Here is a 57,671-nt window from a genome sequence, read left to right as displayed (position 1 = left end):
ACTGTGGAGGCATCGCGAACGCTACTGCGGAAGCATAGCGAAGATGAGCTATTCAGGCTCTTTCACGGCGGTGCCTTACGGCCCCGCATCCCTAGAGTATTCAAGGAGAAAGATATGGAAATCGTTATTGGTTTTCGTGAAACTACCCGCGATCTGATTTTGGAAACGGATGCCTCGGTTGAGGAATTGCGCGCGCTTGTCGATGCCAGCCTGGGTGGAGAAGGCAAGCCTTTGCGTATTACCGCGAAGAAGAATCGTGAGGTAACCATTCCCGCCGATGCTATTGCTTTCGTGGAAATCCGCGAACAGGATACCCGCCGGGTTGGCTTCGGTCTCTAGGAAATTCGTGGTGCACGGGAGGTCGCGGCGGCCCGGCCGGGTTCGTGCCGTAGAATAGCCGGGAGCCTGAGGCCGTGTACGCCGCCTCCAGGCGTGATTGATATGTGTAGCTGCCCGGTCGCTGGGGATTGTCGCGATCGGCTGCTACCTCGGGTGGTGTGCTCGGTCGCCGGTGCGTAACCGGCTGATGTGGCATATATCGCAACTGCTGCACCCACCCCTAGCTCGTGCCCCTTAGCGCACGCAGAAAGGACAGCATATGGCTTCCGGAGTGATTGATTCCTCCCGCGCTCATGAACCCACCGATACTTCCCCCGCCGCGGATATCACCGGCACAGGTGAAGGCCTCGAAACCAAGTCTTTCGCGGATTTCGGAGTTTCCGAACCTATCGTTCGTGCCCTGGAAGAGCACGGCATTACCCACCCGTTCCCGATCCAGGCACTCACCCTTCCCGTTGCCCTGACCGGGCACGACATTATCGGGCAGGCAAAAACAGGCACCGGGAAAACTCTTGGTTTCGGTATCCCGCTCCTCGAAGTCTCGATAGGTCCGGGAGAAGAAGGCTGGGAGAATATCCCGCCGGCAGATCAGGGTAAGCCCCAGGCACTCGTCGTGCTTCCTACCCGTGAACTGGCCAAACAGGTTGCTTTGGAGCTGCGTAACGCCGCTGCCCACCGCAGCTTGCGTATCGTCGATATTTACGGCGGGCGCGCCTATGAACCCCAGCAAGAAGCGCTGGCCAAGGGCGTCGAAATCGTGGTGGGCACCCCGGGCCGCATCATCGACCTCATGAAACACGGTACCCTCGTGCTCAGCCGGGTTCGCACCGTGGTCCTCGATGAGGCCGATGAAATGCTTGACCTCGGTTTTTTGGACGACGTCGAAAAAATCCTCTCCGCCGTTCCACCTACCCGCCACACCATGCTTTTCTCGGCAACCATGCCCGGTCCCGTCATCACCATGGCGCGCCGCTATATGACGAAACCGACGCATATTCGCGCCCATACCCCCGGCGATGACAGCGCCACCGTGAAAAATATTCGCCAGGTTGCCTACCGCGTCCACGCCCTGAATAAAGACGAAGTGGTTGCGCGCATCCTCCAGGCCCGGGGCCGGGATCGCTCCATTATTTTCTGCCGCACCAAGCGCAATGCGGCCCGCCTGGCCGATACCTTGCGCGACCGCGGATTCGCGGTGGGATCCCTGCACGGGGATCTGGGCCAGGGAGCCCGGGAACAAACCCTGCGGGCCTTCCGTAAAGGCAAGATTGACGTGCTTGTTGCAACCGATGTTGCCGCCCGCGGTATTGACGTGGACGATGTCACCCACGTCGTCAACTACCAGTGCCCCGAAGATGAAAAGATCTACATTCACCGTATTGGGCGCACCGGCCGCGCCGGAAATAAGGGCACCGCGGTCACCTTCGTGGACTGGGAAGATATGCCCCGCTGGTCACTTATCAGCAAGCAGCTCAACCTCGGGATGGCCGATCCGGTAGAGACCTACCACACCTCGGATCACCTCTACACCGATCTTGATATTCCCACCGATGCCGGCTCCACCCTCCCCGAATCCCAGCGGGTGCTGGCCGGTCTGGATGCCGAAGAGATTGAAGACCTGGGTGAAACCGGGCACTCGCGGGGCGGGCGCAGGAATTCTCAGCGTCGCTCGGCCCGCCAGGGCGGGCGCCGCGGCCCGCGCGAACGCGGGAGCGAACGGCGTTCTTCTTCGACCCGTGGATCGCGCCGTGCCACATCCACGGCCACGAAGACGGAGGGGCAGCGCTCGGGAAGCGGGCGTCGTCGTACTGAAGAAAAAGAACAGCACAGTACTTCCGGGCGTACCCGCCGCAAGCTCGGCACCCCTCGCACGCGGGCCGAAACTCCCGCGGCTAGCGAGCAGGCAGGAACGCAGCGGCGGCGTCGTAAACTCTCCCGCAAACTGGACTAAGGCGGATTAACAGGCTCAGGCGGGCGCCTCCATATTTCCCGGAGGTGCCCGCCTGGACTTTAAGAATTGCGCGGAAAAAGAACCTACGCGGCGCCCGGCCACACCGAAACCGCACCGGCAATAATAAGCTGCACCGAAATAGCGGCCAGCAGCATCCCGGCAATGCGGGTGAGGAACACCGTGCCGCCTTCGCCGAGGAGCCGGTGCATGGGCGAGGCGAAACGCAATACCACCCATTCAATGATGTGCAGCAGAATAAAAGCCGCGATAATCGCGAGGATGCCGCCCAGGGTATCGCCGGATTCCTCCACCTTAATCATGATGGCAACGATCGCGCCGGGCCCGGCCAGCAGCGGAATTCCCATGGGCACCAGGGCGATATTCACCGAGGAAGCCTTCGCCTCTTCTTCTTGCGGATTGGATTCGTCCTGCATGAGCTGGAGGGCGACGAGCAACAGCAAAATACCGCCCGAAATCTGCATGGCGGCGGTGGTAATACCCAGCAAATCCAGAATGTATTTACCGAAAACCGCGAAAATCGCCAGCACAATCGCGGAGGTGAGGACCGACTGCCAGGCCGCGCGATTGCGTTCCTTATTGGTATTACGCGCGGTGAGCGCGATGAAAACCGGGAGGTTACCTAGCGGGTCGGCGATAACGAACAGGGTCATGAAGGTGGACAAGAAGATCGTGACATCAAAGACGGCCACGGGGCAGTACCTCCTGATTCTCCCCGGCGACCAGGTCCTCCACATCCGCAGGAGCGGTTTTACACCGAGCCGGACTTATAACGACACCATCCTAGGACATCCCCGCGAGAATCGAAAAGACATCCTGAAAATGTTCACGGCCGCGCCCGCGCCGGGTAGGAATGGCGCTCGCAGGTACCCGGCTCCCGCCGGAACGCTACGGCAGTGAAGCGCGTTTTAACCTAGCACAGGCAACGCGGTACCGTCGACCAGCTCGGCGATAATATCCGGGCTCGTGGTGTACTGCCCGAGCCGATTCGTTTTCCCGCGCCCGTGGTAATCACTCGCCCCAAAACCGCGCAGTTGCAAACGCTCGGCAATGCGTTCCAGGCCCGGCACCAGCGCCGGATCGTTTTCCGGATGGCGCAGCTCCACGCCGAATAGCCCGGCCGCGGCCATCTCCTCAAAAGCGCGCTCGGGCACCACTTTATTGCGCGCGGGGGCCACCGGGTGGGCCAGCACCGCTTTCCCGCCCGCCGCCGTGATCATCCGAATGGCCTCGCAGGCCTGCGGCGCGTAATGCGACACATAGTAGGGTCCGTGCACGGAAAGATAGTGGGTAAAAGCCGCGCTCCGGGTGGGAACCACACCGGCCGCCACCAGGGCGTCGGCAATATGGGGCCGCCCGACGGTCGCCCCCGGAGGCGTATGAGCCACTACATCATCCCAGGTGATAGGCACGTCCGCGCTGAGCTTCTCCACAATGGCGCGGGTGCGGGTGAGCCGCGACGCCCGCGTGGTAGCGATATGCTCCTGGATCGCACGGTCATGCGGATCGAAAAGATACCCGAGGATATGGCAGGTGATCCCTTCCCATTTCGTGGACAACTCCATGCCACGGATAAGTACGACGGCGCAGGAGGCCGCCGCAGCGGCGGCCTCCTCCCATCCGGCCACCGTATCGTGGTCGGTGAGCGCAATTCCGGTCAGGCCGATACTCCTGGCTTCCTCCACGAGTTCGCGCGGAGTGACCGTGGAATCGGAGGCGGTGGAATGAGTGTGGGTATCGATAGCCATGTTCTTCAGCTTAGTCGGGGCCGGGCGGGGCGCGGGTAGCAGCCGACCGGGGCACGGAAAAAGTTCGCGGGGCTTTTTATGTCGGCAAAGGGTGCGATAATGGACGGTATGACTACCAAGGGACAGCACGATCAGGATACTGCGCAGCAAAATTTGCGCGCCCGCGGAAATAACCGTTCTCAGCAGCCCAGTAACCTCGAGTTTCGGGAGTTCATGGGCTCGGATTGGGGGCCCCGGCCCGAACCGGCACCGCGCACGGAAGTGGCAGATTATTTACCGGCCCGCCACGCCGCCCTTTCCGCGCTTTTCCCCGGTGAACGCCTCGTGATCCCGGCCGGGGAAACGAAAGTCCGCGCTAATGACACCGATTACCGCTTCCGCGCCCATTCTGCTTTCTCGCATATGACAGGCCTGGGCGGGGAACAAGAACCCGGCGCGGTCCTTGTTTTCAATCCGCGTGAAGAAGGCGGGCATGATGTCACCCTCTACTTCTACCCGCGCGCCTCGCGTTCCTCGGAAGAGTTTTATTCGGATCCGGCCCACGGGGAATTCTGGGTGGGGGCGCGTCCCTCCCTGGAGGAAGTCAGCCGCGCCACCGGCTTGGCCACCGATTCCCTAGATAATCTTCCCGATGCCCTCGCGAAGGACCTCGGGGAAGGCCAGGTGAGTATCCGGGTGCTCGCCGAAGCATCGGAGCAGATCACCGCGCAGGTAAGTGACTTGCGTGCCGCGGCCGGGCTCTCGCAGGATTCCGCCCAAGATGTGGAGCTGGCCCAGGCCCTCTCCGAACTTCGCCTCATTAAAGATGATTTTGAAGTGCGGGAAATGCGCAAGGCGGTGGCAGCCACCTACTCCGGTTTCGATGAGATTATTCGTAGCCTGCCGCGCGCGGTTGCCCACCATCGCGGGGAACGCGTGGTGGAAGGGGCGTTCTTCGCCCGCGCCCGCGAAGAAGGCAACGGCCTGGGATATGACACCATCGCCGCCTCCGGCAACCACGCCAATACCCTCCATTGGATGACGAATGATGGCGAGGTCCGCGAAGGCGATCTCATCCTCGTGGATGCCGGGGTGGAACTCGATTCGCTCTACACCGCGGATATCACCCGCACCCTCCCGGTCACCGGCACCTTCACGGAAGAACAAGCGGAGGTCTATAACGCCGTGCTGGAAGCTGCTGAGCGCGCCCTGGAAGTGGCCGGCACCCCCGGCGTGAAATTCAAGGATGTGCACGCTGCCGCCATGGAAGTTATTGCCGCGTACCTGGAAAAGTGGGGTATGCTCCCGGGCACTGCCGCGCAGTCCCTAGCCCCCGAAGGCCAGTACCACCGGCGCTGGATGCCGCACGGCACCTCCCATCACCTCGGCTTGGACGTGCATGATTGCGCGGCCGCCCGCCGGGATATGTACCTGGATGCGGAACTCAAACCGGGGATGGTCTTCACCATCGAACCGGGGCTCTACTTCCGCGAAGATGACCTTAAGGTTCCCGAACGTTTCCGCGGCATCGGGGTGCGTATCGAGGACGATATCCTCATCACAGAAAACGGCGCTGAGCGCCTCTCAGAAGATATACCGCGGACCATCGCTGATATCGAAGAATGGTTCACGCGGGTGCAGCGCTAATGAAAACCTCGCAAAATTCTCGCGTTTTTATTGGGCGGCTGGCCGGTACCCCCGTCTACGATCCCATTGGCGACCAGGTGGGTACCGTCCACGATGTCGTCGTGGTGTTCCGCGTCAAAGGGGTACCGTCCGCGGTTGGGCTCACCATTGATGTGGTGGGCCGGCGGCGGGTCTTCCTGCCCATTACCCGCGTCACCTCCATCGCAAACGGCCAGGTCATCATTACGGGTGTGCTCAATATGCGGCGCTTCCAGCAGCGCAGTTCGGAAACACTCGTCATGGCCCAGCTCATTGACCGCGAAGTGGTGGTGCGGGAAACCGGCACCCGCATGAGCGTCGTGGACGCGGCCATTGAGCCGCTGCGCGGGCGCGAATGGGGCCTCACCCAGGTGTATGTGCGCGGAATCGGCACGAATTCGCGCCATTCGGAAATCCTCAAGGTGAGCGAAGTGGCCGGCCTGTCCACCGCGAGCCACACCCAGGGAGCCGCTTCAATAGTCTCCCAGCTGGTGGATCTCAAGCCGTGGGATATTGCGGAAATTTTGCGTGATTTACCCGAAGAACGCATGCAATCGGTCGCCCGGGAGCTCACGGACGAAAAGCTCGCGGACGTCCTGGAAGAACTCGGTGATGAGGACCGCGTCACGGTATTGGCTGGCTTGGATGTGGAACGTGCCGGTGACGTTCTAGACGTGATGCAGCCCGACGACGCGGCCGACCTCATGGCCGATCTGCCTTCTGAAACGGCCGCGATCCTCCTCGACTCCATGAGTGAGGGCGAAGCGCAAGATGTGCGCCGCCTCCTCACCTATGACGAACGCACCGCCGGTGGTCTCATGACCCCCAATCCGGTGATCCTCGGCCCGGATGATACGGTCGCCCAAGCCCTGGCCGCAGCCTCCCGCCCGGATATTCCGCCGGCGCTGGCCGCGGTAGCTTTTGTGTGCCGCCCGCCTTTGGAAACTCCCACGGGGAGGTATCTGGGCGCGGTACATATCCAGCGGGCGCTGCGCGAACCCCCGACCACGATGCTGGGCTCTATTCTGGATCGCAATACCGAAGGTGTGGATCCGGAAGCCCCCATCGGTTCGGTCACCCGCGAATTAGCCACCTATAACCTCACCGCTGTCCCGGTAGTAGACCAGGGGCTCCTCCTCGGGGCGGTCTCCGTTGACGACGTGCTCGACCACCTCCTCCCCGAGGATTGGCGCGATATGGATGATTCCTGGGAGGGCGCGGATTCTGAGAGCGCCGCCGCATCCACGACGAACGAGGTGAACCGTGGCTAATGATTTCAATGAACCACTCGAACGCCGCAGCCGCTTGTTTCGGCGCCGACGCCGCAAGGACCCGGAGGCTGCCGGGCGCGCCGCGGAAAGCATCGCCCGCTTCCAGGGCACCGCGAGTTTTCTGGTTTACCTGACCATTTTCGTGGTGGCGTGGCTGGCGTGGAACACCATGGCCCCCGAAAAATGGCAATTCGATTCCGCTGAATTTGGTTTCACCGCGCTCACGCTCATGCTTTCCTTGCAGGCCTCCTACGCCTCGCCCCTCATCCTGCTGGCCCAGAACCGCCAGGATGCCCGGGATAAGGTGAGCGCTGAACAGGATCGCCAGCGTGCTGATCGCAACCTAGCGGATACCGAATACCTCATGCGTGAAATTGCGGGTTTGCGCGATGCGGTCGGCGATATGGCCACCCGTGATTTTGTGCGTTCGGAATTGCGCGATTTGCTCCACGAGCTTGATGACCGCAATATTGACCGCGCTGCCGAACGCGAAGAACGTATCCGCGAATTGCAAGAAGAACTCGATGCGGTCAAAGCCCAGCGCGAAGCCCGTGATGTCCCGGTTGATCCGGGAGATGACCACGCCCGCGCCGCGCTTGACCGCCCTAGGGAGGAGCCCGGTGCCCACGAGTGATCCTGTTTCCGATTCGGTGCCGCGCTCACCCGCGGCCACTGCCCTCACCAAGGATCGGGTGCTAGAAGCCCTCTCCGGGGTTATCGACCCGGAGCTACGCCACCCGATTACCGAACTGGATATGATCCACGGGCTGCGGGTGAGCCCCGAAGGTGATGTCACCCTCACGGTGCTTCTCACCACCGTGCACTGCCCGCGCCAAGACGTTATCGAAAAGGAAGTCCGCGAAGCCATCTCCGCGCTTGAGGGCGTGGGTACTATCACCATCACCATGGGTGCCATGACCCCCCTCCAGGTGCAACACCTCCAGCAGAAGCTGCGCGGGGGGCGCACCACCCGGGAGATCTCTTTCGCGCGCCCCGACTCCCCCACCCGCGTTATCGCGGTGGCCTCCGGAAAAGGTGGGGTTGGTAAATCCTCCGTTGCGGCGAATCTTGCGGTTGCCCTGGCCGCCACCGGCCAACGCGTAGGCCTCATCGACGCCGATATTTACGGTTTTTCCATCCCCGGGATGATGGGAGTGGATACCCCCGCCCAGCAGCTCAACGGCATGATCATCCCCCCGGTCGCCCACGGCGTGAAAGTCATGTCCATCGGTATGTTTGTGCCCGGGAATACCCCGGTGGTGTGGCGCGGCCCCATGCTCCACAAGGCTCTCGAACAATTCTTCGCGGACGTCTACTGGGGAGATCTAGATTTCGTTTTCCTCGATTTACCGCCGGGAACGGGCGACGTCGCTATTTCTTTGGCTCAGATGCTGCCCCGCGCGGATATCCTCGTTGTCACGACGCCGCAAACTGCCGCCGCGGACGTGGCTGAACGGGCCGGTGCAGTTTCTAAGCAAACTGAGCAGACCGTTATCGGCGTCGTCGAAAATATGTCCTACCTGGAACTACCGGACGGAACAAAAAATACTATTTTTGGTTCCGGTGGCGGGCAGCTCGTCGCTACGAATCTCAGTGCGACCCTCGGGTACCCGGTTGAGCTTCTCGCCCAGATTCCGCTGGAGCCCGCGTTGCGGGAAGGCTGCGACGCGGGAACACCGTTCGTCCTCGATATGGTGGACTCCCCCGCGCGTGATATTCTGCGTGGCCTAGCAGCGCGCATCCAAGAGCTACCGCGGCGCGGGGCGCCAGCTGACTAGCGTGCATGCGCTCCGGCCAGCTAGCCCGGCGCGCATACCCCGCGTCATGGCACAGCGCACTATGATAGAAACACTGCTGCGCACTATCCCTGTTTTGGAGGAGGCTTATGTCCGATCGGACCCTGGCGTGGACATACGCTGAAGACGCCGTTATCGAGGGGGATATTACCCGGGCGGCCCGCGCCACCGCCGCTGAATTCTCTATTCGCTGCGTGAGCCCGGCCTGCGGGAACTTCCTCACCGTGCTGGCGGCCTGCGCGAAGGTCACGAACGCGGTGGAAATCGGGACGGGCAGTGGAGTTTCCGGCCTCTACCTACTGCGGGCCGGGGATATTCACCTCACCACGATTGACGTGGAGTCCGAATCCCAGCACGTGGCCCGCTCGCTTTTCGCTCGGGCCGGGGCCCGCCCCGGGAAAGTACGCATTATTAACGGGCGCAGTGCAGATATTTTGCCGCGGCTAGCGGCCCGCTCCTACGATATGGTTCTTGTCGACGGCGATCCTCTCGAGGCTGCCGGCGACTGTGAAGAAGCCTTGCGGATTTTGCGACCTGGTGGCCTCCTGGTGGTGGCTGGCGCCCTCCAGGGCGGCAAAGTGGCTGATCCGGCGCGCCGCGAAGAACCCGTCGTCGCTATACGGCACCTCATTAAGGCGCTTATGCGCGCCGAAGAACTCGATAGCAGCCTGGTGCCCCTCGGCGATGGCGTGCTGGTTTGCCGGCTGCGCTAACCGAACCGCCCTCCGGATCTAACCGGGCATGTTTGAGCACGCCGGTTTCCGAACACATACTATCCGCTGGTTCCTGAACACATAGTTTCCGCCGGTTTCCGAGCACTCCGAACACTCCGGACGCATAGTATCCGGGGGCCGCGCCCGCTGGCTGGCCCCCGGATAGGTAGTAGGTACAGGTACGTTGGTGGTGGTTACTTCTCCACGCTTGCGAGAGCTTCTTTGAGGCTGACGCATTCTTCGTCGTTGAGTTCCAGGACGAGGCGTCCGCCGCCATCCACCGGAATACGAACCACGATTCCGCGCGCTTCACGTTCGACTTCCAGCGGCCCATCACCTGTGCGTGGCTTCATAGCTGCCATAGTGGTTTCCTTCCTGTTCGCCGCAACTATGCGACTAACGTCACCCCTAATTCTACTAGAAGTCTGCCACCTGTTCGCGGCGAGCTTGTCGCGTGGCTTGTTCCGCCGTGAGGGAGCGCTGACCTGCGATAAGAGCATCCACAGCCTCGCGAGCGGTATCCACCACGGTGAAAATATTCGGATCTGCGGGCGAAATCATACCTTCGCTGACCAGGCGCCCGCGGATCCACTCCACAAGGCCACCCCAGAAATCACTGCCCACCAGCACCACCGGGAATCCCGCAACTTTACCGGTTTGTACCAGGGTGAGTGCTTCGAAGAGTTCGTCGAGGGTGCCGAAACCGCCCGGGAGCACCACGAAACCTTGGGAATACTTGAGGAACATTGTTTTGCGCACGAAGAAGTAGCGGAATTCAATGCCGAGATTGACGTATTCGTTGAGGCCCTGTTCGTGCGGGAGTTCGATCCCGAGGCCGATGGAGAGGCCGTCATTAGCTGCGGCGCCCTTATTGGCGGCTTCCATAATCCCCGGCCCGCCCCCGGTAATAATCCCGAAGCCCTGCTGGCTGAGGATATCGGCGGTTTCTTCGGCTACCCGGTAGTAGCGGGAGTCGCGCCCGGTGCGCGCCGAACCGAAAATCGAGACGCAGGGCGGCACGTGGGCGAGCGCCCCGAACCCTTCCACGAATTCGGATTGGATGCGCAGCACTCGCCACGGGTCGCTGAGAGTCCAGTCCCCGTTGCTGCGGTTGGAGAGCAGCTTGGTATCCGCGGTGACGGGCGGAATCTGGGTGCCGCGCCGGGTTTGCGCCCCGCGCCGATAGTCGCGTGTGTTCATGGTTTCTATTGTCCTTCGCTGCCTGCGCGCCTTCCACCCCGCTACGCGGAGCGGAAAACTATCTCAGATCCGCTAGCCCGGCCGCGTCCAGACCGTCCACGGCCTTTTTGACGTCCTGTGCTTTCTCCCGCGTGGTCACCAACACTGCGTTTTCGGTATCAATAACGACGGCGCCCGGCACCCCCACCACAACAATGGGCTTCGCCGAGCTGTACACCAGAGAATCCGGCGCATCAATGGCGAGCACCGGAGCGCCCGTGTTTCCCGGGACCCGCTGGGTGGTGAGTTCGCCGGCGGGGATGCCTTCGGCGAGGGAATCATAATCCCCCACATCAGACCAGCCCATATCAGCGGGAACCACGGCCACCCGCCCGGCCGCCGCGGCCGGTTCAGCTACCGCCCGGTCAATGACCTCCTTCGGGATAGAGGCCCATATCTCTTCTACCTGCGCGGATTGCTGGGCCGAGTCCAGATCCCACAGCTGGGCTAGCTGGCGAAGCGGAGCCGCGATATCAGGGCGGTATTCGGTGAGCATATCCATAAGGGTGGCAGCGCGGGCCACGAAAATCCCGGCGTTCCAGTAGTAGCCACCCTGCGCGAGGTAACTTGCGGCTGTATCCGCATCCGGTTTTTCCACGAACTTTTCTACCGCTAAGGCAGCGGTATCGCCCGCGAGCGGCCCACCCTCGAGCGATTCGCCACCAAGCAATCCGCCGGCGAGCGGCCCACCGGCGCGAATATAGCCGAACCCGGTGGCCGGCCCGGTCGGGGTAATCCCGAGGGTAACCAGGTAGCCGTGCTCTGCTGCGTGCAGCGCGGTGCGTACTGCAGCGGTGAAGGCCGCGGTATTGGAGATGCGGTGATCGGCCGCGAAGGAACCGACCAGGGCATCCGGGTCGGAGCGGTGAGCGAGCGCGGCGGCGATACCGATGGCAGCCATGGTGCCGCGCGGGCTCGGTTCAACCACGTAGTGGAGGGGCGTGTGGATATCGACGAGTTGCTCGCGAACGGCCGCGGCGTGGGCAGTGCCCGTCACGGTGTAGATACTGGATGCGAGCGGGGCGAGCCGGGTCACTGTATCGTGAATCATGGTGTGCCCGGATCCAAAATCGACCAGAAATTTCGGGTGGCTGGCCCGCGAGAGTGGCCACAGCCGTGAGCCGGCTCCCCCGGCGGGAATAATCGCATGGAATGTCACGCCTAGCTGTCCTTTCGCTGCGAGCGGGCGAGTTCGCGTTGCCCGTTCACGTAGTGTGCGCGAGCTTCCTCAGCTTTGAGCTGTGCCTCGCGCGCCTTTGATTCTAGCTTTTCGGCCCGGCGGCGAGCCAGGTTCCCGGCCAAACCACCCCATTCGGGCAGTTCTTCTTCCTCATCTTCGGTGGCGTTATCCGGTTCGGGCAGCAGGGAACCCGTGATGGGATCATGCGGCCACGTGAGTGTTTCCGGAACGGAAAGGGTGACGTAATTGGGAGTGGTAGTGGCCCGCAGTTCTTCCGGGTCCTGTGCCACGTAGGCCCGCGGTGGGTTCGCCATATAGGCGGAGACCATGAGAACGATACGCGAGGCGAGGTTGAGCCAGAGCAGCAAGGTGGCGATAGCGGCGAAGGGCGCGAGGAGCGGGTTCCCGGACACGCTGGATACCGCGGAGGTACCGACCACTCGAATGATGGAAAGAAGGAGCGCACCGAGGGCCGCCCCCGTAATGAAATCGCGGCGGGGTACCCGAATCCCGGAGGTGAAGCGAATAATGAACATGATGACGAGGGCATCGACGGTGGCCGCGAGCAGGAAGACCGCGATTTTGGTTCCGAATTGCACGAGGGCTCCGTCCAGCCCCAGGTGGGTGAGGAGCAGAGTTCCTACCGAGCCGACGAGAGAGCCGATAATCGCGGAGGTGAGGATCCCCAGGGCGAGCACTACGAATCCGGCCAGCCGGAAGAGGATACTCACCGCCCCATTTTCGGTTCGCTGATTCACGCCGAACATGGCTCCGATGGCGGTGGCGAGCCCAGCCATAATGGACATCGCTGTCCACAACAGCACAGCTCCCGCAATGACGGTTGCCACTACCGAGGTTCCCGAGAGGATGAGGTCATCGGGGTTGATGAGCCCTTCCCCGGAGGAGTCTTGGAGGATGCCGGGCAGGGCCGCATTGACGGCATCGACCACGGTTTCCCGCAGCTGCGCGTTCCTGCCGAGGGTGGCCATAAACACGGTCCAGGAAATGGTGAGCGCCGCGGTGATGGCGAAAAGCGCCGAGTAGGCGATTCCACCGGCGAGCAGGCCCCCGCGGGCTTTACCGTAGCGGCCAATCCCCCGCATAATGCGCGTGCCTTGCACCCATTCAACCAGGGATTTTCCTTTATGTACGACGCCGCCCATGCCGCTTTCCGCCACCCGGGCCCCGCTGGGTGCACCCCGCCGGGCGGCTTGCCGCCCGCGCTGATCCACCCCGAAAGCCCGGGAAGTCCTATCCATCACTGTGTTCTGCTGTGTCACATAGCCATGGTACGTGAGGCCTACGACAAAAACAGAAGTTTTTGATTCCTCAACGAGCTTAGCTCTCGAGTTGGTAGTCAACCGTGAGCGGAGCGTGGTCGGACCAACGCTCGGCGTAGGAGGCTGCCCGCCCGATGGTGAAGCTTTGTGCGGTGGCGGCAAATGCGGGGCTGGCCATGTGGTAGTCGATACGCCAACCCACGTTGTTATCAAAAGCTTTGCCGCGCTGGCTCCACCAGGTGTAGGGGCCTTTGCCTTCGTGCCCGTTGTGCTCCAGCAGGGCGCGTTGCACATCTACCCAGGGCCCACCGAACCACCGATCCAAGTAGGCGATTTCATCGTCGAGTACCCCGGAGGTGCGGTTGTGGTTAGACTTCCAGTTCTCAATATCAGCTTCGGTGTGAACGATATTGAAATCCCCGGCGACCAGGGTGCGTGCGGCCGGATCGAATTGCGCTAAGCGGGCGCTTACCCGTTCCAGATGCGCGTATTTTGCCGCCATCTTTTCTGGATTATCCGCCACTCCTGAATGCAGGTAGGCGCTCACCACCCGCAGCTGGTCATCCGGGAGTTCCACTTCAAGCCAGCGCCCGCTATCCACCGGCGCTTCTTCACTGACGGGCTTTCCATCCGCGTCCACGCCCAGGTGATCCCGGATCTCACCCACACCGATGCCTTCCCGAACCGCGACCGCGACTCCGGCCCGGCCTTTGATATCGGAAACGGCCGTGTAGATCCGGTAGCCGGTGCCCGCGAAAATATCTGCGGTGATATCCGCGGGGGCACGCACTTCTTGAAGCAGGATGATATCCGCGGCGGTGGCTTCTAGCCAGGCCGCGATTCCTTTACGCGCGGCCGCGCGAATTCCATTGACATTGACGGTGCTTATCCGCATCTCATTCCCCTTCATGCCCTGCCCCGGAGCGCTCCGGGAGGATCTGTGCTGCTGCGCGCTCTCCTGCCAAGCCCTGCTGTTCGGTTGCGCGCTGCGCCGGCGCGTCCGGGCCGGCTGCGCCGCCTACTGCACTGCGCAGCTTCGCCCCATCCTGCTCCGCAGCGCAGCGTTCGGCCATATCCACGACGTTGCTGAGCAGCATGACGCGGGTCATCGGGCCCACCCCGCCGGGATTGGGTGATACCCAGGATGCGTGATCGCGTACGCCCGGGTCCACATCCCCGAGGGTGCGCCATTTTCCTTCTGCGGTGCGCTCCCGGGTCACTCCCACGTCAATAACGACGGCGCCGGGCGCCACCCATTCCGGGCGGACGAAACCGGCCTGGCCCACCGCGGCAATAATGACATCAGCGCGCCGGCACAGCTCGGGAATATTCGAGGTGCCGGTGTGGCAGAGCGTGACGGTAGCGTTGATGTTCTTCCGGGTGAGGAGGAGGCCGATGCTTCTTCCCACCGTGATTCCGCGCCCGAGGACCACCACGTGTTTGCCGGCAAGGCTGAGCCCGTGGCGTTCGATGAGCTCCACGATGCCGGCCGGGGTGCAGGGCAGCGGGGAGGTGAGCTGGCCGCTCACGCTTGCCACCAAGCGCCCGAGGTTGATCGGGTGGAGCCCGTCGGCATCTTTATCCGGGTCAATCGCTTCGATGAGGCGGGCTTCGGGAAGCCCGGCTGGGAGCGGCAGCTGGAGGATGTACCCGGTGCAGGCCGGGTTGGTATTGAGATCGCGCAGCGCAGCGGCCACTTCTGCCGCGGTGGCGCTCGCCGGCAGTTCCACTTGCAGAGAGGCGATACCCACCTCCGCGCAATCGCGGTGTTTGCCGCGTACATACGCCGCGGAGGCCGGGTCATCACCCACCAGCACGGTGCCAAGTCCGGGAGTGTATCCGCGAGCGCGCAGAGCTTCCACCCGCACCCGCAGTTCATCTTTGATAGCGGAGGCAACCGCGCGCCCGTCCAAAAGTTGCGCTGCCATTACTCGCCTTCCCCGCTCTGTGCACAGATGCTTCCAGGGGCGGCACTAGCTGCGTGCCCGCCGCAGCAGCCGTTTCCGGATGCGCCCGAAGTGCCCGATGCGCCCGGAGCACCAGAACCGCCCCCGACCTGATCGAGGCCGGCGTAGAGCGGGAAACGGTCCGCGAGGGCGCGCACCCGGGCACGCAGCTCCTCCACCGGTGCGGAGTGCCCGCCGATGAGGGCGCGGGCGATAATATCGGCAACTTCCGTGAATTCTTCCGGGCCGAAGCCGCGGGTGGCCAAGGCCGGGGTGCCGATGCGCAGCCCGGAAGTGACGAAGGGCGGGCGCGGGTCATAGGGAACCCCGTTGCGATTGACGGTGATACCGATGCTGCCCAGGAGGTCCTCCCCTTCTCGGCCGTTGATCGCGGCATTGCGCAGGTCCACGAGGACCAGGTGCACATCCGTACCCCCGGAAATAATCGAGATGCCGGCCTGAGCCACATCTGCTTCCGTGAGCCGCGCGGCCAGGATCTGGGCGCCTTCCAGGGTGCGGCGTTGGCGCTCACGGAATTCTTCCGTAGCCGCGTAGCCGAGGGCCACCGCTTTCGCGGCAACCACGTGCATGAGCGGGCCGCCCTGGTTGCCCGGGAACACCGCGGAATTAAGCTTTTTACCGTATTCTGCCCCGCGGGCGGAGAGAATCATTCCCGAGCGGGGCCCGCCCAGGGTTTTGTGGATAGTGGTGGTGACCACATCCGAGTACGGGAGGGGATTGGGGTGCAGCCCGGCGGCAACCAGGCCGGCGAAATGGGCCATATCCGTCCACAGCACCGCGCCCACTTCATCAGCGATGGAGCGGAAAGCCGCGAAATCTAGGTGGCGCGGGTAGGCGGACCACCCGGCGATAATCATGGCGGGGCGTTCGCGCAGCGCAGTTTCACGCACCTCATCCATATCGAGAAGATAGGTTTCCGGATTGACGTGGTAGGCGGCTACCTCATAGTTACGCCCGGAGAAATTGAGTTTCATGCCGTGGGTGAGATGCCCGCCCTGATCGAGGGCCATGCCCAAAACTTTGCCCCCGGGTTTCACCATCGCGTGGTACACGGCGGCATTCGCCGAGGCCCCCGAATGGGGTTGCACGTTCGCGTAATCAGCCCCGAACAGGCTTTTTGCCCGCTCAATGGCGAGGGTTTCGGCCTTATCCACCCATTCGCAGCCCCCGTAGTAGCGCCGCCCGGGATAGCCTTCCGCGTACTTATTGGTGAGAACAGAGCCCTGGGCTTGCAGAACCGCGCGGGAAACGAAATTCTCCGACGCGATCATTTCCAAGCCTTCTTGCTGGCGGCGCAATTCCCCGGTGAGAATCGCGGCAACTTCCGGGTCCGCCACGGCCAAAGGTTCATCCAGTGGTGTACTCATGTCTCTCCTCCACACCTTCCACGCCTTCGCTGTTAGGTCGACAGTCTACCGCGGGGGTGCGACACAAAAATTGCAGCGAAACTTTCCGGACCACGCGGGCCGTTGCGGCGTCGTCGTGCTGCACGCGGATGGGAACGACGGCGCACGGCCCGCGAGCAGCGAGCACCCGCGCAAAAGGGCCGCGCTTAGGAAATCTTGGGTGCGCTTAGATCGGCGTGCGCCAAATCCGCGGCGGGGCTCTTCGTGACGAGTTTGTGGCCCCACCACAGGGCGAAGAACAGCGGTAATCCGATATAGGAGGAGAGCAGGTCGAGGGCGCCACCGCCGGAGGTAATAATAAGGTAGCTCTGCCCCACAATCACCACCGCGCACATCACCAGCGCCACGATGGGGCCGGCCGGGTAGAACCGCGCTTTGAAGGGGAGTTCGTCGAGGCTGCGGCCCTGGGCTATGAAGGCGCGGCGGAAATTGTAGTGGCTCCACGCGATGCCCATCCAGGTGATAAAACCGGCCAGCCCGGAGGCGTTAACGAGCCAGGCGTAGGCTTTGCCGTCGCCCATGAAGGAGGAGATGAAGCAGGCGGTGGCCACCAGAATCGTGATGATCATGGCGTTGAGCGGGACGCCGCGGCGGGTCAGGCGCGCCAGGAATTTCGGGGCGCTGCCCTGCTCGGCCAGTGCGAAAAGCATGCGGGTGGATACGTAGAGTCCGGAGTTCCCGGCGGAGAGCACCGCGGTGAGAATAACGGCGTTCATAACCGCGGCCGCGAAAGCCACCCCGGCGCGCTCGAATACCAGGGTGAAGGGCGAGACGGCGATATCGGAGATGTCGGTGCGCAGCAGATTCGGGTCGCTGTAGGCCACCAGGGTGCCCACCACCACGATCGCGCCGATGTAGAAGATGAGGATGCGCCAGAAAATTGTGCGGGTGGCGCGCGGGACGGTGGTGGCGGGGTCGCGGGCCTCCCCCGCGGCGATGCCCACCATTTCGGTGCCCTGGAAGGAGAAACCGGCCACCATGAAGACCGCGAGGATGCCCGCCCCGCCGTTCACGAAGGGCGCCTCGCCTTCCGTCCAGTGCGCGAGCCCCGGGCTGGCCCCGAACACGCCGGCGATCATGAGCAGGCCCACCGCGATAAAGGCCAGGACGGTCACCACTTTAATGAGAGCGAACCAGAATTCGCCTTCTCCGTAGGTACGGACCGAGAGCGCATTGAGCAAAATGAGGAGGGCTAAAAAGACCGCGGACCACACCCAGCCGGGGGTGTCCGGGTACCAGTACTTCATGACGAGCGCCGCGGCGGACAGCTCGGCGGCCACGGTGATTGCCCAGTTGTACCAGTAATTCCAGCCGGTGGCGAACCCGAAGGACGGGGAAACGAAACGCCGCCCGTATTCTTCGAAGGAGCCGGCCACCGGCAGGTAGGCCGCCATTTCGCCCAGAGATTGCATGAGGAGGTAGACCATCATCCCGATGAGCCCGTAGGCCACCAGGGCCCCGCCCGGGCCGGCCTGGCTGATTGTTTCGCCCGAAGCCACGAAGAGCCCGGTGCCAATCGCCCCGCCCACCGCGATCATGGTGAGGTGGCGGGCGTGCAGGCCGCGTTGCAGCTGCGGCTCGGCGGATTGCTCAGCTTGTCCAGCTTGCTCTGGTGCCACGTTTTCTCAGCTCCTTCATCGCGGCGCCCCTGTGGGCGGGCCCGCTCCCCGCGGTGGCCGCGCCACCGCCTCAGTGCTTCGTTCGTACCGGCACACGGTAGTGTACGCTGCCACCGCGGCGCTATTGCTTCTCACACAGCGAGCCGCGGGTCTATTTCCGGCCGGTTCGGGGTGTAGTGGCGGCTTCTTCGGGGTGTAGCGCGGTTTAGCGCCGGGTGTAGCTGCGGGTTTAGTGCGCGCTTGCGGCCCGCCGCGCCCCGCTATTGTTCTGATATTCAATAAGAACGACGGCGCTGGCCACGTTGCCATCATGACTCATCGACACATGAATATTCACGCTCCCGAGGGTTTTATGGACCGCCCCGGCTATCGGTGCCCCGAGGATAATCGCGGGGCGCCCCCAGCGGTCATTGGTGACTTCGATAGCATCCCAATGCCCCTCGGGCAGCACCGGCTGAGAACCGTACAGGGCCGCCGACCACGCTTTAATAAAAGCCTCTTTAGCCGCCCAACGCGCCGCCAGATGCGGGGCGAGCTCCGCGGCCGGGATAACGGTCTCAAATCCGGCTTCTTCCGCGGCCGGGGTGGCGAAGGCGCCGGCGGCCTCGGTGCGGGTGTGGCGCTGAGCCCGGCGGATCGCGTAGCGCATTTCCCGCGCGGTAAAAACATTGCGGAAGCGGGAGCCGGGTAAATCCAGCTGCTGGGCGAAGGCATCGATGGCCACGGTATCGGTTCCAATTCCCGCTATCACGGAGCACTCCTTCCCGGTGACGTATCCGTTTGGCCAGCTCAGAGCCAAAGTGGCGCCGTCGTTCCCTATGACTTTAGCTCCCGCGTGACTTTTCCCTTTTATGGTAGACGAGGCCGCCGCTCCCTGTCTGCTCTTCCCGAATTTTGCTTTTCCTCTACCATTCGCCGCTGAGCTGGAGAAAAATAGTCCCTATGGCATCGATAGAGACAACCGGTATCGAAATAGTCGACGATAGTGAGCGCACCGCGAAACCCCGGCATCTGTTCCTGCCGTGGTTCGCCTCGAATATCTCCGTTTTCGGGATGAGTTACGGGGCGTGGGTGCTTGGATTTGGTATTTCTTTCCCGCAGGCGCTGGTCATCACGGTAATCGCCGTGATTCTGTCCTTCGCTATTTGCGGGGTAATCGCGCTGGGCGGCAAACGCGGCTCGGTGCCCACGATGGTCATGTCGCGCGCGGCTTTCGGGGTCAGCGGCGCGAAAGTTCCGGGCATTATTTCCTGGCTGACTTCCATCGGCTGGGAGACCTCGCTGGCCATTACCGCAGTTCTAGCCACTAATACCGTGCTGGCGCGGCTGGGCTGGGCCGGGGAAGATTCCACCACCGTCAAAGTGGTGGCGGCGGCCATTGTTGCCACCCTCATCGTGCTGGGCGCGGTGGCCGGGTATCACATTATTATGAAAATGCAGGCGGTTCTCACCTGGATCACCGGCATCACCACGATTATCTATATTATTTTAGTTTTCCCACATCTCGACGCCTCCGCGCTTTTCTCTCACTCTTCGGGCTCTGTCGCGGCCATGCTCGGCGCTTTCGTCATGGTGCTCACCGGCATGGGCCTGGGCTGGGTGAATATCGCGGCGGATTGGTCGCGCTACCAGAGCCGCGAGGCGCGCGGCAGCCATATTATTTTCTGGAATACCCTGGGTGGTTCCCTCGGCCCGGTGGTCCTCATTAGCTTCGGGCTGATGCTGGCCGGTTCGGACGACGCGCTCTCCGAAGCCATCGGCGCCGACCCGGTCGGGGCGCTGGCCACCATCCTCCCCACCTGGTTCCTCCTCCCCTTCCTCCTCACCGCGATTCTTTCGCTGCTCTCGGGCGCGATTAACGGTATTTATTCTTCGGGGCTCACCCTCCTGACCCTGGGGATTCGGATTCCACGCCCCCTCGCCTCCCTCATCGACGGCGTGATTCTCACTGTGGGAACTGTTTACGTCACGTTCTTCTCGCCGACCTTTATCGGCCCCTTCCAGTCCTTCCTGGTCACTTTGGGGGTACCGCTTGCCGCGTGGACCGGCATCATGATGGCGGATATTACTTTGCGTAAGCGTGATTACGACGACGCCGCACTCTTCTCCCCCACCGGCCGCTACGGCAAGTACAACGCGACCTCGCTGGCCATCCTGGCGGTGTGCTGCGTGATCGGCTGGGGTTTGGTAGTCAACGGCTTCTCCGATGCTCCCTTCAATGATTGGCAGGGCTACCTCCTCCCCCTCATCGGCGGGGTGGACGGGCCGCTCGGCTCGGGTAATATCGGCGTGATCCTGGCTCTCATTATTGGTTTCGTGGCCTACTACGGGCTGTGCGGAGCGCGGGTGCGCCGCCAGGAAGCGGAGATGATTTAGCGCTCGTATACACAAGTGGGGCGGACATTATTTATGCTGTCCGCCCCACTTTTATAATTTTACTTTTCTTGATATCCGCAAGATATCCTCGTTATTGCTACTTTTTGACCACCACTACGATAGCCCAGATGGAGAAGGCAATATTCACGATGGTGGCGAGGACGAAGAGAATAAAGCCAATACCGACGCTGGCAACCTCAGAGAATTCAGAAAGCTTGGACAGAGCGTTCATGCTACCGATGAATAGCAGAATCCCGAAAAGTAAACCCACCCCGCCGGCGGTGGCCATGGTCCACTTCTTCTTGATCACCAGAGCGAGCGTGGAGAAAACAGCTGCAATGAGGTAGCAAAGAATAATCACCCACGCCGATTCGGAATCCCCCGTCATCATGCTGGCGGAAAAACCAAAGGCCGAGGCGAAGGGCAGGAAAACGCTGAGCATCGCGAGCACCTGGGCGCCGATGAGCACCGCCGGAATAATCACATTCCACTTGGAAGCGCGCCCCGCGGAGGCAGCCGCGAAGCTCTGGCGCATCGCACCGGCCTGCTGGGCGACCGCCGGAGCCACCCGGTTACTCACGAAATCCTTGGCCCCGGTGGCGAATTGCTTGAGGCCTTCTTTCATATCCCCCACGGAATTATCCGCAGCGCCCGGCCCGGCTACCGCGCCCTGGGCGACGGCCTCCTGGTATTCCCGCAGGGTGGGTTCGCGGCCGTTATCCAGCTGGAAGCGAGCCTGCCACTGCTCGGCGGTGAGGGGCTGCGGGGCCTGCTGCGCGTGCGCGGCGGGCTGCTGGAACTGGGGTTCGGGCTGCTGATATTCACCAGCCGGCTGCGCCGCGGCGGGCTGTTCTTCCGGCTCTGCGGCCGGCTGCGCTGCCGGTTGCTGGGTCTGCGCAAACTGCGGGGCCTGCTGCGCCTGGGCTTCGGCCTGGCGTTCGCGAATCCAGGACACCAGTGCCGGGTAGCACTGCGGATGAACCGCGATAGCATCCCACAGGTCGGGGCGCTGGGCCGCAATATCGGCAAGATCCCGCGCGGTAATCTGCGGGTCGCCTAAGTTTTCGAGGGTCATTGTGCGCGGATCGTACATCATAGCGGTTCCACTTTCTCCCATAGAATTTCCGTACCGCAAAAACGCGGACGAAAACCCCGTGTAGCTACCAATACTTTCTACGGTTAATATACGGAGTTTTCTCCTGTAGCAACAGTATCCCAGTTACCCTAGGTACGTGGGGTTTATGAAAAACTCTACAGGTACGACGGCGGGGCTCATCACGCGAGTTCCACCTTCCACGTCACCGTACTCCATCTGTGAGGAAGGACCTCTTATGACTAACGGACCTGACCAGTTCCCACCGTCCACGCCGGTGCCCCCGCCTCCACCTCCGCCGCCTTCCGCGCCAACGCCTTCCGCGCCGAGCCCCGCGGAAGCGGAGCTGACCCGGACGATTCCGCCCGTCGAGGAGGCGCCGGCAGCCCGGCCCGAGGCTACCCCGGCGCATCCGCTCGCGGTCCCGGTTCCTCCCCCGCCTCCCGCGCCACCGGTCTCCGAGCCGCCGGCCCCCGCGCATGCCGCAGATGAGCAGCCCGAAGCCGATTTCTCTGAGGCCAACTTCTCCGAGGTCAGTCAGCCCGACGAGCACCATACCGAAGAAGCTACCCCGCAGCCCGATCCGGAAGCCACGCTCGCCGCGGAAATCCCCGCGGCGGATTCGCCCGCGGCAGCGGCGCCGTCGCCCCTATCACCAAGCGAGCCTGAAGCGTGGATCACGGCCGATGTTGATGCGGGCGCGCCCACCCGTACCGCGCTTCCGCGGATGCTCGAGGATATTCCGAGCGCGGCCAGTGCCGCCGCGGCCTCGGATGCGCTACCAGCTCCGGATACGGTACCGACCCCGGGTTACCCGCCCGCTCCCGGCTATGCGCCGCAGCCCGGTTACGGCGCCACGCCGCAGGGTTACGCGCCTCCGGGCGGGTACGGCACCGTGCCGAGCCCGGCCGCCGGCCCCGGAATGCCAGGCGGAATGCCGGGCGGAATGTACGCCGCCGCCCCGGCCCCGGCGCTTCCGCGGGAGAAGAAATCCCATAAGAAATTGTGGATCAGCCTGGTGGTTTTGCTGGTGCTCGTCGTGGCGGGTGTTATTGGTTTTAAGGTGACGGCCAGTAAATTCGCGCCGGAGAAAACGGCCGAGGCGTATCTCTCCGCGATTGTGGACGGTAAGGCCAGCGCCGCGCTCGAGGTGTACGACCCGAATGTGCGGTCCGGGGAGCGCCTGCTCCTCAGCGACGAAATTTACAGCAAGGCGACGAATCGGCCCACCGATTTTGAGGTGATTTCCGCGTTTAAGCAATCGCAGCCGGGCGGGAAAAATACCGTGCACGTGAGCGCGGAATTCACCATCGATATGAAGAAATATCCGGTTGATCTCACGCTCAGCGAACGCGGCAAGAAATTCCTGTTCTTCTCCGAATGGCAGGTCACTGATGCGCCGCTGGGGACCGTGGAGCTACGTTCCGCCACGCCGCGGGTGAGTATTAATGGGGTCTACGTCGATCTTTCGACCACGGTGGACCCGGCCACGAAGGGCGAGCGTGCTAGCGAGTACTATTCGCTGCCCGCTTTCCCGGGGACCTACACGGTGGGTGCCCAGGGCGGTGACACCTTCGTGACTTTCGGGGAGGCGGAGAGTGTATCCGTCCCGGTTATTGGCCCGGGTTCCTCGGCCGCTATTGAACCGAGCTTCACTCCGGAGGTGGCCGCGGAAATCCAGAAGCAGGTGAATGCCCGGTATGAGGCGTGCATGCCCGCCGATACTTTCGAGGTGAAGGACTGCCCCGAATTGAATATGAGCGATCCTGTTTTCCAAGCGGTGACGGAGATTCGGCGCTCGTGGAAGGAAGAACCCAAGGTTGAGGTGGAGGCCTCCAGCCTGCGCTACGAGGATGGCGCCTACGTGGGCACCGCCAAAGTCAAGGGCAAGGCCGTTATTAATTACAAGCAGCGCTACAGCGAGAAGGATCCCTGGAAGGAATCGGAGTGGCCGGTCAATATCTGGGTGAACCGCACCCTGCGCTTCGAAGTGAAAGACGGGGCGATCACGGTGGATTTCTCCAAGGATAATTACGGCTGGTAAAAGCGGCTCCAGTTACTAAGCGCGCTAGACAGCAACCGGGGCGGGGTGGTTCGTGATGAACTACCCCGCCCCGCTCTTATGGGATGGATCCGCTCTGCTTTAGCCTGCTTTAGCTCTGCTTTAGCGCAGCTGGTACTTTCCGTTCACCAGGCGGTAGCGCGGATCGAGGAGCAGCGCTGCTTCGCCTTCGTGGCGGTCCCCCGCGAAGCGCTCATCCACCGAGGTTTCGGTGTAGAGCGGCGCGTGGCCAACCATTCCGGCAACCAGGTGGCGTGCACCTTCCAGCAGGCGCATATCAGCGCTCTCGCACCACAGCTGGGCTGCCTTCGCGCCGTTGGTGCGCGCGATAGCTGCCTCGAAAGCCGCCGGGTGCACGAGCATCATGAGCGCGGAAACATGCCCGAAGCCGAGCGAGGTCAGCACGGCCGCCTTGATATCGCCCACCTCGAGGACCTCGCGCGGCCACACCAGGTAGCTGCGTTCCTCGAAAGCCGGATCGGAGCAGTCCAGGGCCTTATTCCCCGGGATCTTCCCGGTGGCGAACATCTGGGTGATGCCAGCCATCTGGAAGAGCGCCGCCCCGCCCTTGGAATGCCCGGTCAGGGTCTTCTGGGAAACCACGTAGAGCGGGTTGCCCGCGCTGCGGCCCAGCGCCGTGAAGAGGCGGTCGTGAAGTTCCGCTTCGTTCGGGTCATTCGCATTGGTGGAGGTGTCGTGCTTGGAAAGCACGGCGACGTCGTCCACACTCACGCCCAGATTGCGCAGGTTCGTGGCCAGCACGGAGTTCTCTCCGCCCATGCCGGCGGCCAGCGCTCCCAGGCCCGGTGCCGGAATCGAGGTTTGGATACCGTCCGCGAAGGAGCGAATATAGGCCACCACCCCGTAGACGGGCAGCCCCATCTGGGCGGCCACGTCACCGCGGGCCAGCAGCACCGTGCCGCCGCCGCAGGCTTCCACGAAGCCACCGCGGCGCAGATCGCCAGCGCGGGAGAAGAAGCGCGGGTTGATGCCCTTCTTCGCCATAGCGGCAGAATCCGCCGTCGCATTCATATCACCGAAACCGATAAGGGACTCGACCTGCACGTCATCAATCGCGCCGGAGACCACGAACTGAGCCTTGCCGGTGGCGATCTTATCCACGCCTTCTTCCACGGACACCGCGGCGGTCGCGCAAGCGCCGATCGGGTGAATCATGGAACCGTACCCGCCCACATAGGCCTGCATGGTATGCGCGGCGATCACGTTCGGCAGGGTTTCCTGGAGGATATCCTGCGGGTAATCCTTACCCAGGAAGCGATCCACGTACAGGCGGCGCATGGAGGTCATCCCGCCGAAGCCGGTGCCCTGCGTGGAGGAAACATCCACCGGATGCACGTATTCGAGCAGCTCCGCCGGGGAGAACCCGGCCGAGAGGAAGGCATCCACCGCCGTCATGAGGTTGTAGATAGCCATGCGGTCCGCGCTCTCCACCAGCGATGCCGGAATCCCCCACTTGGCCGGATCGAAATCGGTGGGGAACTGCCCGCCCACGCGGCGGGTGAGGGTGGTACGGCGCGGCATGTAGGTCAGTGCCCCGGCCTTGCGGGTCACCCGCCATTCGCCGTCTTCCTCGAAGAAGCTGGTGAAGCTCGGATCCGCTTCGGCGTGGGCGAGGGCTTCCGCTTCGCTGCCCACCGTGAAGGTCACGTCCTTCTCCAGGTAGACCGGGGCGATATCGGTGGTTCCGATATCGGCCAGCGGCCCGTCATCCACGAAGGCGCGGATACCCGAACGCGCCACAACTTCATCGCGGTAGCGTTCGAAAATATCCTCTTCGGGAACCAGCTCGCCTTCGGGGGTGTACCAGCCCGGCTTCGGGGTGTCGAACCAGGTGAGCAGGCCCATCATCCAGGCCAGCTCCAGCACCCCGGCAGGGGTGAGGTCCACATCGCCGTCGCTTTGAATCCCGAGTTCGGCTTCCCACCGGGTACGCGAGCTGCCCCACGGGCCGGTTTCGCCCAGCCCCACGATGACCACGAGGTCCTCGGGCTTGGCGCTGCCGCTCCCGAAAGCACCCAGGTCCATGGTCGGCTGGTGGATGCTCACCGGGCTGGGCAGGGCCCGCACGCTCGGTGCGGCCTGCGCTGCCGGAGCGGGGGCGGCCGGCGTGATGCTCGCGGCCAGTTCGGGCAGGTTAATATCACCCAAGCCACCGGTCATATCGTGAATGACCGGCGCGGTGCGGGCAGCCGCCACCGATTCGGGGGTGAAGAGGGTGAGCAGTTCGCGCCCGGCTTCCGCCGTGGACCAGGTATGCACGCCCTTGGCTTCCACGGCTTCCACCAGCGGATCGTTCCCACCCATGAGGCCGGTGCCGCGCACCCACCCGATCTTCGCGTGCGCGATGGTGGTGCGCTGGCCCCACGGCTCCACGCGCCACTTATTGACCACGGCATCGAGCGCGGCCTTGACTTCGCCGTAGGCGCCGTCCCCACCGAAGGAGCCCCGGTTCGGGGAGCCCGGCAGAATCACGTGCATGCGATGGTCGATGGCGGCGTCGGTGCCCAGGCTTGCGAGGGTGCCGATGAGGCGCTCCACGCTCCACAGCAGCACGCGGGCCTGGTTTTCCGCTTCGGGGCCGGCATCGCTGAGGTAGCCGCTCACCCGCGGCGCCGCGAAGGGCACCAGGAGGTCAGGAATGAGGGCCGGCTTGACGAGCTTCGAGGTGGCACCCACCGTTTCGCGCTGTTCGGCGCCGATCCACGCGGTGATCGCGTCGACGTCGCGGAAGGAAGCGAGGTTGGCGGGGATGAGCCACAGTTCGGCACCGTTAATGGCGTTTTCGCGGTAGAGCTTCTTCGCGAAGTTCAGGCGCGTGGTGGAGATACGCGAGGAAGTGGCGACGACGGTTGCCCCGCCGGCCAGCAACCCGGCCACCACCGCACCCGCGATGGAGTTCTCTGCCATACCGGTCACCACCGCGACCTTCCCGGCGTAGATTCCCGGGGTGGTATCGCGGGCAGCGCGGGCGATCTTCGTCAAGCGCGCCGCGAGCTTGGGATTGCGGGCCGCCTGCCATTCGGCCTGGCGGGCCACTTCTTCCCCAACGCCGGTGAAATTGGCGTTCACTTCGCGCCCGAAGGCGATCTTGGCCACGTCCTCGCGGGCGGTGGCCCAGCGGTCGCACAGGCGTACGGCCTGGGCCGGGTCGAAGCGCGGGGTCACGAAGTCTTCCCAACCGCTGCCCAGTTCCGCGCTCATCGCTTCGCGCAGGGCCAGGTCATCAGCGGCCGCGGGCGCTTCCGGGCGCTCGTTGTGGCCGAGGCGCGCGAGCAGATCGCGCGCGGTTCCGGCCANCGCGAGGGTGCGGGTGGCCATATTCGCCAGGGTCGGCGAAGCAGCCAGGCCGATTTCCACGATATCTTCCACCCCGGCCTCAATAAGGTAATCCTGGGTTTCAATCCAGCGCACCGGGGAGGCAAATTGCCAGGCCAGCAGCTCGATGAGGAGCTCGCGGGCGGTACCCACCCGGTCGCGCTCCACGCGCGCGGCCAAATCATCGCGAATCTCGCGTACCACCGTTGAGGGGACCACCTCGAGGATGGCATCGCAGAATTCTTCCGTCAGCTCGAAGGGGCGGGCCACCAGGTTAGGCAGGTAGCGCCCTTCAAGAATTTCGAGCTTAATATCCGCGGGAACAATGGCACGCAGGGTATCGCCAAATTCGGCTACGCCGGTGCGCAGCACGCTGGAATGGAAGGGCACATCAATACCGGGAACCAGCATGAAGGGGCGCTTGCCCCCGGCCTGCCGGGCCCGCTCATTGGCGTCCTTTTCCAGAGCTTCCAAGCCTGCCACGGTTCCGGCCACCGCGTACTGGGCGCCAGCCAGGTTGTAATTGACGATCTCGAGGAATTCCCCGGAAGCGGCAGCTACCTGCGCGACGTAGTCGCGCACGGCGTCGTCGCCCACCCCAAATTGGTTGGGACGCAAGGCACCCATGCGGTAATTCGAGCGGCCCTGCTCATCGCGTTCCACCAGGTGATGCATGGTGGTACCGCGCCGGTACACGATTTCCAGCACGTCCTCGAGGCTGAAGACCTGCGAGTAGGCGGAAAGCGCATTGTATTCGCCCAGGGAATGCCCGGCGAAGTAAGCACCGCTTACCAGTGAACCCTGTTCACGCAGACGCGAGGTCTGGGCGAACGCCACGGTCGCGAGCGCCACCTGGGTAAATTGGGTGAGGTTGAGGACCCCGTCCGGGTGGCGGAAGATCTCGTCACGCACCCGCAGCTCCACCGGGTTATCGCGCACCACCGCGAGGATGGAGAACCCGAGGGCGGAACGGGTATGCCGGTCGGCGCGTTCCCACACCTCACGCACGGCAGCCGAAGCGGCCCGGTCATCGAGGGTCATGCCGCGGGCCTGGATGCCCTGACCCGGGTACACATAGGCGGTACGCGGGGCGCTCACGGTGCAGGAAGCCTGGGAGACCACGGTATCCCCGCAGCGGGCGGTCACGTCGAGGGCGAGCCCGCCCCCGCGCACCCGGCCCACGCGCTCCACGGTAATATCCACCGCGTCACCCAGGTTCACCATGCCGAACATGCGGTAGGTCCACCCGGTGATATGCATGGGGGCGCGCCCGGCCACCGGATCGGCCACCGCGTGCTGGGCGGCGGCGCACAGCCACATGCCGTGCACCAGCGGGGCATCCATTCCCGCCACCAGCGCGGCGTTGCGGGATACGTGAATCGGGTTGAAATCACCGGAAACAATAGCGAAGGCCGTCATATCGGTGGGGGCCTGCACGGTGACCTTGCGCAGCACCGAGCGCGGGGTGTCGATAATATCGGCATCCACTCCCCCGCGGGCGGCCGGCTCGGAGGGCAGTTCCGTGGTGGTGGCGCGCCCGCGCATGGCGAAGCGTTCCTGGAATTCCAGCACCACGGTGCCATCCTCGCACGCAACATTCGTACGGATGGTCAGCACCCGGCCGGCCGAAGATTCGGCCACGGATGCCACCCACGAGCGCGCGGTGAGCTGCCCGGCTTCCAGGATCTCCTCCACCGGCACATTCACCTTTTCCAGGTGATCAAGATGCACGCCGGAGAGCAGTCCTTCAATAATCGGGTAGCCATCGGCTTCGCCCGAACCCATCGCGGAATAGATGGTGGGCCAGCACGAACCGAGCAGCGCGGAGGGCACGGCCGCCGGGGTGCGCCCGGCCGGCGCGGTAATCCCCGCGTGCAGGGTGTTGATCTCCGGGGAGACCGCGAAGGTGAGGGTGGCAACGCCGTCGATCATCTCGGGTTGCTTCGTGATGGGGGTGCCGCCCAGGGTGGTGGTTCCCACCCCGGACATCGCGGCGAGCACCTCGCGCATGGCCGCTTCCAGGCGGGCGTCATCCACCACGGGCAGCCCGCCGGTGGCTACCGATTCGGGCAGCAGCAGCGGGATGCGCATATGCCGCACCACGTGCTGGTGGGCCTGGGTGCCATCCCAGAGGGTATCGAGGGGCACGAAGATTTCCAGGCCCTCCGGAGTATCGCGGATTTCCGCTTCCGGAATGAGGTGGGCCGGGTTGGTGGCCAGGTGGCCGTGCCACACGATGAAGGGGGTTTCCCGCAGGAAGGTTTCGCGGTCGCGTGCCGCGCGGGAGAAGGCCGGCTGGGCCTGCGCCCCGCCCGCACTCACTCGTGCCACGGCGTCTTCTTCGTAGCGGCCCAGGATATCGGCGATGGGTTCATCGACCTTGGTGATGGCGGCCACCGAGGTGGGGCCGGGAATAATACGGACCTGGTCCGCGGTGTAGCGCGGGTTGTGGGATTGCCACAGGGAATCCGAACCCCAGAAACGCAGCACTTGCTCGTTAATAACCGGCACGAAAGGCACCGGCTTGGGGTACTTGGAGGCCAGGGCCACGAACCAGGCTTCGTCCTGGGCGAGCACGGTGTGTTCTTCCGCACTCGGGTAGGCGGCGAGGAAGCGCTGGAGCGCTGCCTGCGGATCGGCGGCGGCATCGGCCTGGGTGGGGAAGAGCGTGGGAACATCCCCGCTTTCCGCTTCGCACAGGCGCGCTTCGAAACGCTGGAGCATTTCCCAGAAGCGGGTTTGGGTGGGTTCGTCGGCCCAGGGCACGGTCAGTTCCACGTAGCGGCGCAGCGCCTGCGCGTAGGTCATCTGCGCGATATCCCCGAAGTAGGGTTTCGCGGTGGCGTTGATCGCGGTAATGATTTCCTCGCGGCGCGCGGCGATGGCTTCGGCGTCCCCGTCCACTTCCACGAGGAGGCGGGCAGCGCGGGCGGCCGCGTTTTCCACATTGTAAATATCGGCGTGCAGGGAGGACTGGGTGGAACAAATACCACCGCGGGTGGAGCCGGCCGCCACCCAACCGCCGTTATCGTCCGGGCTCACGCCGGGCGTATCAACGAGCAGCTGCTTGACGTCGGGATTCGTTTTCGCTTCCTTCGCGGCCATGGCCGCGGTTCCGATGAAAACGCCGTCCACGGGCATGGGTCGCATACCGTAGGCCTGCGCCCACGTTCCGGTGAGGAACGACGACGCCCGCTCGGGAATGCCCAAGCCGCCACCCACGGTAATAATGAGGCCGGCCTCACGCATCTGGCCGTAGGTCGCGATGAGCAGGTCTTCCAGGTTCTCCCAGGAGTGGTGCCCACCGGCGTGGCCGTCTTCCACTTGCGCGATCAGCGGGGCGCCCGGGCAGGCCTTGGCGATCTCCACGAGCTGGCGAATCTGGGCCACGGTGCCGGGCTTGAAAGCAATATAGGGGAAACCTTCGGCGCGCAGGCGCGCGATAAGTTCGAGGGCTTCGTCCTTTTCGGGAATGCCGGCGCTAATGACCACGCCGTCCAGGGGTGCCCCGGCGGCGCGCTGGCGGGAAACCAACCGGCGCGAGCCAAATTGGAGATCCCACAGGTAGCGGTCCAGGAACATGGTGTTGAACTGGGCTACCCGGCCCGGTTCCAGGTGCTCGCGCAGGGTGGAGAGGTTCTCCGCGAGGACTTCTTCGGAGACCTGCCCGCCCCCGGCGAGTTCGGTCCAGTAGCCGGCGTTAGCGGCGGCCGCCACGATTTCCCCGTCCACGGTGGTCGGGGTCATCCCGCCGAGCATAATCGGGCTGCGCCCGGTCAGCCGCGAGAAAGCGGTATCCAGGTAGGTGTGGCCCTTGATCTGGCGCAGTTGCGGGGCGTATTCGGACCAGTCGCGGGTGCGGGTCACGCGCGCCACCCCGGTCACCAGGTCATCGCGGGCCGCGGCGGTGGAGGCATCCACGTAGCTCACCCCGGTTCCGGCCAGGTTTTCCAGGGCGATGGTCTTGAGGTTCGGGCCCGGGCCCAGGTCCACCACGAAACCGGCCGGGGTTCCGCCCTGCCCTGCTTCGTCCAGGGCCGCGGCGAATTCCGCGGTCCAGTCCAGGCTGGCGGTGAGCACGGCGCGGGCCAGCTCATCGCTGCGTTCCACGTTAAGGGAGCAGCGAGCCGCCCAGGCATCCACGAGGGCCACGGCCGGTTCGAGGAGCGGGGAATGGAAGGGGGCTCCCACGTTGAGGAATTCGCAGACCGGGTGGAGGGCTTCCCCGCCGGTGAGTTTATCGGCGCGGGCACGCGCTTCCCGTTCGGCTTCGCGTTCGATGAGGGCTACCAGGGCGGTGAGGGCGGCCGGGCGCCCGGAGACCACGCAGGCTTCCCGGGAATTAATAATGGCAACATCCGCATCCGGGACCTTGGCGGCCAGGCGGCGCAGCAGCGGGGCACCCACGCCCCGCACCGAGAGCATGGGGCTGGCATCCTTGCTGGCGGTAATTCCGAGTTCGCCGCTGATCTTGGAGGCGGCCGCCCCGATGAGGCGGGCAAGGGCAAAAATACTGGCCGGATCGCTGGATTCCACCATGGCGGCGGCCAGCACGCCCTGGGAATGCCCGATGGTGGCGGTGGGGCGCACCGCCAGGTCGCGGTAGGCCCCGTACTGGCTGAGCAGGATACCGGGCACCGAGGTGTGGGGGGCACGCCCGGCGCTGGCCGGGCCGCGCAGCCCGAGCAGGTCGAGGCGCCCGGCGGAAATCACGGTGAGTTCGGGGAGCACCGGGGCGAGGATCTCCTCGGCCGCCGCGTCCACCCCGGTCAGGTCCGCGCGCAACCGCGCGGGGGTGAGCAGCTCATCTAATTCGGCGCGCCAGGGGGTGCCCTGGCCGGCGAATTGGAGGATCCACGGGGAAGCCGGCGGGGTGGCCGTCAGGGATTCATACACGCTGGTCATAGTGTTCTTTCTGCTAGATGCGGGAGGTCCCGCGAGGCAATTCTTGAAAAATGGAAAGATCGAAATTGGGCTCTGGGCGCTGTGGTCTGGGCCCAGGCTCTACGCGCCGGAACGTTCCGGATGAACGCCCGCGCGCTTGGGGCGAGCCGCTACATGGGAATATTCCCGTGCCGGCGCTCGCCCGGATGCGAGCAGTCTTTGGTGGCGAGGATGCGCAGGGATTCAATGAGCACCCGCCGGGTATCTTCGGGGGCGATAATGCCGTCCAGCTCCCCGCGTTCCACGGAGAGGAAAGGATTGACATTCTCGCGGGTGTACTCTTCGATGAGCTGCTGGCGCACCGCCGCCACATCCTCACCGTTCTGTTCGGCTTCCCGCAGGCGCCGTCGCCCTGTAATAGCGACCGCACCCTCGGCGCCGAGCACCGCAATTTCCGCACCCGGCCACGCGAAGTTGAGGTCCCCTCCCAGGGATTTCGAACCCATCACGATATAGGCGCCCCCGTAGGCTTTCCGTAACACCACGGTCACGAGGGGCGTCGTCGCATTGGCATAGGACCAGATAAGCTTCGCGCCGCGGCGAATAATCCCGGCCTGTTCCTGTTCGGTGCCGGGCCGGTAGCCGGGCACGTCCACGAGGGTGATAACAGGCACGTGGAAAGCATCGCAGAATTGCACGAAACGCCCGGCTTTTTCGGAGGCGTCCACGTCCAGGGTGCCGGCATCCACGAGCGGCTGATTGGCCACGATCCCCACCGATTGCCCGGCCAGCGCCGCGAATCCCACCACGATGGAGCGGGAGAAATGCTCCTGGACCTGCACGAATTCCCCGTAATCCACGAGGTTCGCGATAACGTCGAGCATATCGTAGGGCTGCTTGGTGGAGGCGGGCACCAGATCGGAAAGGTGCCGGGCGCACTGGGTATCCGTGGCCGTTTCCTCGTAATCCCAACGCGGCAGCTCCGCGTCGCAATGCGCGGGCAGATAGGTGAGGAGGGTGCGGGTGTAATCGAGGGCATCGTCCTCATTCGCGGCCAGGTAGTGGGCCACCCCGGATTGGAAATTGTGGAGAGTGGCCCCGCCCAAGTCATCGAAGGAGACCTCTTCCCCGGTGGTTGCCTTGACGACGTCCGGTCCGGTCACGAACATATGCGCGTTATCGCGCGTCATAATAATGAAATCGGTGAGGGCCGGCCCGTACACCGCGCCGCCCGCGCAAGGCCCCAGAATAACGGAGAGTTGCGGGATAATGCCCGATGCCGCGATTGTTTTCTTGAAGATACGGCCGTATTGAGAAAGGGCGACGACGCCGTCCTGGATGCGGGCGCCACCCGAATCAAGCAGGGAGACCATGGGGATGCGCAGCTCAAGGGCTTTGTCCATGAGGGCAACGATTTTATCGCCCTCAGCTTCGCCCAGGGTGCCCCCGGATACGGAGAAGTCCTGGGCGTATACCGCCACGAGTTGGCCGTCCACCTGGCCAATTCCGGTCACCACCGCGGCGCCCCGGAAGCCGCGCCCCAGGTTCCCGCCGGCGAACTGCCCGATTTCGGTGAAGCTGCCCTCATCGCACAGTAGGGCGATGCGCTCCCGGGCGGTCTTTTTGCCGTGGGCGTGCTGGCGCTTAGCGGCGCGTTCCTCGGCCTGGCGGGCCAGGTCGTTTTGGTACTGCGCGAAACGCACCCGGTCCACCTGCTGGGCGCTGTGATCCAAGGTTTGCCATTCGTGGGCGGAACGTAATTCAGTCAGCGACATGATTCTCCTTCGCTACTTTCGGGCAGGGGCTCACGTGGTGGCGCATAATCGCGTGCGGGCACGGACGCATAACGCGCGGGCAGGAACTGGGCTGGTTGCTAAGCATCGGCACCCACCACCCGCACGAGGGGTTGGAAGGCCGCCACGGTGGCCCCGGCCCGCACTTCCACGTCGGTCACTTCGCCATCGCGCGGCGAATACACATAACTTTCCATCTTCATGGATTCGAGTACCACGAGCAGATCGCCTTCGTGGACCTTGTCCCCCGGTTCCACCACCACGCGCACCACAATCGCCTGGATGGGCGAGTTCACCATTCCGCTCGGATCGGTCAGATCCTGGGCCGGCATCGCGGTGCGGGAGGCCGCCTGGGAGCGGCGCGGTTGCAGGGTGCGGCGGGCCACGTGTGAGCCGGTGGCGATGAGCGCGGCCGGGAGGGTCATGCGCATGCGCCGCCCATCCACTTCAATAACGAAGGTGTGGCGCGGTTCTTCATCCTTGACGGGTGCCGGGGTGCTGGCGGCCTGGGTATTTTCGTAAGCAGGGAGCACGGTATCTTCCAGCCAGCGGGTAGATGGAATATGCCCGGCGAATTCTTCCATGGCCAGCACATCGCGGTACATGGCGCAGGGTGTGGCCACCCCGGTAATCTGCAATTCCGCGAGGGCGCGGCGCGAGCGGGCAATGGCCTGCTCGCGGTCCGGGGCGGTCACCACGAGTTTGGCGAGCATGGGATCGAAATCGGCGGTCACAATATCGCCTTCTTCAATCCCGGATTCGATGCGCACCCCGTGGCCCAGCGGCCAGCGGATTTTTTCAATAGTTCCGGTGGAGGGCACCATGCCGGTGGCCGGGTCCTCGCAGGTAATCCGGAATTCGAAAGAGTGGGCGCGCGGGGCGGGAACTTCGGAGAGCTCCGCGCCGGAGGCAATGAGGATTTGTTCACGCACCAGGTCCATTCCCGTTACTTCTTCGGACACGGTGTGTTCCACCTGGAGGCGCGGATTCACTTCCAGGAAATTGACCCGCCCATCGGGTTCCACCAGGAATTCACAGGTACCCAAACCCACGTAATCCACCGCTTCGAAAAGCCGGCGCGACCATTCGGTCACGATCGCTTCGGCGTTGCCGGGCAACAGCGGGGCGGGCGCTTCTTCGATGAGTTTCTGGTTGCGGCGCTGGGCCGAACAATCACGAGTGGAAATCACCGCGAAATTCCCGTGGGAATCGCGCGCCGACTGCGTTTCAATATGGCGGGCGGTGCGGATAAAACGCTCCACAAAATAGGAATCCAGATCCGCCCCGTGGGCCGCGAAGAAGCGGTCCAGGTCAGCGGCTTCATTATGGATGGTGATACCGCGCCCACCCCCGCCGTCGGCCTTCTTCGTGACAATCGGGAAACCGAAACGCGCCACGAACTCGTCCACCCCGGCACGCCCCTGCACCGGGTCAGAAACGCCGGGCACCGGGGCCACGCCCACCGATTCGGCCAGCCGGCGCGCCTGGATTTTATCGCCGAGGCGGTGGAGCACCGCGGGGGCCGGGCCGATCCACGTGAGGCCCGCCTCAATAACCGCGGTGGCGAATTCGGGAACTTCGGAAAGAAAACCGTAGCCGGGATGCACGGCGTCCGCGTGGGAACGCTGCGCAATCGCGATGATTTTCTCAATATTCATATAGGTATCGGCGTAGGCGGTGCCCTCCAGCGCGTAGGCGCTATCGGCATCCTCCACGAATTGGGCTTCGCGATCAGCGTCCGCATAGACCGCCACCGCTTTCATCCCCATATCGTGGGCGGTGCGGATCACGCGCTCGGCAATTTCGGAGCGATTGGCAACCAGAATTTTTTTCATCACTACTTTCCTTCCGAGGGCGCAACCCGACCCAGGAGCGAGACTTCTCCGGTGGAAATACGCACGTCACCGGCAGTGGTGGCGACCACGAGGGCGCCGTCGGCTAAAATCTGCACCCCGCGCCCGTGCACCGGAGTATCGCGCGGGCGGTTGACGGTAATGCCCTCGCGCAGGGTTGCGCAGGTGGCATTGAGTTCGGCTAAGAGTCCCGAGCGTTCGGCCGCACTTGCGGAGCGTTCTGCCGCGCTTGCTTCTGCGTCGGTCGCCTCTGCATCGCTCGCTTCCAGGTGACACGCGCGTGTTTCGGGTACGACGGCGCCGCTAGCTGCCGCATTACCTATTCCGCTCTCACAGGCGCTCATGAGGGCGGCCAGCCGGGCCCCGAGCTCGCGCAGGTAGGCGGCGGCCACCTCATCGCGGCTAGGAACCGGGAAGCCGGCGGTGGCTAGCGAAGCCGAGGTGGGGGTAGGAAGTTCCTCGGCGCGCAGCCCCAGATTGATTCCCACCCCGAGCACCACGCCGATATTCCCGGCCGCATCCGTACTCACAACTTCACCGAGCAGCCCGGCCAGTTTCGCGGCGTGCAGGCGGGTAACAATATCATTGGGCCAAGAAATCGCCACGTTGGCCCCGAGCTTTTCGAGGGCGGCGCGGGCGGCCAGGGCCCCGGCGAACGTCACCCAGCTCAGCTCCGCGCGCACTGATTCTGGCACTGCGATGAGCACCGAGAAAAGCAGGGAACCATCTTTGGTGGCGAACCAGGAGCGGCCCATCCGCCCGCGCCCATCGCTTTGTTCATCGGCGATGAGGCCGCACACCAGCCCGGGTGCGGGCATGCCCCCGGAACTGAGCCAGAGTTCGGCCAGGTCATCCTGGGTGGATGTGGTCAGATCGGTATGCAGGAGCGCGGCACCGGGGAGCCCTACCTCCCCCAGCGCGCTCGCGGTACGCGGGAAGAGCACGTTTCCTGAATGCACGTTGCTCACCTCAGCCTTCTTTCCGGCGGGCACTCCGCCGCTAACCTACTAATGCGTAACCTTACGTAATCGTAACTTACGGATTCGTAACATACGCGCTCGTTCGGGGCGCGCCGCCGTTAGTCCCCTCACATCAGCGCCGCACAAAGCCCGAAAATACGCCAAAGCGGCCGTTATCTACCCGCATATTCACATTTTTATACATGCACACGTATATTTACTGGCTATACTTGGGACTGTTCCGAGTAATTTCCACCCGAACACTGAAAAAACATTCACCGTAGGGGAAGAAAATGAAGAAAACAATCGCGCTGCTTGCTGCCGGCCTCCTCACGCTGGGCGCCTGCTCCAATGATGAGGCTGCTTTGACGGATTCCACCGCCGCGGCCGATCCGGGTGAGTCCGGTTTCGCTGTTGATGGCATCGCGGCAGATTCCGCCGTCGCTGCCCTAGTTCCGGCGGATATTACCGCACGCGGGCAATTACGCAACGGCGCGTCTACCGATTACGCCCCCGCGGAATACCGCAAGGCAGACGGGCAGACCCCCACCGGTTACGATATTGACCTCACGCGCGCCATCGCGAAAAAGATGGGACTCGAAGACGGCACCACCACGCACGTGGAATTTGATTCGCTCCTCCCCCAGATCGGAACCAAATTCGATGTGGGCCTGTCCACCTTCACCGTCACCCCCGAACGTGAAGAAGCTTTCAATATGATTACGTATTTCGAGGCGGGTTCCGAATACGGAGTGCCGGCCAAGTCCAGTGATTTCACCCCGGATAACCCTTGCGGTTTCACCATCGGCGTGCAAACGGGCTCCTCCCAGGAGGAAGCCCTCAAGGAAGCCACCGCCGCGTGCGAAGCGAAGGGCGCCAAGCCGATTAAGATTATGTCCCTCCCGGATGTGCCGCAGATCGTGACCCGGGTGGTTTCCGGCCAGTACGATGCTATTTTCGCTGATTCCCCGGTGCTCGGTTACGCGGTGGCTCGTTCGAATGGGCAGCTGAAGACCACGGGTGATATTTATGATTCCGCCCCGGTGGCTATCGCGGTGGCCAAGGACAATCCGGAGCTCGCCAAGGCGGTGCAGGCCGCGCTGCAATCCCTGATGGATTCGGGTGAACTCAAGGAGATCTTCGCGCATTACGGCATTACCGAAGGCGTGCTGAGCACCGCCGAGATCAACCCCCAGGTGCAGTAATGGAGAAGATTCATCCGCAAGCCCGCGTGAAGATGAGCAATATTGTGTGGCTCATCGTCATGGCGGTGCTCGGGGCGATGGCGCTCAATGCGCTCATCACCAATGACGCTTTCCACTGGGATGTGGTGGGGCGTTATCTTTTCGATTGGCGGATCCTGCGCGGTATCGTCTACACCCTGGTGCTGACGGGGCTCGCCATGGTTATTGGCATTATTTTGGCGCTGACCATGGCGGTGCTGCGCGAATCAAGTAACGCGGTGCTGCGCGCGGCTGCCCGCTTCTATATTTGGTTCTTCCGCGGCACCCCGATTTACACCCAGCTCATGTTCTGGGGGCTGCTGCCCTCGCTCTATCAGAAGCTCTCGCTGGGGATTCCTTTCGGGCCGGAATTCTTCACGTTCCAGACCGACCGGGTCATCACCCCGTTTATCGCGGCGATTATCGGGCTAGGCCTCAACGAAGGCGCCTACCTGGCGGAGATTATTCGCTCCGGTTTGGGTGCGATTGACCCGGGGCAGCGGGAAGCCGCGGTGGCGCTGGGAATGCGTTCGGGCACGATTATGCGGCACATTATTTTGCCACAGGCCATGCGTATTATTATTCCGCCCACCGGGAACGAAACTATCTCGATGTTGAAAACAACGTCGCTGGTACTCGCCGTTCCTTTCACCCTGGACCTCACCTTCGCGGCCCAGGATTTGGGTTCGAAAACCTACCTGCCGTTCCCCTTCCTCGTGGTCGCGGCGATCTGGTACCTGGTTATTACCTCGCTGCTCATGATGGTGCAGCATCGTATTGAACGCCATTTCGCGCGTGGTTTTGACGGACGTACGGCGACGACGGCCTTCCTGGACGTCACCCCCTAAGGAGAACAATGACTCACGCCATGGTGGACGTGTGCGACGTCTACAAATCTTTCGGTGATCACACCGTTCTCAAAGGTGTTAATCTCACGGTGCAGCGCGGTGAGGTGGTGGTGCTGCTCGGGCCTTCCGGTTCGGGTAAATCCACGCTGCTGCGCTGCCTGAACGAGCTGGAAACTATTACGGCCGGGCGGATCTACCTGGACGGGGAGCTGCTGGGGATGACCGAACAGCCCGCCCCCACCGGGTGGCGCGGAATGCTGGCCCGCCGCTCCGGTGCCGTTACTTCGCAAGGGACCTGGCTGCGGAAGCGCACCGAGGCGGAAGTAGCCGCCCAGCGCGCCAAGGTGGGGATGGTGTTCCAGCGTTTCAATCTTTTCCCGCATATGAGCGCGATGGAAAATATTATGGAGGCGCCCGTCCAGGTGGCGCACCGCCCGGAAAAGGAGGCGCGGGCCGAGGCCCTGGAGTTGCTGGAGCGGGTGGGCTTGCGCGACCACGCTAATCATTTCCCGGCTCAGCTTTCCGGCGGGCAGCAGCAGCGGGTGGCTATTGCGCGTGCCCTGGCCATGCACCCCGAGCTCATGCTTTTCGATGAGCCTACTTCGGCGCTCGATCCGGAGCTCGTGGGTGAGGTGCTCTCCGTGATGCAGGATTTGGCGCGCGGGGGCATGACCATGGTGGTGGTCACCCACGAAATCGGTTTCGCCCGGGAGGTGGCCGATAAAGTGGTGTTCCTTGACGAAGGCATGATTATCGACGAGGGCACCCCGGCGCAGGTGATCGATAACCCGCGCTCGGAGCGCACCCGTGATTTCTTCACCAAGGTGCTTTAAACGCAAGTACAAACGGTGCCGGCCACTCCCGTTATTGGGGGTGGCCGGCACCGTTTGTATGTACTGTGCGCTAACTCCGGTGTGCGGCGCTAGTGCCGCACGGCACTACTTCCGGTGGGCACGGTAGTACTCAATGAGCTGGCGGGTGGAAGAATCCTGTGCTTCCAGGGCCGCCGCGTCCCCGCTAATCGCCGGGGTGAGTTCCTTGGCCATCTGCTTGCCCAGTTCCACGCCCCACTGGTCGAAGGAGTCAATGCCCCACACCGCGCCCTGGGTGAAGGTGATGTGCTCGTAGAGCGCAATCAGCTGGCCAAGTACCGAAGGCGTGAGGGCCGGGGCCATAATCGAAGCGGTCGGCTTGTTCCCGGGGAATTCCCGCGCGGTCACGATCTCCTCCGGGGTGCCTTCCGCCCGCACTTCATCCAGAGTCTTCCCGAAGGCCAGAGCCTTGGTTTGCGCGAAGAAGTTGCCGAGGAAGAGCTCATGCTGATCGGCCTCCCCATCCACCAGCGCGAAAACAGGATTCGCGAAGGCGATGAAATCAGCGGGGATGAGCTGGGTGCCCTGGTGGATGAGCTGGTAGAAGGCGTGCTGACCGTTGGTGCCCGGTTCGCCCCAGAACACTTCCCCGGTGTGGGTGGTGACCGGGCTGCCGTCCCAGCGCACCCGCTTGCCGTTGGATTCCATGGTGAGCTGCTGAAGGTAGGCCGGGAAACGGTGCAGGTACTGCGCGTAGGGCAGCACCGCGTGGGTGGCCGCCCCGAAGAAATTGACGTACCAAATATTGAGGAGCCCCATGAGGAGGGGCACGTTTTCCGCGGCCGGTGCGGTGGCGAAATGCTCGTCAATCGTGCGGAATCCGGAGAGGAATTCTTCGAAATGTTCCGGTCCGATGGCAATGGCGAGGGAAAGGCCGACGGCGCTATCCACCGAATAGCGCCCTCCTACCCAATCCCAGAAACCGAAGGCATTGGCGGGCTCAATTCCGAATTCCGCTACCTTCTCCAGGTTGGTGGACACGGCCACGAAGTGCTTGGCCACCGCACCGGGATCTTGGATGCCGCGCGCGGCGAGCTGGGCGAGGAACCAGGAGCGGGCCTGGCGGGCATTGGTGAGGGTTTCCAGGGTGGTGAAAGTCTTGGACGCCACGATGAAGAGCACGGTTTCCGGGTCCACCCCGCGCAGGGTCTCCCCCACATCGGTGGGGTCAATATTGGAAATGAAGCGGCATTCCAGCCCGTCCTTGACATATGGGAGCAGGGCTTCGTAGGCCATCACCGGGCCCAGATCCGAACCGCCAATGCCGATATTGACCACGGTGGTGATGGCCTTTCCGGTCACCCCGCGCCAGCTGCCTTCGCGTACCTTGGTGGCGAAAGCGTACATCCGCTCAAGGACTTCGCGTACATCAGCCACCACATTGTGCCCGTCTACTTCCACGGTGTCATCGGCGGTGCGCCGCAGTGCGGTATGGAGCACCGCCCGATTTTCAGTCACGTTAATCCGCTCGCCGCGCAGCATGGCATCGCGGCGCTGAGCAACCCCGGTTTCTTCGGCAAGTTCCAGCAGTGCATCGCGAACGTCATCATCCAAATAGGATTTGGACAGATCCACGAAAAGATCGCCGGCGGTGAAACTCAGCCGCTCGGCACGCTGGGGATCCGCAGCGAAACGGGCCCGGAAATCAGCGGTGAATCCGTCATGAAGGTCATGCAGCCGCGCCCAGGCGCGCGTGGTTGTGGGGTCAATGGGGTGCGACATGGTTATCCTCATCCTCGAAGTAGTCTTTATCTCGTAGTGTAATCAACTTTGCGGCCTGGCGGCGCTCCGCTACCACATCTCGCGGGCGCGCCGCCGGACTCTAGCACCACACATGAGCCCACCATCTTTGACACAATGATCTTCGGAGGAGGAACCATGTCAGATCACGCAGATCCCGTATCCCTTGCCATTCTTACTTCGGGTGGGGACGCCCCGGGCATGAACCCGGTGGTGCGCGCCGTGGTGCGTACCGCTTTACACGTGGGCGCCCGCCCTTTCGCGATTCGCGAGGGGTGGCGCGGAGCTATCGATAATCTTATTGAGCCGCTGGTCTGGAGCGATGTGTCCTCCATTCTGGATAAGGGTGGCACGGTTATCGGCTCGGCCCGCTCCACCGAATTCCGGGAGCGGGATGGCATGCGGAAAGTGGCCGCGAATCTGGTACGGGCCGGAATTGACCGCCTCGTGGTTATCGGCGGGGATGGTTCCCTCACCGGTGCGGATACTCTGCGCGAACGCTGGAGTGGACTCCTCGAAGAACTGGTAGAAGCCGGGGAGATCGAGGCCGATCTTGCCGCGCGCCACCCTGAACTCCATATTGCCGGGGTGGTGGGTTCCATCGATAACGATATGGTCGGCACCGATATGACGGTGGGAACCAATTCGGCCCTGTGCCGCATCATTGATGCCATTGATGCTCTCACTTCCACGGCCGCTTCCCACCAGCGGGTCTTCGTGGTGGAAGTGATGGGGCGGCGCTGCGGCTACCTTGCCCTCATGGGTGCAATGGCCGGCGGCGCAGATGATGTCATCATTCCCGAGCTTCCCCCCGAAGATGGCTGGGAAGATGCCATGTGCGAAAAGATCCGTTCCGGGCGAGCGGCCGGGCGCCGCGATTCGATTATCGTTGTTGCTGAAGGCTGCATGGATCGGCACGGTGAAAAGATCACCGCCCAGCGCATCCAGGCCGCTATTAAAGAACGCACCGGAGAATCCCCGCGGATCACCGCCCTCGGCCACGTGCAGCGCGGTGGCACCCCGTCCGCTTATGACCGCTGGATGTCTACCCTGCTCGGCTACACCGCTGCCCTAGAGGTGATCCGGGCCGAACCGGGCGAAGAATCCTGCATTATCGGGATTCGTAATAATCGGCTCCAGCGCCTGCCGCTGGTGGAAACGGTTGCTAATACCAAGAAGGTCATCGACTACCTCGAAGAGGGCGATTACGAGGCTGCGGTGCGCTCGCGCGGCACCAGCTTCTCCCGCATCAAGTCCCTTTTCGAAACGCTGTCTTCCCCGCTGGGTGAAGATCGCTACTTCAAGGACGGCTGGCGCCCGCGGGTGGCCGTGCTCCACGCCGGCGGACTCGCCCCGGGAATGAATGCGGCCGCGCGTAGCGCGGTGCGGCTCGGCCTGGATCGCGGTTTTGAAATGCTCGGTGTGGAGGGTGGCTTCCCCGGCCTCATCCGCGGGGATATTCGCCCGCTGAGCTGGGGCGATGTGGATGGCTGGGTTTCGCTGGGCGGCGCGGAACTGGGTACAGCCCGCTCGGTCCTCGGCATCGAGGATTACTTCGGGCTGGCGCGCTCCATTGAAGCCAATGGACTGGACGCGATCATCATGATCGGCGGCCTGGCCGGCTATGAAACCGCGTGGAATATGGCGAAGGAGGCGGACCGCTACACGGCCTTCCGCCTCCCCCTCATCTGCGTGCCGGCCTCGATTGATAACAATCTGCCCGGCCACGATCTGTCCATCGGGGTGGATACCGCGCTCAATACCAATGTGGAGACCATCGATAAGATTCGCCGTTCCGCTTCCGCTTCCCGGCGCTGCTTCGTGGTGGAAACCATGGGCCGTAAATGCGGTTACCTCGCGCTTATGAGCGCACTGTCCACCGGGGCCGAGCAGGTCTACCTCCATGAGACCGGGGTGGATCTGGCGATGCTCACGAAGGAAAGCGAGCGCATGAACCGGGCCTTTGATGGCTCGCGTTCCCTCTACCTGGCTATTCGTAATGAGGATGCGTCCAAGTACTACACCGCGGATCTGCTGCGGCGGGTCTTCCAGCAGGAGGGCCACGGGGCTTTCTCGGTTCGTTCCACGATTATTGGCCACCAGCAGCAAGGCGGTATTCCCACGTCCTATGACCGTACGCTCGCGGTCTCGCTCGCGGCCCTCGCCATTGATGAGGTAACCGCGCAGCTGGAGAAGAAGGAGCGGGTGGGCGCGCGCTATATCGGCCAGCACAATGGCAAGCTGGAGTCCCATCCGATTATGCGCATGGACGAAGAGATGGATATGAAAAACCGGGTGCCGCTGGATCCGTGGTGGATTTCCGCGCTCCCCGTGCTCTACACGGTGGCGGCCCGCGAGGATACCACCCCGCTGGAGCACCTGGCGATTTACGACGATAACCGGTAGTCGCGTTTTCTTATAGCGCGGTGCTTGCGCCGCGCGCGGTGGGGGCGACGACGCCGCTAGCTGGCAGCGCCCCCACCGGCCGCGGCTGCGCACCTACGTGGTGACGGTCCCCACCCAGGAAACCCGGAACGCCTCTCCGCGATTTTCAACGCGGAGATCGATGCGCGCCTCGGCCCGGTCGCATTTTATTAGCGCGGGTGGTTCACTCTTCAAGAGCTTGGAGAGCGGTGGCACGGTGATGCCGCACTACGGATCGCACCTGGATCTGTTCCCAATCCTCGACGCCTTGGTTGAGCGCTTCGCGTGCTTGTGGTGTGCACGCTACCCCGAGCTCGTCAATAACTAAGAGGAGGATTTCTTCCAGGCAGGGCCGGAACCAGCGCCGGCCCATCGTGAAATGAATATCAGCAACGTGGGGAGTACGCGCTTCATTCTTGATGCGCCGGCGCGACCGGCCGGAATGAGTCCCGCCTAGGACTAAAGCGTGTGTCCATTCATCGCGGTGGGAATGGATCTGGATATGGGCGCAAGGAATATTCGAACGTGGTGAGCGAATATAATCCCAGCGCACCAGCGGCTCGCTGCTTTTCGCTCCTCGGATGACCGAGAACGTTGACTCATTAACTCTGAGTAAACCGGTTTCCGGATTAAGGAAAAGCTCGTAATCGAAACGGACGATAAGGAAACGTTCGACGCGAATATCGCCAAACAGGCTTATTGCCGGTGGGTTTTCTTTTCTGAGTGCTTGCCTCACTATCGAAAACCCGGGGTCAATTAGCTCCCCAATCCGCTGTAGATGTGCCGCAAACGCATCGACTCGCTCATCCAAGTGTTCGTTCACCACGGCACAACTCCTCGAAGCGATCTAAGCCTTTCATTTCAACATAAGCATCAGACTCTTTTGGTCCAAGCTGGTAGTTATCGGCGCGCCAGTCGAATTCTTCCCGGGTCATTCTGACCTCGCGCAAGATTTCCTCCTTGCGCTCGAGAATCTCTTCCAGCGAATCGTAAACACGATCCGGAAAATACAACCGGTCCTCGTAAATATCCTCGTAAATATCCATGTGTCTCACTCCTTCAATCGCCTCATGGCGGAGTAGTTGCTTGTGCTTATTCGTTATTTTCGCATGGTGCCAAGCCACGGCCTAGGAATTCCTTAGCTGCCTCAGCACTGGGGTACCGGAAATCTGGGCTACTTTTCGAGTGTTGCCAATACTCGGGCTGCGGTGGCGGGCTTGTTACGGATCACGGCTTCCAGCTGGATTTCCTCCCAATCCTCGATGCCTTGGTCGAGTGCTTTGCGTGCCCGGGGTGTGCACGCTACCCCGAGCTCGTCAATGACTAAGAGGAGGATTTCTTCCAGGCAGGACCGGAACCAGCGCCGGCCCACCGTGAGATGAATATCGGCAATGTGGGGCGTGCGGGCCTCGTTCTTGATGCGCCGGCGCGACCGGCGGGAATGAGTGCCACCCAGGACCAGGGCGTGTGTCCATTCATCGCAGTGGATTTTTGATCGTCTGTTTTATCAGCGAAAAGCCGGGGCGATCAGCTCCCCGAGCCGCTGTAGATGTGCCGCAAAATCATCGGCACGCTCATCCAATAGTGCGTTCACCACGGCAATACTCCTCAAAGCGGTCCAGGCCTATCATCTCGAAATAAGCGTCGGACTCTTTTGGTCCGAGCTGGTAGTTATCGGCACGCCAGTCGAATTCTTCCCGGGTCATTCTGACCTCACGCAAGATTTCCTCCTTGCGTTCGAGGATTTCTTCCAGCGAGTTGTAAACACGATCCGGAAAATACAACCGGTCCTCGTAAATATCCTCGTAAACATCCATATGTCTCACTCCTTCAATTGTGTAGTTTCGGGTGGTTTCCCGTCCTTCTCCGTCATTCTTGCATGATACGGAAGCACAGCAAAGAGCCAGTTACAACTCTGTGGACAAAGGGGACATTTCGCGATTCTGTGGATAACTTCTAGCCGGCTGCGCTCCCGCCGGCAGCGCTCCCATCGGCCGCGGCTGCGCGTACTGCTTCCAGGAATATCTCCCCCACCCGGCTCAGGCGTGCTTGTTTATCCCAGGCAAGCACGCAGGTCAAGCCGACCAACCAATCCAGCGGGATAAACACCAGGCCCGCACCGGCAGCCGCCACTCCCGACCCGGCACCAGCGTTCCCGCCCAGCCCCGCGTTCCCGCCCAGTGCCATATTCTCCAGCACGATAGCCTCACCAACCCCGGCCTCGACCATCACCCGAGCCCCGCGGCTCGTCCCGTAACGGCCCACTACCGTCAGCTGGTTTTCCTTATCCAACCAATACCCCAGCTCCCGGCTACGCTCCTTCGGCATAATCAACGACCGCTGAGTAATATCCGCCCGGCGAACCGTCCCGCGCCCCACCACGTCACTATCCGTACGCACCAACAACCCCCACCGGTCCTCACCGCGAAGCGCGAGAGTCTCCCAGGCCGTGCAATCCCAAGAATCATCGAGCACCGCGAAAGACGCAGTCCCCTCACCGATCATCCGGGTAGCCGCTTCACGCCCGCAGAGCGTGACCTGGAAACTAATGCCCGGGTATCGTGCCCGCACCTGACCCATCACCGGCGCCAGGCTATCTAAGGCGCTGCTTTCCCGACCCGCAATCACGATAGTGCCCTGCGGGTTATCCTCCAGATTCTGAAGCTCGGCCACCGTGCTATCCACGAGCCCGAGGATCTGGTGGCTACGTTCCACCAGGTAACACCCGGCTTCGGTGAGTTCCCTCCCGCGCCCGACCCTGCGGGTAAGTTGCTGGCCGACTTCTTCTTCCAAAAGCTGGATACGTTTCACGACCGCCGCGGTCGTACACCCGCACTTGCGGGCCACCGCGTCCATGGTCCCCAGTCGTGAATAAAGAATGAGGGTTTCTAATAATTCCAGTCTCACACCGGTACCTCGTTGTATGTCGTGATGCTAAAGGTTGAGATAGTTGAGTAATGTACGACGCCGCAGCTCCCCGCCGCGTGCTGTCGGTTAGCGGAGCATGTGCCGGGGCAACATATCCCGCCTGGAGTCCTCCCCACGCCGGGCGAGCGCGGACCTGGCCACCAGGAACGCAAACAGCAAAGATATAAGGATGGCGAGCACGAAAAGGGTCATCCACCACGACCATTGCAACCCATCCACCGCCGGCACCTCCACCGGGTCAGGCAACACCCGCTCACCCGTCACCAACAGGCGATGCGAATTCACCCCGTACGGAGTACACGTTAGAAGAGTGGCTAGGTCACGCCCCGGTACACGTACCAGCAGGCTTGGGTCGTGAGGGTCGACGACGTCTACTCTGACCACGCGATACCCAAACACTTGACCCTGGATTTCGAAGAAGAACTCGTCCCCGATACCCAGATCAGTGAGCCGGTCGAACATGGTAGAGGTCGGTAGGCCAGTATGAGCCGTCACCACACTATGCCGGTTTATACCGCCTACCGGTATATCGGTCCCGAACATATGCCCTGCACCCCGCTGGAGGGTTTCCGGGGAGGTCCCGTGGTAGATCGGGAGTTTCACCCCGATCTTCGGGATTTTCACGATCCCCATAATTCCATCCGGCTGATCAAGAACCCGAGCATATTCCTGATAGGCGGGTAGGTCGGTGGCAATGTCGTCAAGATAAGGGTCAAGAACCGCCATCCCCTGGTGGCTCGCGTTATAGGCGTGAGCACGCTCAATATAAGAGTTGCGTAGTTCCTGGGATTGGGTATTCACTTGGCCCTCGTAGGCACGGGAGACTACTTTGGATTGCCAGTTATTCCACACCGTCGAAGTAACCGGATAAGCCAGGCACAGGATCCCGATGAGGATCATGGCCAGCGGGGAGAGCCGGCGTTTATCCTCTTTCGGGTCGGTGTAGAAGAGCAGGCTCGCCAGCCCACTTTCCTCACCCACGCGCGCCGCCCGCCGCCCGCGAGCCACACCAGCGGCAGGGCCGCGCTGCGCCTTGGGTTCCACATGATGTGCTGCTGGAGCAGGTTCGGGTTCCACATGAAGTGCCGTCTTAGGCACCGCATTGGATTCCACTCTGGGTTCTGCCCTAGGTGCCGTCCTGGATTTCGTTTCGGGAGCTGGGGTGGGTGTCGGGGTATTGAGGGCACGCCGCCCACGCACCGGGCCCGTTTCACCTGTCACGTACCTACCCCCTCCCTGGCGTGGCCTTTCCTTGCGCTAGCCGTGCAATTCGTATTGCGCTACTCGTGCAGAATTAACTTGCGCTTGATAGATTGTGGGGCCAGTCGGACTGACCGGCCCCACAACCTTCGTTACCTACTCAGGCTGGCAAACCTGAACCGTTAGTTTTTCCTGTTTAGGCGTTGTTTTTACGCGAACGCAGGTGCGTCACCGCGCCACTCGCCACTAGGCCAGCACCAAGGAGGGCGAAGATACCCACCCCGATAGCACCGGTCTTAGGCAGGTCGAACCACTTACCAGAGTCCTTTGTCGGCACGTTCTTAATACCGGTCTTGTGAACCTGGTCAGGGGCATCGGTTACGGTTACTTCAGTGATCTCATCCGAGCGGATGAACTTCGCGGGGGCTTCCACCTCAACCACGTAGAAAGCCTCACCCTTCTTCGCCTTAAACTTCGGGGTCAAACCATCATCGCCGGTCACCTTGGTACCGAAACCAACCGAAGCACCGGTGCACTGGGCGCGATCCTTCTGGGCCACACACTTCTCTGCATCTGCCTTGCTGGCGAAGGCCACGAACTTCGCACCCGCAAGCACGCTTCCATCCGACGCATCAGTCTTGGCGATCTGGAAATCATAGAACTCAATAGTCGGGAACGGATTCGGGCCAGGACCCGGCTCCGGGCCAGGGCCAGGGGTCGGCCCGGGTTCGGGAACAATCGGGCCAGGGGTCGGCTCACTATCCGAGTGCCCGGGGATGAAACCAAACTTATTGGAAACCGAATCAAGAGCAAGATCAGCCTTGAGGGTGAAGGTCAGGTCCACGGTCACCACCGGAGCTTCCGAAGCAGTCGCCTTACCAGCAATAGTGGTCAGACCCTCGTCGGTGAAGTTCACCTGGAGGCGAGTACGCCCAGCTTCCACACCATCAGTAGAGGTAGCAAGGTTGTACTGAGATTCCGCAATTACTTCGCCGTTCACTTTGACAGCCTTGACCGCGGTCTTATCAATCACGGTGTAAGCATCAGTCATCGCATCGTCGAAAACCGCGAAGCCCTTGATATCAGCCCCAGTGATTGGGCCCTTCTTATTCAAAGTCGCCGAAATCGTGTAGGAAACATCATCGCCCGCACCCACAACCTGTTCGAAAGCACCAGTCTTCTTCACCAGGTCACGAACATCCGTATTCTTTGGGGTGACCGAAACATCATAGGTGTATTTCTGGTCAGCGGAAGAGGTGCCGGTGATTTCCGGGACCGTCATAAAGAACGGCTTAATATCCGAGGTATACCCAGCCGGAACCTCAGACTCCACAACCTTGTACAACCCGAGCGGCAGGTCCGCGAAAACAGCCTGCCCCTCGCCGGCGGTTTTCATCTTGTGAACGACGGTCGTGCTGAGCTTAGCCTTCGGGTTATCAGGATTCGCGTTCAGGTCCTTGATTGAACCCGCCACGGTTTCCCAATCAGCCATTTTCTTCATATCACCAAGGGTGACATCCCCAAGGGCATCCACCTTCGTGACCGTGAACTCGGCCCCGTTAACCGGCTTCTTCGTTGCGGCGTCCTGCTTCGTGATTGTAATCGACCCCGTTGTAGGAGCACCCGTAGCCCACGGCGCAACCGGATCACTTGTCGGTGCGGCGTTAGCTGCCCCGATACCCATTCCCGTCAGTGCCAGCGCACACGCCGCCACCAACGCTCTTAATGACTTCTTACGAGCCATACTTTTTCCTTCCCAATAATTTCAGCACCACAAGAAGTACTGACCAACACGCCAGGCCAACGCCAAGCGCTTATCGTTGAACTTGCTAAAAAACCTGCCCCTCATTCGGGCCTACCCCATCGTTTTCCCGATACCGGGTAAGGGATGGGTGTATCGGTTCACGCGCGGCGGCCCACCCCCTTCTTCCTACGGGTCTGAGCCCACCACCAGCCACCGGTGACCCCCACGATCAGGAGCGCACCCAGGCCGGCCGTACGGTTCATTCCAGCCCCACCCGTCTTCGGAAGCGCGGGCTGCACAACCTCCACACTCAAAGGCTTGCGCGCCCACCCCACACCTTCCACAGCGTTAGGCCCATTAGCCGCACCGGTGAGCGGGTCGATAGTGATACCGGGTTTCGTGGCATACACCCAACACCGATACGTGCCGAGCTCGGCCTGGGTGGCATTACCATCCACCTCACCAACCGTCCGGGCACCATTCCCTGCAAGCTCAACGCCATCAGGTGCTTGCTTCACGCGCACCAACTCCACACCCACAGGCAAGGCATTCTGATCCGTATCAGCCTGTCCGTCGTGTTTCGGGGCGCACACGGTTTGCAGGCTGATCAGCCCCGCATCCGTCGTAGAGGTGGCCTCCACGCTTAGCGGCTCAAGAACCGGTTGGCCCTTCACCACTGTGAGGGTGTCTTTAGAAACCGTGAGGGCAACATTCACGCATTCCCCAAGCTCGCGCTCATCCATATCCCGCTCACGCGTCTCAGTCTTCTTCGAAGCCTTCGCGGTATCCAAAACCCACTGGCGTTTACCCGAGTCCCACTTAGGCGGGGTCGTCGTCACCGTTCTGGATTGCGTAACCTTGCGGGTGTTGCAGTCTTTGGAGCCGTCTACCCAATCCGAATGTGTGACTTGAACCGGGAGCCTCGGAGTACACGCCTGATGCTCAGCGTCATTCATATCCCGCTCACGCGTTTCAGTCTTTGTCGACGACGCAGCCGTGTCCAAGACCCACTTCCGCTGGGAAGAGTCCCACTTAGACGGGGTCGTCGTCACGGTACGCGACTGCGTGACCTTGCGGGTGTTGCAGTCTTTGGAGCCGTCAACCCAATCCGAATGCGTGACTTGAACCGGGATCCGAGGAGTACACGCCTGATGCTCGTCATCGTTCATCTCCCGCTGGCGGGTTTCAGTCTTTGTCGACGACGCAGCACTATCCAAGACCCACTTCCGCTGAAAAGAGTCCCACTTAGAAGGTGTCGTCGTCACGGTGCGAGACTGCGTGACCTTACGAGTGTTACAGTCCTTCGCCCCATCAACCCAATTAGTAGCGGTCACCTGAGCCGGCGGCTGCGGGCTACACGCCTTGTGCTCACCGTCATTCATGTCACGCTGGCGCGTCTCGGTCCGCTTGACCGCCTTACCGGTATCAGGCACCCACTTGCGCTGCGACGAGTCCCACTTATGCGGGGTCGTGGTCACGGTGCGCGACTGCGAAACCTTCCTGGTGTTACAGTCCTTCGCACCGTCAACCCAGTTCGTTGCCGTCACTTGGGGATTCGGCTGCGGCGTACATGCACGATGCTCGCCGTCATTCATCTCGCGTTGACGGGTTTCAGTCTTCTTGCTCGCTTTCGCGGTATCGAGGACCCACTGACGTTTACCCGAGTCCCACCGATGCGGAGTCGTTGTCACCGTGCGCGACTGCGAAACCTTGCGGGTGTTGCAATCCTTCGCACCATCAACCCAATCCGTCGAGGTGACTTGGGCCGACGGCTGCGGTGTACATTGCCTATGCTCGCCGTCATTCATATCCCGCTGACGCGACTCGGTCTTCTTCGAGGCCTTGCTTGTGTCGAGAACCCACTTACGCGAACCAGAATCCCACTTATAGGGCGTTGTCGTCACCGTCCGGGACTGCGAAACCTTCCTGGCGTTACAGTCCTTCGCACCATCAACCCAATCCGTTGCCGTGACTTGGGCAGGCGGCTGCGGCGTACATGCACGATGTTCCCCATCGTTCATATCCCGCTGACGCGACTCAGTCTTCTTACTTACTTTCGCGGTGTCGAGGACCCACTGACGCTTACCGGAGTCCCACTTATATGGAGTCGTCGTCACGGTACGCGACTGCGTAACCTTCCTGGTGTTACAGTCCTTCGCGCCATCAACCCAGTTAGCAGCAGTCACCTGCGGATTCGGCTGCGGCGTGCATGCGCGATGCTCGCCGTCATTCATATCCCGTTGGCGGGTCTCGCTCTTCTTCGAAGCCTTGGCGGTGTCGAGGACCCACTGACGCTTACCGGAGTCCCACTTATACGGGGTCGTCGTCACGGTACGCGACTGCGACACCTTACGGGTATTACAGTCCTTGGCCCCATCAGCCCAATTCGTCGCGGTGACTTGAGCAGGCGGCTGCGGAGTGCATTCACGATGTTCCCCATCGTTCATATCCCGTTGACGCGTCTCAGTCTTCTTGCTCGCTTTCGCGGTGTCGAGGACCCACTTACGCTTGCCGGAATCCCACTTATAGGGTGTCGTCGTCACGGTACGCGACTGCGACACCTTACGGGTATTGCAATCCTTGGCACCATCAACCCAGTTAGTTGCCGTCACCTGAGCCGGAGGCTGCGGACTACACGCGCGATGCTCGCCATCATTCATATCACGCTGGCGCGTCTCGGTCTTCTTAGACGCCTTGCTCGTGTCTAGAACCCACTGGCGTTTACCCGAGTCCCACTTATGCGGGGTCGTGGTCACGGTACGCGACTGCGAAACCTTCCGAGTATTACAATCCTTCGCGCCATCAACCCACGCAGTTGACGTCACCTGGGCCGGCGGCTGCGGCGTACAAGCACGATGTTCCCCATCATTCATGTCACGCTGACGCGACTCAGCCTTCTTCGAAGCCTTGGAGGCGTCGAGAACCCACTTCCGCGCGGAAGAATCCCACCGATACGGAGTCGCTGTCACGGTCCGGGACTGCGTGACTTTCCGGGTATTACAATCTTTCGCACCATCAACCCAGTTTGTAGCAGTCACCTGCGGCTTCGGCTGCGCAGGCTTTTCTTTTACGGTTACGGTTGAGGGGACAAACTTTAATGAGTAGGTAGAAAGCGCCTCGCGCTTGAGGCGCAGTCCTCCCTGGCTGATCGGATATTCACCCGGGCCCAAACCATTTGAATATGTTGTTTCCAGTTGACCTTCGAGTTGGTTTTCAACACCCGCAGGCAACACGGTATACGTCAGAGATGGTAGTTGTTCGTCGGTGTAGATGGTGATCGGGTTCGCACTCACCATAATCCTGTCACGGTCCGCCGGACGAATGGAGAGTGTCTAATGGTTTGTGTGTGAGGGTGAAAACCACCTAGGAGATAAACCAGAATGACTACCGTGAAACAAGACCCTGAAGACAAGCAGCGTATCGATGCCATCGAGAAGAAACTCCTGGCTAACCCGCAAATGGCCGAGCTGATCGGCGAGCTAGCCACGTCTACTACTAACGCTAACGACCTGGTACGCGGCATGCTCCAAGCCTCGATCACGCGTGGCCTTCAAGCCGAGATGGATGCCCATTTAGGCTACGCACACTCAGACCGTAAAGCCAAAGCCGAAGCCGGCGCCGAGAGCATGGGGAACTACCGTAACGGTAGCTACCCGAAAACCGTGGCCACGAACTACGGGATGATCACCGTGGATATTCCCCGTGACAGGGCCGGCACGTTCCGCCCGACCATGGTCCCTAAAGGCGCGCGGCGCCTGACAGACGTGGATGACATGATCGTGAGCTTGTATGCCGGCGGGATGAGCGTACGCGATATCCACCACCNCGTTCAATAAGGAATAGGAATGAGTACGACTGCATAGTCGCTTTCTTGATTTACCTTAGCTAATTTCTACAGTTTCCACCACGGGTGACGTTCAGGATAATTCCAGCACGAACCACGCAGTAGTCAGACTTTTCCGCTTATTTATGCGGCAATAGGTAGCTACTTGTGACTAAAGTCTCGAGCGGAAACGTCTTTTGTAACCAAAATTCAACAGAGCGAAAACGAGCCCACCATAGCTCGATTACTTGCCGAATACACCGTCGATTTATACATAATAATTAGTTTTCTATGCGGCCTAACAGTGACTATTTCTATCTATTATTTTCACTGTCGCGAAAACTGGAAGCATATACCACCCCGTAAAAATGCTATTTTTTAGCGTTCATGCACCGCCAGACCAAAACGCAGTTCAGCTCCGTGAAGGTATATCCAGAATTCAACGGCGCCACGCCCGCTGGCAGCAGGGGCTTCCGGCCGCCGCCGGCGGATCTCGCTCCCCGCGCGATTCGGCTACCCGCGTGATCCGCTAGGGCACCAGCTACCGCCCGGCTTCGCTGTGGCCTTCCATCCGGGCCATGGCGATGTCCTCCGATTCGGTCACCTGGTCCACCCGCACCCGGTCGATGCGCCGCCCGTCCAGGGACTGTACGGTGAGCTCCACCGCGCCCAGCCGGGTGGAATCCCCTACCTGCGGCATGCGCCCCAGCTGGGCGATGATATAGCCGGCCAGGGTATCGAAAGGCCCCTCGGGGAGCTCCACCCCGAGCATTTTGAGCACCTCGGGACGGGTGGAGAGCCCGTCCATATCCCGCACTCCCCCGTGTACCTGCACCTTGGGGACCTCGCGGTCGTATTCATCGCGGATTTCGCCCACGAATTCTTCCATCACGTCCTCAATGGTGACGATGCCGTCCGTACCCCCGTATTCATCCACCACGATGGCCAGATGAGCGTGGGCTTTCCGCAGATCTGAAAGAGCCTCCAGCACATCCTTACCCGTGGGGAAGAACGTCACCGGGCGCACCAAATCGCTCACCCGTTGAGCCGTGGGAGCGGGAGCGAGCATATCGCGAATGTGTAGGAAGCCGATCACGTCGTCGTCGTTCCCACCGCGGCGCACCGGATAACGCGAGTGTTCCAGGGCCGTAACGAGGGGGCGTGCTTCGTCGAGGGAAAGTTCCGCGTCCAGGAATTCCACTTCGGTGCGCGGCGTCATAACCTCCTGGACGGTGCGGTCCGAAACGGACAGCATCGAGACGACCATATCGCGTTCCTCGGTGCCAATCGTTTCCTGGCTGGCCACGAAGGCACGCAGCTCCGCGACTCCCATTTCTTCGCGCTGCTCTTTCGGGTCGCGGCGCAACAGCCGCAGCACCCCGTTCACGCTCGCGCCTAGGAACCAAATGACCGGGCGCAGCACCGCGGTAATAAAAGCGAGGGGCCGAGCGGCCAGCGTGGAGATAGTTTCCGCCGATTGCAGGGCGATGCGCTTGGGCACCAGCTCCCCGAACACAATGGAAATATAGGAAATCACGAGCGTGGTGAGCACAAAAGCCAGGGTGGTGGCCCCGTTTTCGGACATCCCCCAAGCTCTGAACGTGGGCGCGATCTCCGGGGCGATGGAGGCCGCACCGAAGGAGGCGGAGAAGAACCCGGCCAGGGTCACGCCCACCTGAACTGCGGAAAGAAACTGGTTGGAATCCGAGGTTAGGCGCTGGATCGTTTTCCCGGAGGCGGAGTTCTCCGCCATCTCGTCGATCTGCGTTTGCCGCAGGGAAACCAGCGCGATTTCCGAAGCGGCGAAAAACGCGCCGATCAGCGTGAAAACAACAACCCAGATAATGTTCATAGCTAAGGGACTCACTCCACCAGTATGGACGAGCCCGCGCCCACCAGGCCCACCGCGTCTCAGAAACAAGCGGCAAGCGAACACGGGAGGGGTGCAGTGGCACAGCGACGGCGCAGCGCCTGCGTGGTGGCGTGCCAGGGTGCTGCGGCGTCGTTCTTAAATAACGGGGGGCGTGAGGGCGAAACGCGCAAGGAAAAAGAGGGCTGCGGCCAGGAGGAGGAGGGTGGCGGCGTCGGTGATGCGCGAACGCACCGAGGGGACGTAGCCGGTGGGTAGGGTCAGGCGCGCCACCGCGAGGATCACGAAACTGCCCGCGAGCGCGAGGATGGCTACGCGCGGGTCGGCGAGGAAGGCGAGGGCCACGATGATGCCGATCCAGGCCGCGCAGGCCCAGTAGACCAGCGGGTGGGAAAAGTGCGCATTCACGTGAGCCAGTATAGCCCGCGCCCGGGCGGACGCTCGCGGCCTGCGCGGTGCTACCCCGGGCATGGGGTGCCCAGCCTGCGCGGGCGCCCGCCCGCAGCTACATGGTGAAGAGGTGGAAGAAGGCGCCGATAAAGCGGATGTCTTCAACCGTATGCGTTTTGAGATTGACGGTGAGGAGTAGGGCCACGATCCCCCAGGCCACCGTGAGGCTCACCCAGGCCCAGCGCCGTATCCGGTAGCGGCCTGTGCCGCGCGGCAGGGCGTGGCGGCGGGTATGCAGCGCGTGCCGAGGCACGTAGCGGGGGCGGCGCACCAGGGCTCGCCCGCGCACAATACTCCCCGCGGCCAGCAGCGCGAAGAGCAGATAGGCGCCGGCGACGGTGGTTTTTTGGGTCATCCACCCGCGGGTGGCCACCACGCTTTTCGCTCCGCCCGCCCGATCACCATTCCACCACTCCAGCGCCCCGGGCAGCTGTTTTTTCCAGGTGTCCCAGGAGTGCCCGCCGTTCGGGTCCAGGTGCACGGTGGTTTTCAGGCGCGGGTTCTTGACTTCCTCCAGGCCGCGCGCCAGTTCCACCGGGTCGTTATCGGTGCGGGTGCCGGTGAAGTACATGGACTGCGGCCAGCTCGCTTTTTTCATGAGGTTGGTGACGGTGAATTGTTCGCGCAGGCCGGGGGCTTGGGTCAGGCCGATAACCGGCACGTTGTACCCGGAAAAGGAAATCACCGAGGCGAAGGTTTGCGGGTTGTACAGCCCGAGCACCGGCGCGCACCAGCCCCCGTAGGAGGCCCCGGCAATGGCCCAGTCGCGCCGATCCGCGGAGACGGAAAAATTCTTGCGCACCATCTGCACAACATCGCGGTTCACCCAGGTTCCCACCGCGGGCCGCCCGGATAGATCCACGCAATCGGGCTGCTGGTTATCCACATTGAGGGAGGGGACCACCACGATCGTATCGGGCGCGCTCGCCGGCATCGTATGCTCCAAATCCAGCACTCCCGGAATTTTCTCCGTCTGCGAGGGAAAGCCCTGGATCATGACGATCACGCGGTAGGTGCGCTCCGGGGAATAATCCGGGGGCAGGTACACCCATACGGGCAGCTCAAGGCCGGATTCGGGGCCGCGGAAGACGGTTCCCACCACCCCGTGCCCGGCCGGGGTGAAATCGGCTTTCCATTCTTTGCCTTCCGGCATGGGGATCTCACCGGATTGCCCGGCGTATTTGGGGAGCTCGCTCGTCACCGCGGTCACGGAAGCCTTGCCGCCGCTTTTCGTGAAAATGGTTTTGACATCGCTCCACGTGCTTGCGTACTGCAAGTTGAGGTTCATGCCCACCCCAATAGCGACGACGCCGCATACGGCTGCCACCACCATGGCAAGCACCGGAATCGCGGTAGCCAGGCGGCGGGTACGCGGGATGGTGCGCACCCCCAGCGCCAGGAAAGCCAGCGAGCAGAGGCCGGCAGCCAGGAGCGCCCCGTGCGTATTGGGTTGAAGCATAGGCAAAATTTTAGGCCGCTCGGGCACCTCCGCGCGCCGTTATTTCACTCTATGCCCAGCTCTCCTGTTATTTTTCCTCACTTTTCCCACGCTCCTCCCAGTCAGCGGCGGCCGGCTGAGAAGATGCTGGTTCCGCAGCGGTCGCGGCGGTAGGAGCCGTGACCGCGGCATCCGCTGTGGTGGCGGAAGTGGGCGCTGCGGGGTGGGCGGCGTCGTCGTTCTGCTGCGGGGCGGGGCGCAGGGCGCGCCGTACCCGGTAGCGTTCCCACAAGGCGCGCACCCACGCCCAGAAGTCGCGCGCGCCGTAACCGAGCGCGAAGGGTAGCAGCACCGTGAGCGCCACGCAGCCGGTGAGGAGCGGGGCGCGGGTGCCGACCTCGAGCATGCGGCCCGGGCCGATCCCGCCGGTGGCGAATTGCCCGGCCAGGGCCACGAGCACCAGGAGTTCCAGGGCGCCCACCGCGGCGCTCACCCAGTCGCGCGGGAGCAGCGAGCGGATAATTCCCCAGGCCAGGCCCGTGAGGATGGGGATGATGAGGAGCCAGGCGGGGCGCAGGGCCGGG

At 62.5% G+C, this 57,671-nt stretch carries 41 protein-coding genes and 2 pseudogenes; 14 read left to right on the top strand and 29 right to left on the bottom strand.

The genetic code is table 11. The features are described from left to right. Nucleotides 1–114 precede the first annotated feature (114 nt). Both CZ322_RS06215 and CZ322_RS06210 read left to right on the top strand, forming a co-directional pair. Nucleotides 115–339: a DUF3107 domain-containing protein gene (locus CZ322_RS06215; protein ID WP_087070621.1), complete on the top strand. Its 225-nt coding sequence runs from the start codon at nucleotides 115–117 to the stop codon at nucleotides 337–339. 259 nt (nucleotides 340–598) lie between these two features. After that, nucleotides 599–2,290: a DEAD/DEAH box helicase gene (locus CZ322_RS06210; RefSeq protein WP_087070620.1), complete on the top strand. Its 1,692-nt coding sequence runs from the start codon at nucleotides 599–601 to the stop codon at nucleotides 2,288–2,290. Between the two features lie 83 nt (nucleotides 2,291–2,373). On the opposite strand, the gene CZ322_RS06205 is transcribed toward CZ322_RS06210, so the two are convergent. Both CZ322_RS06205 and CZ322_RS06195 read right to left on the bottom strand, forming a co-directional pair. Then, nucleotides 2,374–3,000, bottom strand: coding sequence for a MarC family protein (locus CZ322_RS06205; RefSeq protein ID WP_026429521.1), 627 nt, complete (start codon nucleotides 2,998–3,000; stop codon nucleotides 2,374–2,376). 216 nt (nucleotides 3,001–3,216) lie between these two features. Then, the gene (locus CZ322_RS06195) at nucleotides 3,217–4,056 is read right to left on the bottom strand and encodes a PHP domain-containing protein (RefSeq protein WP_087070618.1); all 840 of its coding nucleotides are present in this window, start codon (nucleotides 4,054–4,056) and stop codon (nucleotides 3,217–3,219) included. A gap of 99 nt (nucleotides 4,057–4,155) precedes the next feature. Here CZ322_RS06195 and CZ322_RS06190 point away from each other — a divergent pair, with 99 nt between their 5' ends. The 5 genes from CZ322_RS06190 to CZ322_RS06170 all read left to right on the top strand — a co-directional run bounded on the left by CZ322_RS06190 (nucleotide 4,156) and on the right by CZ322_RS06170 (nucleotide 9,480). Continuing rightward, entirely contained in the window at nucleotides 4,156–5,682 is a 1,527-nt protein-coding gene (locus CZ322_RS06190) for an aminopeptidase P family protein (protein WP_087070617.1), read from the top strand. After that, nucleotides 5,682–6,971 carry a magnesium transporter MgtE N-terminal domain-containing protein gene (locus CZ322_RS06185; protein ID WP_087070616.1) on the top strand — a complete coding sequence of 430 codons (1,290 nt, stop codon included), beginning with the start codon at nucleotides 5,682–5,684 and terminating at the stop codon, nucleotides 6,969–6,971. Before CZ322_RS06190 ends, CZ322_RS06185 begins: the two co-directional genes overlap by 1 nt. Beyond that, the gene (locus tag CZ322_RS06180) at nucleotides 6,964–7,605 is read left to right on the top strand and encodes a DUF1003 domain-containing protein (RefSeq protein ID WP_087070615.1); all 642 of its coding nucleotides are present in this window, start codon (nucleotides 6,964–6,966) and stop codon (nucleotides 7,603–7,605) included. The genes CZ322_RS06185 and CZ322_RS06180 overlap by 8 nt, the downstream gene beginning before the upstream one ends. Then, nucleotides 7,592–8,749 carry an Mrp/NBP35 family ATP-binding protein gene (locus CZ322_RS06175; RefSeq protein ID WP_087070614.1) on the top strand — a complete coding sequence of 386 codons (1,158 nt, stop codon included), beginning with the start codon at nucleotides 7,592–7,594 and terminating at the stop codon, nucleotides 8,747–8,749. The genes CZ322_RS06180 and CZ322_RS06175 overlap by 14 nt, the downstream gene beginning before the upstream one ends. 107 nt (nucleotides 8,750–8,856) lie before the next feature. Next, nucleotides 8,857–9,480 (top strand): O-methyltransferase, encoded by a 624-nt coding sequence (locus CZ322_RS06170; RefSeq protein WP_087070613.1) that lies wholly within the window; start codon nucleotides 8,857–8,859, stop codon nucleotides 9,478–9,480. 194 nt (nucleotides 9,481–9,674) lie between these two features. Here CZ322_RS06170 and CZ322_RS06165 read toward each other — a convergent pair whose 3' ends face one another. The 9 genes and pseudogenes from CZ322_RS06165 to CZ322_RS06125 all read right to left on the bottom strand — a co-directional run bounded on the left by CZ322_RS06165 (nucleotide 9,675) and on the right by CZ322_RS06125 (nucleotide 18,922). Then, a complete protein-coding gene (locus CZ322_RS06165) occupies nucleotides 9,675–9,842 on the bottom strand; it encodes a DUF3117 domain-containing protein (RefSeq protein ID WP_016442993.1) in 168 nt (55 codons plus the stop codon). A gap of 55 nt (nucleotides 9,843–9,897) precedes the next feature. Beyond that, entirely contained in the window at nucleotides 9,898–10,680 is a 783-nt protein-coding gene (locus CZ322_RS06160; protein WP_087070612.1) for an LOG family protein, read from the bottom strand. Between the two features lie 58 nt (nucleotides 10,681–10,738). Continuing rightward, nucleotides 10,739–11,878: a mannose-1-phosphate guanylyltransferase gene (locus tag CZ322_RS06155; RefSeq protein ID WP_087070611.1), complete on the bottom strand. Its 1,140-nt coding sequence runs from the start codon at nucleotides 11,876–11,878 to the stop codon at nucleotides 10,739–10,741. A 2-nt stretch (nucleotides 11,879–11,880) separates the two neighbouring features. Continuing rightward, entirely contained in the window at nucleotides 11,881–13,179 is a 1,299-nt protein-coding gene (locus tag CZ322_RS06150; RefSeq protein WP_234984489.1) for a YihY/virulence factor BrkB family protein, read from the bottom strand. A 58-nt stretch (nucleotides 13,180–13,237) separates the two neighbouring features. After that, nucleotides 13,238–14,074 carry an exodeoxyribonuclease III gene (locus CZ322_RS06145; protein ID WP_087070609.1) on the bottom strand — a complete coding sequence of 279 codons (837 nt, stop codon included), beginning with the start codon at nucleotides 14,072–14,074 and terminating at the stop codon, nucleotides 13,238–13,240. A gap of 166 nt (nucleotides 14,075–14,240) precedes the next feature. Then, nucleotides 14,241–15,107: pseudogene (locus CZ322_RS06140) on the bottom strand (bifunctional methylenetetrahydrofolate dehydrogenase/methenyltetrahydrofolate cyclohydrolase); the annotation flags it as partial. Beyond that, the gene (gene glyA, locus CZ322_RS06135; protein WP_280522329.1) at nucleotides 15,107–16,513 is read right to left on the bottom strand and encodes a serine hydroxymethyltransferase; all 1,407 of its coding nucleotides are present in this window, start codon (nucleotides 16,511–16,513) and stop codon (nucleotides 15,107–15,109) included. The pseudogene CZ322_RS06140 and the gene glyA, both read right to left, overlap by 1 nt. Before the next feature lie 185 nt (nucleotides 16,514–16,698). After that, on the bottom strand, nucleotides 16,699–18,171 hold the full coding sequence (locus CZ322_RS06130) for an amino acid permease (RefSeq protein ID WP_143231869.1): 1,473 nt from the start codon (nucleotides 18,169–18,171) through the stop codon (nucleotides 16,699–16,701). Nucleotides 18,172–18,400: 229 nt separating this feature from the next. Beyond that, nucleotides 18,401–18,922, bottom strand: a complete 522-nt coding sequence (locus CZ322_RS06125; RefSeq protein WP_200807180.1) for a holo-ACP synthase — start codon at nucleotides 18,920–18,922, stop codon at nucleotides 18,401–18,403. A gap of 191 nt (nucleotides 18,923–19,113) precedes the next feature. Between CZ322_RS06125 and CZ322_RS06120 the strand changes: the two genes are divergently transcribed. Continuing rightward, complete coding sequence (locus CZ322_RS06120) at nucleotides 19,114–20,547, top strand: purine-cytosine permease family protein (RefSeq protein ID WP_087070607.1); 1,434 nt, start codon at nucleotides 19,114–19,116, stop codon at nucleotides 20,545–20,547. Between the two features lie 97 nt (nucleotides 20,548–20,644). On the opposite strand, the gene CZ322_RS06115 is transcribed toward CZ322_RS06120, so the two are convergent. Then, nucleotides 20,645–21,664, bottom strand: a complete 1,020-nt coding sequence (locus tag CZ322_RS06115; protein WP_087070606.1) for a variant leucine-rich repeat-containing protein — start codon at nucleotides 21,662–21,664, stop codon at nucleotides 20,645–20,647. Between the two features lie 214 nt (nucleotides 21,665–21,878). Here CZ322_RS06115 and CZ322_RS06110 point away from each other — a divergent pair, with 214 nt between their 5' ends. After that, nucleotides 21,879–23,684 (top strand): zinc ribbon domain-containing protein, encoded by a 1,806-nt coding sequence (locus tag CZ322_RS06110; protein WP_087070605.1) that lies wholly within the window; start codon nucleotides 21,879–21,881, stop codon nucleotides 23,682–23,684. A gap of 120 nt (nucleotides 23,685–23,804) precedes the next feature. On the opposite strand, the gene CZ322_RS06105 is transcribed toward CZ322_RS06110, so the two are convergent. The 4 genes from CZ322_RS06105 to CZ322_RS06090 form a co-directional block, all read right to left on the bottom strand. Continuing rightward, entirely contained in the window at nucleotides 23,805–31,943 is an 8,139-nt protein-coding gene (locus CZ322_RS06105; RefSeq protein ID WP_087070604.1) for a type I polyketide synthase, read from the bottom strand. A gap of 149 nt (nucleotides 31,944–32,092) precedes the next feature. Next, nucleotides 32,093–33,697: an acyl-CoA carboxylase subunit beta gene (locus tag CZ322_RS06100; RefSeq protein WP_234984488.1), complete on the bottom strand. Its 1,605-nt coding sequence runs from the start codon at nucleotides 33,695–33,697 to the stop codon at nucleotides 32,093–32,095. Nucleotides 33,698–33,795: 98 nt separating this feature from the next. Next, nucleotides 33,796–35,550: an ATP-binding protein gene (locus CZ322_RS06095; RefSeq protein ID WP_087070603.1), complete on the bottom strand. Its 1,755-nt coding sequence runs from the start codon at nucleotides 35,548–35,550 to the stop codon at nucleotides 33,796–33,798. A gap of 2 nt (nucleotides 35,551–35,552) precedes the next feature. After that, complete coding sequence (locus CZ322_RS06090; protein ID WP_087070602.1) at nucleotides 35,553–36,536, bottom strand: biotin--[acetyl-CoA-carboxylase] ligase; 984 nt, start codon at nucleotides 36,534–36,536, stop codon at nucleotides 35,553–35,555. Nucleotides 36,537–36,820: 284 nt separating this feature from the next. Here CZ322_RS06090 and CZ322_RS06085 point away from each other — a divergent pair, with 284 nt between their 5' ends. The 3 genes from CZ322_RS06085 to CZ322_RS06075 are packed head-to-tail and all read left to right on the top strand — an operon-like array spanning nucleotide 36,821 to nucleotide 39,431. Further along, on the top strand, nucleotides 36,821–37,732 hold the full coding sequence (locus CZ322_RS06085) for an ABC transporter substrate-binding protein (RefSeq protein ID WP_087070601.1): 912 nt from the start codon (nucleotides 36,821–36,823) through the stop codon (nucleotides 37,730–37,732). Further along, nucleotides 37,732–38,598, top strand: coding sequence for an amino acid ABC transporter permease (locus tag CZ322_RS06080; protein WP_087070600.1), 867 nt, complete (start codon nucleotides 37,732–37,734; stop codon nucleotides 38,596–38,598). Before CZ322_RS06085 ends, CZ322_RS06080 begins: the two co-directional genes overlap by 1 nt. Nucleotides 38,599–38,606: 8 nt before the next feature. After that, nucleotides 38,607–39,431 carry an amino acid ABC transporter ATP-binding protein gene (locus CZ322_RS06075; protein WP_087070599.1) on the top strand — a complete coding sequence of 275 codons (825 nt, stop codon included), beginning with the start codon at nucleotides 38,607–38,609 and terminating at the stop codon, nucleotides 39,429–39,431. Nucleotides 39,432–39,536: 105 nt separating this feature from the next. On the opposite strand, the gene pgi is transcribed toward CZ322_RS06075, so the two are convergent. Continuing rightward, on the bottom strand, nucleotides 39,537–41,192 hold the full coding sequence (pgi, locus tag CZ322_RS06070; RefSeq protein WP_087070598.1) for a glucose-6-phosphate isomerase: 1,656 nt from the start codon (nucleotides 41,190–41,192) through the stop codon (nucleotides 39,537–39,539). Between the two features lie 156 nt (nucleotides 41,193–41,348). Here pgi and CZ322_RS06065 point away from each other — a divergent pair, with 156 nt between their 5' ends. Continuing rightward, the gene (locus tag CZ322_RS06065; RefSeq protein ID WP_087070597.1) at nucleotides 41,349–43,616 is read left to right on the top strand and encodes a 6-phosphofructokinase; all 2,268 of its coding nucleotides are present in this window, start codon (nucleotides 41,349–41,351) and stop codon (nucleotides 43,614–43,616) included. Nucleotides 43,617–43,818: 202 nt separating this feature from the next. Here the strand turns inward: CZ322_RS06065 and CZ322_RS06060 are convergent, their stop codons facing one another. The 8 genes from CZ322_RS06060 to CZ322_RS06025 form a co-directional block, all read right to left on the bottom strand. Then, nucleotides 43,819–44,370 carry a hypothetical protein gene (locus CZ322_RS06060; protein WP_234984487.1) on the bottom strand — a complete coding sequence of 184 codons (552 nt, stop codon included), beginning with the start codon at nucleotides 44,368–44,370 and terminating at the stop codon, nucleotides 43,819–43,821. A 67-nt stretch (nucleotides 44,371–44,437) separates the two neighbouring features. Beyond that, nucleotides 44,438–44,680, bottom strand: a complete 243-nt coding sequence (locus tag CZ322_RS06055) for a hypothetical protein (protein WP_087070595.1) — start codon at nucleotides 44,678–44,680, stop codon at nucleotides 44,438–44,440. A 128-nt stretch (nucleotides 44,681–44,808) separates the two neighbouring features. Continuing rightward, nucleotides 44,809–45,006: a hypothetical protein gene (locus CZ322_RS10265; protein ID WP_234984486.1), complete on the bottom strand. Its 198-nt coding sequence runs from the start codon at nucleotides 45,004–45,006 to the stop codon at nucleotides 44,809–44,811. A gap of 202 nt (nucleotides 45,007–45,208) precedes the next feature. Continuing rightward, complete coding sequence (locus CZ322_RS06045; RefSeq protein ID WP_087070594.1) at nucleotides 45,209–45,451, bottom strand: hypothetical protein; 243 nt, start codon at nucleotides 45,449–45,451, stop codon at nucleotides 45,209–45,211. A gap of 139 nt (nucleotides 45,452–45,590) precedes the next feature. Next, the gene (locus tag CZ322_RS06040) at nucleotides 45,591–46,541 is read right to left on the bottom strand and encodes a LysR family transcriptional regulator (protein WP_143231867.1); all 951 of its coding nucleotides are present in this window, start codon (nucleotides 46,539–46,541) and stop codon (nucleotides 45,591–45,593) included. Between the two features lie 87 nt (nucleotides 46,542–46,628). Beyond that, complete coding sequence (locus CZ322_RS06035) at nucleotides 46,629–47,783, bottom strand: class C sortase (RefSeq protein ID WP_234984485.1); 1,155 nt, start codon at nucleotides 47,781–47,783, stop codon at nucleotides 46,629–46,631. A 175-nt stretch (nucleotides 47,784–47,958) separates the two neighbouring features. Beyond that, the gene (locus CZ322_RS06030; RefSeq protein WP_087070592.1) at nucleotides 47,959–49,506 is read right to left on the bottom strand and encodes a SpaH/EbpB family LPXTG-anchored major pilin; all 1,548 of its coding nucleotides are present in this window, start codon (nucleotides 49,504–49,506) and stop codon (nucleotides 47,959–47,961) included. Nucleotides 49,507–49,664: 158 nt separating this feature from the next. Next, on the bottom strand, nucleotides 49,665–52,799 hold the full coding sequence (locus tag CZ322_RS06025; protein ID WP_234984484.1) for a hypothetical protein: 3,135 nt from the start codon (nucleotides 52,797–52,799) through the stop codon (nucleotides 49,665–49,667). Between the two features lie 87 nt (nucleotides 52,800–52,886). Here CZ322_RS06025 and CZ322_RS06020 point away from each other — a divergent pair. Then, a pseudogene (locus CZ322_RS06020) lies at nucleotides 52,887–53,330 on the top strand (transposase); the annotation flags it as partial. Nucleotides 53,331–53,870: 540 nt separating this feature from the next. Here CZ322_RS06020 and CZ322_RS06015 read toward each other — a convergent pair. The 4 genes from CZ322_RS06015 to CZ322_RS10015 all read right to left on the bottom strand — a co-directional run. Beyond that, complete coding sequence (locus tag CZ322_RS06015; protein WP_234984483.1) at nucleotides 53,871–55,196, bottom strand: hemolysin family protein; 1,326 nt, start codon at nucleotides 55,194–55,196, stop codon at nucleotides 53,871–53,873. A 141-nt stretch (nucleotides 55,197–55,337) separates the two neighbouring features. After that, nucleotides 55,338–55,607, bottom strand: a complete 270-nt coding sequence (locus CZ322_RS06010) for a DUF3017 domain-containing protein (RefSeq protein WP_026428220.1) — start codon at nucleotides 55,605–55,607, stop codon at nucleotides 55,338–55,340. 97 nt (nucleotides 55,608–55,704) lie between these two features. Then, complete coding sequence (locus CZ322_RS06005; protein ID WP_087070588.1) at nucleotides 55,705–57,108, bottom strand: alpha/beta hydrolase; 1,404 nt, start codon at nucleotides 57,106–57,108, stop codon at nucleotides 55,705–55,707. 67 nt (nucleotides 57,109–57,175) lie between these two features. After that, a partial coding sequence (locus tag CZ322_RS10015) for a cell division protein PerM (protein WP_200807179.1) occupies nucleotides 57,176–57,671 on the bottom strand: 496 nt, incomplete at its 5' end.

Origin of the sequence: Actinotignum timonense (assembly GCF_900155575.1) — a bacterium.
GTDB classification, from domain to species: Bacteria; Actinomycetota; Actinomycetes; order Actinomycetales; family Actinomycetaceae; genus Actinotignum; species Actinotignum timonense.
Note: the sequence above shows the minus strand (reverse complement) of the source record. Positions and strands in the feature narration are given on the sequence as shown.

What these genes read in the sequence shown, in the direction of transcription:
- glyA (WP_280522329.1), bottom strand. Translation starts at nt 16,513, where the DNA reads ATGAGTACACCACTGGATGAACCTTTGGCCGTGGCGGACCCGGAAGTT.
- CZ322_RS06165 (WP_016442993.1), bottom strand. Translation starts at nt 9,842, where the DNA reads ATGGCAGCTATGAAGCCACGCACAGGTGATGGGCCGCTGGAAGTCGAA.
- CZ322_RS06085 (WP_087070601.1), top strand. Translation starts at nt 36,821, where the DNA reads ATGAAGAAAACAATCGCGCTGCTTGCTGCCGGCCTCCTCACGCTGGGC.
- CZ322_RS06045 (WP_087070594.1), bottom strand. Translation starts at nt 45,451, where the DNA reads ATGGATGTTTACGAGGATATTTACGAGGACCGGTTGTATTTTCCGGAT.
- CZ322_RS06075 (WP_087070599.1), top strand. Translation starts at nt 38,607, where the DNA reads ATGACTCACGCCATGGTGGACGTGTGCGACGTCTACAAATCTTTCGGT.
- CZ322_RS06215 (WP_087070621.1), top strand. Translation starts at nt 115, where the DNA reads ATGGAAATCGTTATTGGTTTTCGTGAAACTACCCGCGATCTGATTTTG.
- pgi (WP_087070598.1), bottom strand. Translation starts at nt 41,192, where the DNA reads ATGTCGCACCCCATTGACCCCACAACCACGCGCGCCTGGGCGCGGCTG.
- CZ322_RS06095 (WP_087070603.1), bottom strand. Translation starts at nt 35,550, where the DNA reads ATGAAAAAAATTCTGGTTGCCAATCGCTCCGAAATTGCCGAGCGCGTG.
- CZ322_RS06065 (WP_087070597.1), top strand. Translation starts at nt 41,349, where the DNA reads ATGTCAGATCACGCAGATCCCGTATCCCTTGCCATTCTTACTTCGGGT.
- CZ322_RS06115 (WP_087070606.1), bottom strand. Translation starts at nt 21,664, where the DNA reads ATGGGAGAAAGTGGAACCGCTATGATGTACGATCCGCGCACAATGACC.
- CZ322_RS06185 (WP_087070616.1), top strand. Translation starts at nt 5,682, where the DNA reads ATGAAAACCTCGCAAAATTCTCGCGTTTTTATTGGGCGGCTGGCCGGT.
- CZ322_RS06055 (WP_087070595.1), bottom strand. Translation starts at nt 44,680, where the DNA reads ATGGATATTTACGAGGATATTTACGAGGACCGGTTGTATTTTCCGGAT.
- CZ322_RS06005 (WP_087070588.1), bottom strand. Translation starts at nt 57,108, where the DNA reads ATGCTTCAACCCAATACGCACGGGGCGCTCCTGGCTGCCGGCCTCTGC.
- CZ322_RS06195 (WP_087070618.1), bottom strand. Translation starts at nt 4,056, where the DNA reads ATGGCTATCGATACCCACACTCATTCCACCGCCTCCGATTCCACGGTC.
- CZ322_RS06160 (WP_087070612.1), bottom strand. Translation starts at nt 10,680, where the DNA reads ATGAACACACGCGACTATCGGCGCGGGGCGCAAACCCGGCGCGGCACC.
- CZ322_RS06170 (WP_087070613.1), top strand. Translation starts at nt 8,857, where the DNA reads ATGTCCGATCGGACCCTGGCGTGGACATACGCTGAAGACGCCGTTATC.
- CZ322_RS06100 (WP_234984488.1), bottom strand. Translation starts at nt 33,697, where the DNA reads ATGTCGCTGACTGAATTACGTTCCGCCCACGAATGGCAAACCTTGGAT.
- CZ322_RS06210 (WP_087070620.1), top strand. Translation starts at nt 599, where the DNA reads ATGGCTTCCGGAGTGATTGATTCCTCCCGCGCTCATGAACCCACCGAT.
- CZ322_RS06030 (WP_087070592.1), bottom strand. Translation starts at nt 49,506, where the DNA reads ATGGCTCGTAAGAAGTCATTAAGAGCGTTGGTGGCGGCGTGTGCGCTG.
- CZ322_RS06145 (WP_087070609.1), bottom strand. Translation starts at nt 14,074, where the DNA reads ATGCGGATAAGCACCGTCAATGTCAATGGAATTCGCGCGGCCGCGCGT.
- CZ322_RS06120 (WP_087070607.1), top strand. Translation starts at nt 19,114, where the DNA reads ATGGCATCGATAGAGACAACCGGTATCGAAATAGTCGACGATAGTGAG.
- CZ322_RS06190 (WP_087070617.1), top strand. Translation starts at nt 4,156, where the DNA reads ATGGACGGTATGACTACCAAGGGACAGCACGATCAGGATACTGCGCAG.
- CZ322_RS06110 (WP_087070605.1), top strand. Translation starts at nt 21,879, where the DNA reads ATGACTAACGGACCTGACCAGTTCCCACCGTCCACGCCGGTGCCCCCG.
- CZ322_RS06080 (WP_087070600.1), top strand. Translation starts at nt 37,732, where the DNA reads ATGGAGAAGATTCATCCGCAAGCCCGCGTGAAGATGAGCAATATTGTG.